Genomic DNA, 57,671 nt, shown 5'->3' on the forward strand with positions numbered 1-57,671 from the left:
AAATCAGCGATTTACTTGGGGAATGTGGGATTCCAGTGGACGATGGCGCTGACGACAAGGTTGAGGCCCGAGGCACGGAATGCCTGACTTTCGAACGATCGGTCGCGGATTTCGCCGCGCTCATGGAAGAAAACGGCCCGCTTGAGCTTGTGGGCGGATTCTCCTTTGTTAAGACCGGCTTGACATCGCCGGCGAAGTGCCGGGTTGGAATACCATTCGATCATAAACAGGGATCGCTCGATGCGCCCGAGCTCACGCAGGGCTTTCGCCAACTGGCTCGGTTTCGAGGATGCCGCCAGCTTTTTGAGGATCATTGAGGGCGCAACAGAGCGTGTCGTGATTGATGCCGCCAGATGGAGAAGGTCATCCCAGTGTTCCAGAATGAGGGCGGTATTGATCGGCGCGCCGATATGGTTGGCCAGTGCTGGATATGAGTCGGCCTTTTCGAAAGTATGGAACTTCCGGTCCTTGAGATTGCGCAGCCGAGGCGCAAAACGCTTTCCGATCAGAGTGAAGAGGGCAAATACATGATCGCTCGCACCTCCGGTATCGGTAAAGTGCTCCTCGATCTCCAGGATGGTGTCGTGGTCGAACAGGCCGTCGAGAACATAGGCTGCCTCGCTCTCGGTCGGGCTGATCGGCAGAATGCTGAAATAGCCGTACTGATCGGAAAGGTGGCTGTAAAATTTCGAGCCTGGCTCGCTGCCATAATGCAGGTTGATATCACCGCGTTTGGCGGCACGATCACTGGCCCGGAAGAACTGACCATCAGATGATGCGGTCGTCCCTGTTCCCCAGAGCTGGGCGTGGGGATGACGCGCATGGGCGTCGGTCACACATGCCTGCGCTGCGCGATAGGTTTCCGTGCGGGCATGGAACATGCGCATCCATCCGATCTGATGGGCGCTGATCCCCTTGGAGGCTCCGGCCATACGTTTCGGGCCAAGATTGGTGGCGTCCGCGAGCGTGCCGGCGAGCATGGCCGGAATGTTTTGCGGTGAATCGCCCGTTCGAACATGGGTGAACTGGTCGGCAAAGCCGGTCCACTCATGCACGTCTCTTAAGAGATCCGGCACTTCGACAAGCGGATACATTTCGCTGAGTTCGATATTTAGTTCATCGGCTGCAGCGGGCACTTCGCTCGCCAGCGGTGTTACAATCAGGGTTCCGGCATCGAGACGGACGCCTTCAAGTTTGCCGTTGCGGGCGCGATGGGCGAGACGTTTCAGATTGAAGTCCAGCAATTGTTGCATTTCGGTGAGCCAAGCCACCCCGTCGCGCTGCACACCGAGCCCAAGCTGGTCAGTTTCCTTCAGCTTGGTAAAAGTAGGGCGGGGCATGAAATTTTCATTTATCGGCCGGAACGCCCTGCTGCCTTCGACCCAGATGTCGGCCGAACGAAGCCGCTCGCGCAACGCTGCCAGTGTTGCAATCTCATAGAGACGGCGATCGGCCTTTGCCTGCCCGAAGATCAGTTTACGCTCCGCCGCGCCGAGATGAGCGATCGGGACACGTTCGGGAAGCACGCGCCTTCCTTCCGCGTAAAGGGATCTGAGTGTTTCGATCGCTGCCAGCAAAGGATCATACCGACGACTTGAATGGAATGTGAAGGTCAGGAGGAACCGGCCTGCATAATTGCGAACATTGGCATATTGCTCAGCTGCAATAAGCAAGGGTGAGGCGTCATTGTCTTCCACCATCGCCGCAAGCGTCGGCTTTGCCTGCACCAAGCGATGCCAGCCGACGTGGCGGTCGAGCGTTTCAATTGCATCTTCATCATTGTCATTGGCGCACTGAAGAGCCGATATCGTGTCGAGAAACAGCCGTAGTGCCTTAGCCGTCTCCATCCGGGTGTTCACATGGCGCTGCTTCTTGCGGTTATTCGCCTGCGAAAACAGCCTGCCGATCAGCTTGATGAACATGGTGACTGCGGCGTCGGTGAGCTTTTGCCCAAGCTTGATGATCTGCGCGATGATCGTCGCGCGCCGCCGACTGGCGTTGAAGTCGGCGGCAAGCCATGCCGGTGTCACATCGCCCTCCCGGACCATCTGCTCCCAGCGACCGGAGTGGATGCGGGCTTGTAGTCGGGGATCGATATCGAGCGCGCGGATGAAAGCGATCCTGTCGGTCAGCGTGACCAGGTTGGTTGCTCCCGGAGCATCTGGCGCAGATCGCAGCCAATGGAATCGCGTCTGTCGTATCTCGGGATCAACCGTCAAAAGATCATCGAGGGATTGGAGCTTTTCGGCTGAAAGGCCCGATATCAGGGCAGCCTCGGCGCGACGGCGGGCTATTACGCGGCCGGCAAAGCCGATCCGCTCTATTGTGTCAGGTGCGGGAAGTAACACCTTCCGCTCCCGCAGCGTGGTGACAATAGCTTGGGCAATAGAATGGCCCTTGTCCGTTGCGGTCGCCGTTCCGACGGCGGATAGTAAGGCGGCGCGCCGGTCCTGTGCTGTTGCTGTTCGTTTTCCAAAATAGGAAAGCAAATGCGCGATATGCTCGCGGCGAGTTTCCTCCCGCCTGGCATAGGAACGGAAACTCTCCGGATCAGCATCCAATTGTTCGGCTATATAATTGAGCATCGCCCTCGGCGGAATTTCGTGCACCATGAGAGCCCGGCCCGGATGCCGCATCATGCAAAGCTGGACAGCAAAGCCGAGCTGGTTATGTTTTCGCCTGCGGACTTCGATCTCCAGCCGGTCCGATGGAGATAGAGTGTAGTGACGGATCAGACTATCCTCATCGGTCGGTACGCCGAACAGCTCCTGTTGATCCTGAATTTTGAGAAACTTCCGCCGCGCCATTTTTTACTCCATACAAACTTGCGTCGATGGTTCCGGGCATGTCCGGAAACGGTCGTTTGAGTACAGGCCTAAATCACCCTGTCCACAAATTATCTTGACTTATTTGTGGACAGGCATCACCTTTCGGACAACCTATTCGGACGAAATTGAACCTTATGCCACGCACCTTTGCCTATGTCCGTGTCTCCACGACCGGACAGACCACCGAAAACCAGATTCAGGAAATCGAAGCGGCCGGCTTCCACGTCGAGCCACGCCGTATAGTCACCGAGACCATCTCGGGCAGCGTCGCCATTGCGCAGCGCCGGGGTTTCTCGCGACTGATGGATAAACTCGAAGCCGGGGACGTGCTCATCGTCACCAAGCTCGATCGGCTCGGCCGAGATGCGATCGATGTCAGTACGACGGTCAGGAAACTGGAGGAGCTGGGCGTGCGGGTCCATTGTCTGGCCCTCGGCGGCGTCGATCTGGCGAGTTCCGCCGGGAAGATGACGATGAGCGTCATCAATGCCGTCGCTCAGTTCGAGCGTGATCTGCTGATCGAACGCACGCAGTCGGGCCTCAAACGAGCCAAGTCGGAAGGCAAGACCCTCGGCCGTCCCGCTCGGCTCAATGAGAAGCAGAAATTGGATGTTCTCTCGGATTTGGCGGGCGGGATGAGCGTTTCCGCACTCGCCAGAAAATTTGACACCAGCCGCCAGACCATCATGCGTGTCAGGATCGAGGGCGACCGCTCCGTTTAAGCCGTAACTTGAGTAGGCACCCGTTTCCCTTTCGCCTCACCCCGCGCAGCAGGACAGTTTTTTCACATCCCTGTCGAAGGTCTGAGCCGCAAGCTTCAAACCTTCGACAGTCGTCAGATATGGAAAGATCGTCTCCGAGAGATCATCGATCGTCAGGCCGCAGCGGATGGCCAAGGCTGCCGTCTGAATGCTGTCAGCACCCTCTGGTGCAAGGATGTGAGCGCCAAGGAGTTTCCGGGTTGACCCGTCGGCGACCAGCTTGATCAGGCCGCGCGTGTCGCGCGCCGCCAGCGCCCGCGGCACATTGTCGAGGGAAAGGACGGAGGTGCGAACCGAATGTCCGGCAGCCCGCGCCTGCGCTTCGGTCATGCCGACGCTCGCCACCTGCGGATCGGTAAAGACCACGGCGGGCATTGCGGTGTTGTCGTAACTCAGGCTGTTGCCGTTCAATGCGTTCTTGGCGGCGAGCTTTGCGCCATAGGCGGCCATGTAGACGAACTGATCTTTTCCGGTTACATCGCCGGCGGCATAGACGCCCGCCTTCGAGGTGCGCATGCGATCATCAACGATGATGGCCCCGGCCGGTGTCAGGTCTATACCGGTTTCAGCAAGCCCAAGGGCTTCAGTGTTCGAGCGGCGTCCCGTCGCCACAAGAATCCGCTCGGCAGTCAAGATTTCCGGACGTCCGTCCCGCGCGATGGCGAGGGCAACACCACCATCATCGGTCTTGCGGGCGGACTCGTAGGTAATGCCGCTGACGATTTTAATCCCCTCATCGGCCAGATAGGTGGCAAGCGCAGCGCCGATTTCGGGTTCAGCCTCCGGCAGAAGCCGGCTGCGGAACACGAGTGTCACTTCGACACCGGCCCGTGCGAAAGTCTGGGCAAGCTCCACGCCGATGTAGCCGCCGCCAAGCACTATCATCGAGCGTGGCAGCTCGGTCAGGGCGAGCGCTGTCGTGCTGTCGAGCGGCGATACGTCAGCGATCCCCGGAATCCCCGGCAACGCCGGACGCGCACCGGTGGTGATGATAATTCGCTCGGAGCCGATGTGCTGGCCCGCGACCTGGACACCGCCGTCAACGAGGCGGGCCGGACCTTCGTGGTAGACCACATTGTTGTACTCCGGCAGCAGATCAGCGTATTTCGCCTGTCGCAGACCGGCAACCAAAGCGTCTTTCTGGGCGATCTGAGCGGCCCAATCAACCACGCGCGCGCCGCTTTCGATCCCATCAAACCGGGCAGCCGCATCGTTGGCGTGACGTACAGCCTCCGTGGCCCGGATCAGGGCTTTCGAGGGCACGCAGCCGATGTTGACGCATGTACCGCCGATCGTGCCATGCCCGACAAGAGCCACTTGGGCGCCTAGTTCGGCGGCCGTGATCGCGGCGGAGAAACCGGCCGAGCCAGCTCCGACGACCACAAGATCATAACGGCCGTTGCCTTTGTTGGAAGTTGGAACGTCGCAAGCTTCACACATTCAATTCACCTTTGTTGTCTTGTTATTCATCGAGCAGCAATTGGCATCCGCTGATGAGGCGGAACGCCGACGCCGGTAAAGATAAAGTGCGGACGCCCCAATCGCGGCGAGAGCGATCGGGATCAGCACATAGCCGGCCGCTGCGAACCATGCGGAAAAGCCAAAAGAGCCAGCGGCGACCAAAAGAAATGGCGCGGCGCAACAGATGACGGCGAGAAACCCGACTCCGCCAAGGCCGATGAACTTTCCATCTGTCATGCTGAACCTCCTTACTGCGAAACGCCGGACGGATAGCCAGCATTGGTGGTTGCGGTGATCAGCGCGGCGACATTCGTCTGGCTGTCGTCAAAGCGCACCTTCGCGATCGCCGCGCCGGTCGCCTCCGATACATCAACATCGAGCACGCCTGGAACGTTGCTGAGCGCCCGCTTCACAATCGGGCCGCAGAGTTCGCAGGTGGCATTGGCAACATTCAAGGTTACGGTCTGCTCGGCGGCAAAAGCGTGACCACCCGTCAGCAGGGACGCAGTAAGGGCAATGAGGGGCAGGATTTTCATGAGATTCTCCTTGGGATTAAGCATCGAGGACAAGGCGGGCGGCGTAGGGAAAGCCCACGGCGATAATGATCAAGACAGTTGCGACCCAAAGGCCGATCTTGGCGTTCCGATGGGATGATGGACGCGCGCAGTAGGAACCCTCGGCGCATTCAGCCGCCTTCGGCCTGCGATAGACGAGATAGAAACCGTAGCCGAGGCAGGCGAGCGCGATCGTGATAAACACAGGCTGGTAGGGTTCGAACGCGGTCAAATTGCCGATCCACGCGCCGCTGATGCCAGCGAAGAACAAGGCAAAGGGCAGCACGCAACAGGTTGCTGCGCCCAGTGCCGCAACGATGCCGCCGACCGACAGCAATGCTGCCCGATCAAAACCCTTTTCGGCTGGCTCTGTGACTGTATTTGCCAGCGTCCGTGTTTCATCCTGCATCATCGTTCACATGCTCCCGCAATTGATCTATCGTGACCCTAGTGCCTGTAGCGACTACAGGGTCAAGCGAGAAATTTTCACGGATTTGTGCGAGCTATGTGATGACACAGAATGATGAATTTTCGATCGGCGTGCTGTCCGAGCGCAGCGGCGTCAACATAGAGACGATCCGCTATTACGAGAAAATCGGCGTCATGCCGAAGCCCGCCCGCAGCGCAGCGGGTTATCGTATCTACACAACTGAACACGCAAGGCGGCTGCATTTCGTGCGGCGCGGCCGTGAACTCGGCTTCAGCCTGGACGAGTTGCGCGGCCTGCTTCGCCTGGTCGATGGGCATACCTACACCTGCCGGGAGGTCCATGCGCTCACCATCGAACATTTGAAAGATATCCGTCAGAAAATCGCCGATCTGCGGCGTCTGGAGCGGGCCATGTCGAATATGGCGGCGCAATGCACCGGCGATCAGGTTCCAGAATGTCCGGTCATAGATGCCCTTTTTGAAATGCGGTCAATCAAGCGTTCCCGCTCCGTTCAAGCTTAGCGTACGATTTCGAGCAGCTCTTGTTCTGACCCCTTCTTCATCGGTCATTCCGTTGCCAGCAGCGCGGTCGGCGCGGCGGCAAGGGGAAACAAGGGGCATGCGACGGCGCTCTACCTCATGTTCTACTATGCGGGGGCGAGCCTGACCGGCTGGGCGGGGGGCTGGTTCTGGCAGCATGGCGGCTGGCCGGGGCTGGCCGGGCTGACAGTGGGCGTTTCCCTGCTGGGTCTGGCTGTTGCAGCCTTCGGCCCGCGCGTCTCTGCGGTGCAGGCCGGGGGGCAGACCGTGGGGCGGACCGGGCCGGATGCGCGGGACTGAGAGGCTGAAAAGGTTGCCGTCTCATGTCTGTACTCCGGAAATCGGGAAATTTGCCCTGCAATGATCCAGATCGTGTAGTTTTCCGGCCGTATCCGGGGGCTTGTGAACGATTTCCGCTCCCCGCTCATCTGAGAGCTTTTCAGTAGCCTGCTAACGGGTCTGCTCTGCCGCGGAACCGTCACGCCGGAGGCGGGGCACCGATTTCAGGCCACCGGCGCCTCCCCACCTAGCAGGCTGCTGAAACAGTCCTGAAGTGTCATGCCTATGTGCCAGAAATCGGATCATCTGCGCGGGAGCGCCCGGAAGTATATGGATTTCCGGCTGGATTTCGTCACATTGCGAATGATCTCCGCTCCAACACAGGCCAGACACAGGCCAGACACAGGCCAGAAAGCCTTTCTCAGCAGCCTGCTGGATGTCCCCGCCTGGAGGTCAGGCCCTGACGACTTCTCTCATGCCGGTCCGCTCTACGCCTGAGACCCATCTCCTAATCCAACCCCTCTGATAGCCCCTGACGGCCCGGGGCGCCTCGGGGCATCGGCGATGCCCTCTGACCGCCGCGCCGGCTACGCGCCGACCACGGCGGTGGTAAACTTGGGCTTGCCGAGCAGGTTGGGGCCGAAATCGCTCACCGACCGGTTTACCGCATCCATCTGGTAGCGGAAGGCGATGGGCACGTTCAGCGCGAAGTCCATGGCAAGTACCTGTGCTCTGGCAAGCGCCTTGGCCCGGGCCGCCTGATCGTCGGTGGAGCGGCTTTCGGTGATCGCCTCCATGAAGCCTTCGGGCGGTTTCAGGCGGCTCGGATTGTAATAGGACGTCTCCCCATAGAGCGTGGCATAGGTGTTGGTCGGATCGGGCCTGCCCGTCCAGACGGAGAAATAGGCCTCCCCCTGCCGCTCGCCCCACCAGCGGCTGTCGGTCTCCGGGATGGGCGCATTGGCGAAGCGCCCGCGGATGCCGACCTTGCCCAGCTGGTTCAGGATGACTTCCTGCCGCTGGACATAGGCCTGATCGGGGAAGCCGCGGAAATCGAGCGTGAACCCGTCCGCGAAACCGGCCTCCGCCAGCAGCGCCTTTGCCCTGTCGGGGTCATAGGCAGTGCGTCCCTCCGCCTCCGGCGCATAGGCCCAGTGGGATTTCGGCAGCATCATGCTGGCCGCCTCTCCCTGGCCGGCCATCGCGGCGCGGATGAAGTTCTCCCGGTCGATCGCGTAGTTGAGCGCCTGCCGCACCCGTACATCCGCAAGCGGCCCCTTGGAGGCGTTGAGGAACAGGATATAGCACCAGATCGTCGGCCGGGCGCGGACCTCCAGCTTCGGCGAGCGCTTGACGATCGGTTGCAGAAGCTCGGTGATCTGGCAGGCGATATGGGTCTGGCCGCTCTGCAGGGAGCGCAGCCGGGTTGCGGCATCGGGCATGATGAGGATCTCGATCTCCTGCATGCCTGGCCTGTCCTGCCGCCAGTAGGCCGAATGTTTTTCGGCCAGGAAACGCTCTCCATCCGTCCAGCTGACGAGCTTCCATGGTCCCGAACCCACGGGCGCGCGGTCGAGCCTGCCCCCTTCGCTCGCCCGGAGCGCGGTGGGGGAGACGACCATCCCCACCCGGTCGGACAGGATGAGCGGCAGGGCGCTGTCGGGTTCCTTGAGGTGCAGCGTGACCTGCAACGGGCCGGTCACCTCCACGCTCTCCACCGTGGCCAGATCGGCGCGGATGTTGGAGATCGGCTCGCCCCGCACCCGGTCGAGGTTGAACTTCACCGCCTCCGCATCGAGCGGCGTGCCGTCATGGAAGGTCACGCCCTCCTGCAGATCCAGCACCAGCGTTTTCGGGTCGGTGAAGGCATGGCTCCGGGCAAGGCCGGGGCGGACGGTCAGCGTATCCGGATCCCACTCCGTCAGCGTGTCGTAAAGGCAATAGAGATACATATGGTCGGAGCCGGAACTCCCGGTCGCCGGATCGAGGCTGGAGGGATTGGCATGGAGCGCCACCTTCAGCCGGTCCGCCGTGGCGGCGAGCACCCGTCCCGGCAGCCCTGACACCGCCAGTGCGCCGGCCCCCGCCGCCCCCAGGATGAAAAGCCGCCGCTTCCAGTCCGGCTGCGCCACGGATGTTCTGCCGATTTCTGTCGTCATGTCCGGTTCCTCCCCCGATGGGCTGCAGGCCACGATGGCGGCGGGGGGGTTATTCACTCCCCCACCGGCCAGCGGTCCTGTGCCCGGTTGCCTCCCGTCGCCCCGTTCCAGGCAGGCGGCAAAAGTCGCCGTCCCTCAGGCATTGGGCCTGACGGGGCAATACGCTCAGTTGCCGTAAGCGGAACGGGTGACGGCCACTCCTCCAAATGGCCAAAGAAAGCATCGGGCATCGGGTGCAGATTTGTCAACTGTCGACAAAATGGCCAATCATCATGGACAGGGAGGACGTGCTGGCCTGCATGGCCTTCCCTGCCCAACATTGCGCCAAGCTTCACAGCGCTAACGCGATCGAGCGCCTGAACGGGGAGGGGCGTTCCGTTCTGATGCCGTCAGCCACCAGCCTGTTACCGCCATTGTCGGCCGGCGGCAGCATGACCAGATCCTGCCATTTGATCGCACTTCAGACCGTGCAGGTGTGAATGCGCGATGTCCAAGGCAAGTGTTAATCCGCGATGTCCCTAGCATAAGGGCACATTTCACGTTAACAGCAAACCGAGATACTTTGACTGTAAGTATCTTATTTTCCGTTGTTTTTTTGTTAACGAACTGACCGTTCCGGATGGCCCCGCGTTCGCCAAAATGTGCGGCTTCCTGTCGCTCGGAGACGGCCTGTTCCAGCCTGCCTGCATCCGGTTCCTGACGCCTTTTGGGGGCGTTTGGAAGCGGTAGAGGATCGACCTGGTTTTTCCCGCCGATCGTCTTCTTCTCCGCAATGCCCTCGCCGCTCCGTCCTCTTCTGGATCAGACGGTTGATGTGGCTGAAGCCTTCGCCCCTTGGCAGATTTCAGGACGGCCCCGGACTTCCGCATTCGCGCTGAAAGCCCGAGATATGGGCCAGACTTGTTTGAAGACGCAAAATCGCGTCGGATCACCCACGGCTGGGCGAAGAACCCTTGTCACACCATGTCACCGGCTCCACTTCCTATTTCCTCTAGGCCTCCGGTTCGTCCGATGGGCCGCTCTCCACATCTGTGATCACGGGTCGCGGAGAAGGTTTCAGGCAAGCAATTGAGCGCTCCACAACATGGCCGCGCTCCTGCTATACTGCCGGTTCATGCTTAATCCATGCGCTTACAAAGAGTCCCGGAGATGATCCGATCCCGCCTTCCTGCCTTTGCGATTCTGGCCACGGCTGTGATGGCCGGCCCCCTTTCTGCCGAGACCCTGCGCGGTACCGTCACCTATCGGGAGCGCATGGCCCTGCCGCCCGGAGCCGAGGTGGAGGTGAAGCTCCTCGATGTCTCCCGCGCCGATGCACCGGCGACCATCCTTGCCGAGACCACGCTCCGGCCGGGCCATGCCGCGCCGTTCCCCTTTGCCTTGGAGTATGACGCCGCCGCCATCGCGCAGGGGCACAGCTATGCGCTGCAGGCACGGATCACGGCGGGGGAGCGGCTGCTTTTCATCACCACGACCCGTCATCCGGCCTTCGAGAACCCCGCAGGACAGGCCGAGATCGTGGTGGAGCGCGTCACCACCCCGGCCACGACGCCCACCACGACGCCCGCCGCGACTCCTACTGGCACATGGCGGCTCGAAAGCGTCGGGGATCAACCTGCGGAGGAGGGCGTTCAGGCGGTGATCGAGATCGCGGCAGATGGCACGCTGTCCGGCTCCGGCGGCTGCAACATGATCACCGGCAAGGCGCGGATCGAGGGGGAGCATATCGACTTCGGCCGCATCGCCAGCACGATGATGGCCTGCCCGCCCCTCGCGATGGAGCAGGAGAGAGCGCTTTTCCATGCACTCGCAGCCGCGCGGCGCTGGCAGAGCGACCCGACGGGACAGGTCCTTGTCCTTCTGGACGAGGCCGGCGCCGGGATTGCGGCCTTCCGCGCCACCGAGAGATGAGCTGAAAGCCGGAAACACCCTGCATGCCGCCCTCAGGCCGCAATCCTGCGCAGCCGCCCCTTCCGCTGACAGCCGGATCGGTCCGGCAAAGCAAAAGGGCACGCGGATGGCGTGCCCTGTGCGAGTTCTGCGATGATCTGAGCGATCAGTCGTCAGCGTAGTCCGGGACGATCAGCGCGGTGGGGGTGTTGGCGCCGCGGGTGACCATCGCGTCATGGTTGAGGATCAGGTCGACCCGCTCATGATCGTTATGGCGTTTCGCATTGTCGAGTTGAACCAGCTCGTTCACGGAGAATTCCGTCGGGTTCACACCGAGTTGCTGGGCGAGTTGGGCTTTGCCCGGGTTGACGCCCTGAGCCATGACGGGAGCAGCGAGACCCAGAAGGGCAACTGCGAGAATGGATTTGGCAAACATCTTTTTCATCCTTCGTTCGGACCGTCTTGTAGCTTCACTCTTGCGGTCCACCGATCTTTCCATCGGTTACGGCACTGATATAGGATCAAACATAATTGGAGATAAGATGCCTATTCTCACATGTTGTGTGCGTCATTGCACAGATATTCCCCGATGATCCCAATTGACTTCGCCGCATCCGCTTTACTGTGATCACTAGATATGGGTGAGAAAAATCCGCCACCTGCCACGCACGACCCGACCCGACCCGAACTGGCGGGGCCGATCGCCCGATACAGGAGGATGCCGGTTCCCGTTGCGCCTCAGCGACTGCCTTCAGCAATTGCCTCAGCGCTTCCGGGCTGAGAGGAGCAGCATCATCGGCCGCTCCCTTTCCACCGCAAGCTCCGGCATGGCTGCGACCTGAGCCTCCGTCGGGGCGAATTCGTCCAGCCGGAGCAGATCGAAACCACTCCCGATCAACGTGTTGAGCGTCGTGGCGAGCGTGCGGTGCTGCTTGACCACTCCGGGCGCGAACCAGTCGGTGCGCCGCTCCCCTTCATCGGCATAACCGTTGACAGGCCAGGTCGGGCGGCCATCCTCATCCTCCGTCCAGTGGGGATGCGCCGGGGCCATATAGACGGGGTGTTCGATGGTGAAGACCAGCCTGCCCCCCGGCACCAGCGCCCGGTGGATCATGTCGGTCAGCCAGGCGAAATCGACGATATAATGGAAGGTGAGCGCGCTGTAGATCAGATCGAAGGCGGTCTCTGGCAGGGTAAGCGCTTCCAGATCGGCGATGCGGTAGTCTATGGCCGGATCGTCGGTCCGGGCCCTTGCCTGCGCGATCATGTTCTCCGACAGGTCATACCCCAGAACCGAAGCCGCGCCCTCCGCCCGGAACCAGCGGGAGGCCCAGCCGAAGCCGCAGCCCAGATCGGCCACGCGCGCACCCCTCACATCCGGCAGCAAAGCGCGGATGGCAGCCCATTCCGGCGCACCTTCCAGCCCCAGAACCTGGCGGGGCAGCTGGCGGTAACCGGCGAAGAAAGCAGGGTCGTCGTAGATGTTCTGGGCCATATCTTTCCCTCATGCCCGGCAAACATGCCCGCCATTCGCCCGAAAGGAAAAGTCTCAAATGAAAAAACCCCGCACAAAGGCGGGGCTTTTCCGGTTTTCAGGGAACTGGATTTCAGAGAGTTCAGAACACCCGCATGATCGCACCGCGGAGCTGGTCCACCGCGAGAGCGGCAAAGGCCAGCGTGCAGAGCAGCAGCATGATGTTGGTGAGCAGCCCGTTGCGCCATTCCCTTGGCACCCGGTCCGTATTCAGGATCCACAGGAGCGTCACCGACATGAACGGCATGAACAGCGCCCCCAGCACCCCGTAGGCCAGGATCAGATAGACCGGCTGGCCCAGGAACAGCATGACCATCGGCGGGATCGTCAGCCAGAAGATGTAGAACTTGTAATACCGCCCACCTGCGAGCCTGTCGGGATCGTTGTGTGGCTTGCCCTGCTCATGGCCGAGGAAGTCGGCGAACATCAGGCTCACCCCGTTCCACACGCCCACGAGCGAGGACATGGAGGCCGACCAGAAGCCGATCAGGAACAGCTTGCTCATCCAGCTGCCGTAGCGTTCGCCCAGCACGGTGGCGAGGTCAACCATCCCCTGATCGCCGCCTCCGATGGCGATATTGGCCGAATAGAGCAGCTCCGCCCCGACGATCAGCGTCGCCACGACGAAGATGCCGGTCACCAGATAGGCGATGCCGTTGTCGAGCCGCATCACCCGCATGTAGCGCGGGGTGTCCCAGCCCTTTTCCCGCAGCCAGTAGCCATAGGCCGCGAGCGTGATGGTGCCGCCCACGCCGCCCGCGACGGAGAGGACGTTGATCATCGCGCCTTCGGGAATATACGGAATGAGGCCGCGCAGGATCTCACCCAGGTTCGGCAGGGTGAAGGCGGCGGCAGCGACCATCGAGATGAACATCAGGATGACCATTGCGGTCAGCACCTTCTCGAACAGGTCGTATTTGCCCGACCAGACGAGCGCCATGCCGAGCAGCCCGGAGATGATCCCCCAGACGGCGACGCTGAGGAACGGGAACAGTGAGTAGAGCGCGAGCCCCGTGCCCGCCATTGCGGCCGCGCCATAGACGAAGCCCCAGATGACGATGTAGGGGCCGAAATACCAGCTGGTCCATTTGCCGAGGCTCGACCAGCCCTCGAAGATCGTTTTGCCGGTGGCGAGGGAATAGCGGCCGGCGCCCTCCACCAGGATCACCTTCATGATGCAGCCCGCGATTACCGACCACAGCAGGGCATAGCCGTATTTGCTGCCCGCAACGGTGGTGGCGATAAGGTCGGCCGCCCCGACGCCGGTGGCAGCCACGACGAGCCCCGGCCCGACGATGCTCCACTTCGGCTCGGCGGCCTTTTGGGATTGCTGGGTCATCCTCACTCCCTTGTTACAATGTGGACCCCATAATCGCCGCACCAGCCCGAAGGCAACCGATGCGGCGCATCTGAGGCCTTCAGCACGCGAGGAGGGAAGTGTCATGTGTCGTTTTGTCACACAAGTTGCGACATTCCGTCTCTCCACGTGCCTCTTTGGCGGGCGGTGCGCGCCAAAGAGGCAAAGGATTGCCGACTTCGGGGGTGTGTCGCAGCCGGTCGCCCAGCTTCAGGCTCAGCATTTTCGCCATCACTCGGGCCACATTCTACTCAGCCATCACGCGGGCTACATCACGGGGGCAGCCGCATTCAGGCAGCAGTATTGCCCGCAGCATTCACCACTGCCGCATTCAGGCGCTGCGCCATCCGATCCTAACCACAGAGGTAAAAGACGCGGAACCCGGCAGGGGGCGCGGAGATTGAGGAGGGGAAGATGATCGAAAGGACCGGAATGCTACAGCCGAAGATTACCGTCAGTGCTCGGTGGAACGATGCCGCCGGGGTCTGGACGGCCACCTCCGGCGACATCGCCGATCTCGCGCTGTCCGCCCACAGCTTCGGCGAGCTACAGGAGCGGCTGCCCGGGGTTCTGAGGACCCTTTTTGCCCGGTCGAAGACTGCGGGTCTCCACAAGGGGGAAGCCAGAGCCCGAACGGGAGCGCAGGCAGGAATGCGGACGGGGAGGGAGGGGATCCCCGTCCTCTTGCGGTCCCGGCGGATCATGACGCTTCCCGCCTGACCTGTCCCCCGATCTCCCGACCTGATCTCTCCCAGCCTGATCTCTCTGGGTTTGATCTCCGGGCCTGACCGGCGCTCCGGTTCATGCCTCTCGCGACGCCGTAGTCGGCAAGGGACCGGGACTACCCCCGCACCACCGCCCCGCGCTCGATCACGTAGAGATCGTCGAGCAGGCTGGCCGAATGCACGTGGTCGGATTCCGAAAGCAGAATGGTCAGCCCTTCGGCCCGGAGCGCGGCCACCACCTCGATCAACCGCTGCGCCAGCGCCGGGGCCACGCCCTCGAATGGCTCGTCCAGCATGAGAAACCGCTCGCCGATCAGCAGCGCGCGCGCCAGTGCCACGAGCTTCTGTTGCCCGCCCGAGAGCGCGAGCGCCTTGCGGTCTGCGAAACGGGCGATCTCGGGCATCAGACCGTAGATCCAGTCGAGCCGTTCGCGCCCCTTGATCCGCCCCACCGCATCCTGCGGCAGAAGGATGTTCTCCTCCACCGAGAACTCGGGGATAAGGCGGCGGTCCTCGGGCATGTAGCCCACGCCCATGGGCGCACGGGCATAGGCGGGGCGGCGCGTCATGTCGGTGCCGGCCAGATGGATGCTGCCCCCTGCCGCGGGCAGAAGCCCCATGACGGAGCGCATGAAGGTCGTCTTGCCCGCGCCGTTCCGGCCGATCAGGCCGACGGTGCGGCCGGCGCCCATGGCCACCGTCACCTTGCGCAGGATCTGCGTCCCCGCGATGGATACGTCCAGATCGCGTGTCTCAAGCATGACGGTCTCCGATGACATATTCCCGCACCTTCGGCTCGGCCAGCACCGTCTCCACCGGACCATCGGCAAGGATCGTGCCCTCGTAGAAGGCGATCACCCGCCGGGCATAGCTGCGCACGATGTCTATGTCGTGCTCGATGAACATGATCGTCGCGCCGATGTCGCGGAGCGGGTGGATCACCCTGTCCATCATCGCCATCTTTTCATCCACCGAGACGCCGGAAGTCGGTTCGTCCAGCAGCATGAGTTCCGGCCGCCCGACGGAAGCCATGGCGATGTCGAGCTGCTTGCGCACCCCCTGCGGCAGGGTGCCCGCGATCCGTCCTTCCTCCCCGGCCAGCCCGAAATGTGCAAGCTCTGCGCGCGCACGCTGGATCCGCGCGTCCGAGAGGCTGGGCTTCCAGAAGGCGCCCCGGCCGGTATCCCCGGCCATGTCGGCGGTCAGCATGTTCTCCAGCACCGTCATGGCAGGAAACACCTGTGCGATCTGGAACGACCGCCGGATGCCGGCCCGCGCGGTCTGCCGCGGATCGAGACCGGTCACATCCTGTCCGCGGAAACGGATCGTGCCGCCCGAGGGCTTCAGATAGCCCGTGACCATGTTGACGAAGGTCGTCTTCCCCGCGCCGTTGGAGCCGACGATGGCGATCTGCTCCCCGGCCCCGACGGTCACGTTGATGTCGCGCGCGGCGACCACGCCACCGAAGTGCTTCTCGAGGCCCCGCACATCGAGGACGGGCATTACATCGGTCATTGCGACCTCCGGGCGAAAAGGGACCACACGCCATTCGGAAGCGCGAGGATGACGAAGAGCATCACCGCCCCCAGAATGAGCTGCCAGGCATTCGGCGCCCAGTCGAGCGCATAGGTCTTGACCAGTTCGAGCAGGAAGTAACCGATCACCGGAGCGATCACGCTGCCCCGGCCGGCCAGCAATGCGACGAACACGAAACCGCCGGAGGTGGTCCAGTTGGCAAGCTCCGGGTCGATATGCCGGGTGGACAGCGCGGTGAGCGCGCCGCCGATGCCAGAGATAACCGCCGCCGCCACATAGACGGTGAACACCACCTTGCGGGGGGAGGCGCCCAGATATTCCAGCCGGATCTCGTTCTGCGCCACGGCATCAAGCATGGCGCCCGCGGAAGTGGCGAGGTAGCGGGCCACGGCATAGGCCGTCAGCACCACGACGATGCCGACACAGACATAGCTCCAGTCGCCCCGTGCCGCCGCTCGGGGGGAGAAACCGAAATAGCTGGGCGCGGGCAGGTTGAACCCGTCGGTGGAGCCGAGCCAGGCCGATTTCACCAGCACGCCGTAAAGGATCATCGACAGCGCCATGGAAAGCATGGCGAAGAAGATCTCGCGGTAGCGGGACAGCAGCAGTCCCAGCAGGCTCCCGAACAGCGCGGAGGCGAGGATCGTCACTGGCAGCAGGATCGCCACATCCTTCACCCCGGCCTTTGCCGCGAGGATCGCCGCGACATAGGCGCCCAGGCAGGAATAGAGCCCCTGCCCGAAGGAGACGAGCCCCGCCCGCATCTGGATCATCACCGCCAGCGCCACCAGCCCACCCGCGAGCGAGGTCTGCAGCAGATAGCGCAGCCAGCCCGGCAGGAAGTAGCCCGCCACGACGAGCAGCACGAGGATCAGGACGAGCCGGCCGTCCCTGCGGAAATCGAGTGTCATATCTTGCGCCCCGTCTGGCGTGCGAAGAGCCCGTGCGGGCGAATGGCGAGGACAAGCGCCATCACCGCATAGATCGCGAAAAGCTCGAACTGCGGGGCGAGGTGCACACTCGCCGCGCGGGCGAAACCGGCGAACAGCGCCCCCACCGCGGCCCCCGGAATGGAGCCCAGCCCCCCGATCACCACCACGGCGAAGGCGAGGATGATGACCTCCACCCCGATGGAGGAGGTGACGGCGATCTTCGGCGCGGTGAGCGCGCCCCCCAGCATGGCCAGGATGGTGCCGAGCGCGAAGGTGATCGCGAAGATGCGGCGGACGTTGATCCCCATGGCGGCCGCGATCTCCCTGTCGGCCACCACGGCGACCATGAGCTTGCCCGTCCGCGTCCGCGTCAGCCAGAACCACAGGCCGAGGCCCAAAAGCACGGCGATCCCGATGATGGCGAGATCATAGACCTGATAGGGCAGGCCGAAGATCTCGACAAATCCGGGCCAGGCATAGGGCTGGTAAACGAAATAGCTCTGCGCCCCCCAGATGAGCTTGATGCCGTCCTCCAGCATCAGGAACAGCGCATAGGTGACAAGCACCATCAGCACCTCATCCCGCCCGGTCAGACGGCGGAGCAGCACCCCTTCCACCAGCAGCCCCACGACGAGGCCGGTCAGGATGGCGGCAGCCCCCATCACGAGATAGGCCCCCGCCTCCGGCAGTCCGGCGGCATAATAGACCCCGAGCGCCGTCACGCAGGCATAGGCACCGATTGCATAGAAGGCGCCATGCGCGATGTTCAGGATGCGCATGACCCCGAAGATCAGGGTGAGGCCGACGGCGATGATGAACAGCCAGGCGGCATAGCTCAGCCCGTCGAGCAGGATGGCGGTGATCAGCAGCATGGGATTTCCACATTGGACGGGCGAAGGAGGGGCCTCCGGGAAGCGGAGGATCGGGCCAGGAGGGGGCTGCAGGCGGCGGTCGCTCCGGGCGGGAGGCCGCCCGGAACGGGATCATGCCCTTCCGGTCAGTCGCATTTCGCGCCGGGGAAGCCTTTGGCGATCCAGTCGGCGGCGAGCATGTCGGCCGGCGGGTTCACGCATTCCGCGGCATAGGTCACCACCTCGGTCACGCCGGGCTTGCCGGCCGCGTCGCGGGCGAACTTGCCGTAGCTGATCGACTGGATGGACTGGTGGCCCGCGCCGATCGCCATCTTCACCGGGCCGGCGGGGCTGTCGAATTCCAGCCCCTTGAAGGCGGCGACGGCGGCTTCCTTGTCGGCACCCTCGCCTGCCTTTTCCCAGGCGGCTTTCAGGCCGAGCACGGCCTGCGCCATCTTCCAGGCGGGATAGGGCGGCACCTCCCCGAATTTCTTCTCATAGGCGTCGCGGAACCAGGTGGCCAGGTCACCTTCCGGGGCGAAATAGCCATAGGGCCCGCGGGCGCCGAGGATCGCGCCTTCGGGGATGTCCTTGGCCAGCCGGCCGATCGCCGCCTCGCCGCAGGTCATCAGCACGGGCGCGCGGGAGAACAGGCCGCGGGGCGCGGATTGCAGGATGAACGCCTCCAGATCGCCGCCCCAGAAGGAGGTGAAGACCGCCGACGGGCTGGCCGTCATCAGCGCGGAGACCTCGGCCCCGTATTGTCCGGCATAGACCTTCGGGAACTGTTCGGAAACGATCCCCGCCTTCGGGTCCAGCGCCTTGATCGCGCCGGTGAAGTCCCGCCAGGCATCCTGACCGAAGGCATAGTTCTGGTTGATGCCGGCCACCTTGCCCAGATCGACGCCGATATCCTTGAAGTAGCGCGCGGCGCCGACCGAATCCATCGTGCCCGTCGGGCCGGTGCGGAAGAGATAGACGGGTTCCGTCACCAGCTCCTCGAAGATCTGCGGCGTGCCGCAATCGACGAGCACCGTCGGCGTCTCCAGCTCCTCCGCCAGTTCCGCCACGGCCTTGCAGTTGGCCGAGGAGGTGTAGCCGATCACCGCATCCACCCCCGTGCGCTCCACGAGGTTGCGGTACTCGGAGACCGCATCCGCCGCCTCGTCGATGAACGTGGCCTTCAGCGTCCGGCCGTTGATGCCGGTCGCGGCATAGGGGGCCGGAACGTGGCCTGCGTTCAGCTCCTCGACCAGAAGTTCGGCTGCGCGTTTCTCCGGCTCGCCAAAGGCGCCCGCCGCGGCGGTGGAGAGAAACACCGGAAAGCCGATATGCATCTCATCGGCCCGGGCAGCGGTTCCGGCCAGGGCTCCGGTCAGGGTTCCGGCCGCGAGCAGCGCGGCGGCGCAGGCGGTCCTGTTCAGGGAAACTTTCATGCTCTTCCTCCGCAGGGGTCCGGAAAATCCTTCCCGATCCACCTTTTGACATTCTGTTGCCCACTCGTTCCGCATGGCGGACCTCCCCTTGGGCGATTGACATACTTCCGGGTAGGTGGAACTTAGTCAAGGGGGGTCTGTCCCGGAACGATCACGGGGTCCGCCGTGGGTGCCGGGAAAGACGGAGACCAATGGAGGATGGCCAATGGAGGATGGGATGAGTGGATTTACCTTCCGCACCACGCCGCGCGTCGAATGCGCGGTGGGCGGGCTGGCGGATGTCGGGCGGCTGTTCGGGGAACTGGGCTGCCAGACGGTGCTGATCGTGACCGACCGGGGCATCGTGGAGCGGGGCTTTGCCGCCACGGCGGAGGAATCGCTCCGCGCGGCGGGGATCGGGGTCGCTGTCTTCGACGGCGTCGTGGCCGACCCGCCCGTCGCCGTGGTGGAAGAGGGCGTCCGCGCGGCGCGGGAGAGCGGGGCGGAGGGCGTGCTGGGCCTTGGCGGCGGATCCTCTCTGGATGCGGCCAAGGTGATCGCGCTGGCCGCCAATACCGACCAGCCGATCGAGGAGATGGTCGGCGTGGAGCGCACACGTGGCGCGCGGCTGAAGCTCATCCTTGCCCCAACCACCGCCGGGACCGGATCGGAAGTGACCAGCGTTTCCGTGCTGACCTCGGGCGACAACCTGAAAAGCGCGATCTTCTCTCCGGTGCTGCTGCCGGATATCGCGCTTCTGGATGCGGGCCTTACGGTAGGCATGCCCCGCCATGTCACCGCGGCGACGGCGCTTGATGCGATGGTCCACGCGGTGGAGGCCTATACCAGCCGCACCCGCAAGAACCCGCTGGCCGATGCGATGGCGGTGCAGGCGCTCTCCCTGCTGGGGGCCAACTACCGCAAAGTGCTGGCCGAGCCTGACAATGTCGATGCGCGGGAGAAGATGCTGCTTGGCTCGATGCTGGCGGGCATGGCCTTCATCAATGCCAGCGTAGGCGCGGTGCACGGCCTGTCCTATCCGCTGGGCGCGCGGTTCCACGTTCCGCACGGCCATGGCAATGCGCTGGTGATGGGGCCGGTGTTCCGCTTCAACCTGCCGGCGGCAGAGGCGCTCTATGCCGAACTCGCGCCCGTGCTGCTGCCGGGGCGGAGCTTCGGGACGCCACGCGCCGCCGCTACGGCGCTGATCGACGAGCTGGACGCCATGTTCACCGAAAGCGGGCTGGAAGGGCGGATCTCGAAGCTCGGCGTGACGGAGGCAGATCTGGACCCGATGGCGGAGGAAGTGGTGGTGAGCATCGGCCGCCTGATCGCCACCAACCCCCGCGACATGAGCCGGGCGGAAGTGCGCGACCTCTACGCGGCGATCTTCTGATTCATGCACGAAAGGGGAGCGTTGCCGCTCCCCCATGAATGGCAGTCATGACCGGGCTTCCGGGCAGAAGCTGCGGGAGGCGGCACCGCCTCCCGCAAGATCAGTCGGCCAGCCCGCGCAGGCGGCTCATCACATCGGTGAGTACCGGGCGGATCACTTCGGCGATGTCGCTATTGCCGAAGAGCCGGTCCTGCGCGGCTTGCAGGGCAGGCATGGCGCTGTCGATGGCCCCGTCGATCGCGGTCTTCGCGGTGTCGGGCAACGCGTTCACCACCGATGCGACAGAACCAAGGTTGTCGCGCACCCCTTGCAGTGTCGGGAGCGCAGCCTCAGCGCTGGCCCGGTCGGTCACCGTGTCAAGCGTACCGCGCAGCCGGTCGATGGACCCCGTAATCACATCCATCGGTCCGCCTGCCGGAGCCGGGGCCGGGGTTGGGGCCGGGGTCGGAGCAGGCGTCGGAGCGGGCGTCGGCGGGATCGGCGCCGGTGCGGGAGTTGCAGGGGCTGTCGGTGGCGTAGGCGCAGGAGCCGCTGCAGGCGGAGGAGCGGGCGGCGGAGGCGGAGGGGGCGGGGGCGGAGAACGGAAGGCTCCGAGCGCCCAGGCGGCCAGCAGGGCCAGCACCACGATGCCGAGCAACCACGGCCACCAGGAGGAGCGTTTCTCCGGCACCGGGGGCGTAGGCCTGGGTGGGGGTGGGGGTGTCCGGGGGGTCTCCATGGTGGCCTTGGCAGCGGTGGCCTTAGCCGTCACCGATTCCATGCCACTTGCCGCCGCAGCGGAAGCAGCTCCGCCCATTCCACCGAACAATCCGCCCACAGCACCCAGGCTCTGGGCCAGACCGCTCGGCAGCGCCTTGGCGATTTCATCCTTGCCAGCAACGAGTTGGTCGAGAATACCCGCCGGCGTGGCGCCCGGTGCCGCGGCGGCCTTGCCAAGCGAGCCGAGCAGCAAGCTGCCAACGGCGCCCATCAGCGGGCCGGACTGCCCTTCGGGCAGGCTCGCATAGCTGCCGATCTTGGATGCGAGTGTCTTGAGGGTTCCGTCCCCGAAAATAGAGGACAGCATTCCACCTGCCCCGCCTGCACTCGCTGTAAGCCGCGTCAGCGGATCACCTTCCTGACTGGCGAGTCCGGTGAGCGCGGAGACAAGCGCCTTGCTGCCCTGCGGATTGGTGGCCGCGCTGACGAGACCCGCCAGCAAGGCAGGAGCGGCCGCCGTGATCGCCGGTCGTGCCTTGGCAGGATCGACCCCGATCAGCCCGGCAATGCGGTCCACAGCAGGGCCGGACAACACCGTAGAAAGAAGCGTCTGAATAAGTGACATTGGACCTCCCTCTGGAAAGCCTTCCAAAAAGCTTTCACGGAGCCCGACCCGTGTCCCATCCTTGCGACGCGGAGCCCCGGACTTATAGAAGTATCGCAATGAGGCAGAAAACCATCCCCTATGGATTGGATGGCTTCATGTTTTGAACGCCTGCATTTCCCGGCCGCACCGGCGCAGGGGGGTTGCACGTTCACCCGAACGGGTGCAGGCGAGGGAGATCACCGGAGGTCCCCCTATGCCCCAAACCAGCCCCGAACCGCAGAAAACCAAAGCAAGGCGGACACGGATCAGGCTGAAGCAGGGCGCACGCCGGGGAGCGTTCAGACGGTCGCAGGCGCTTCTGGTGTCGCCGGCGCGCTGGCGGGCGCGGCTGGTCTTCTGGCTCGGGGCACTGGCGACGGGACTGGTCAGCGTGGCCTTCGCCCATGCAGCCGATACCGCGCAACATCTGTTCGGACGGGCGATCTCCGGCCCGCCGTGGCGGCTCTGGGCCACGCTTCTGCTGACGCCTGCGGGGTTCATCGCCTGCGCCCTGATCGCCTGGCGCTACTTCCCCGGCTCGCAGGGCAGTGGCATCCCCCAGACCATCGCAGCGCGGGAGCTGAAAGGGCAGGGACAGCTCATCTATCTCTCGATCCGCACGGCCGTGGGCAAGATCGTGCTGACCGTGGCCGGCCTGCTCTGCGGCGCCTCCATCGGGCGAGAGGGGCCGACGGTGCAGATCGGCGCGGCGATCATGCTGCTTTCCGCCCGGCTGGGCGGCATGATCCAGGCGCGCGGGCTGATCCTGGCCGGCTCGGCGGCGGGGATCGCGGCCGCCTTCAACACCCCCCTCGCCGGGATCGTCTTCGCCATCGAGGAAATGGGACGGAGCTACCACGCGCGCACCAACGGGATCGTGCTTTCCACCGTGGTGATCGCCGGATTGGCCTCGCTGGCCATCCAGGGGCACTACACCTATTTCGGAGCCTCGCAGGGCACACTGGCGCTGGCGGAGGGATTGCCGCTGATCCTTGCCACGGGGGTGGCGGGGGGCGTCCTCGGGGCCGGGTTCTCTGCCGGGGCGCTCTGGCTCACACGGCGGATCCGGCGCTGGAATCCCGGATCGCCCGCACGGCGGATCGTGGCGGTCGCGGGGATCGCGGGGCTGGTGGTGGCGGTGGCGGGGATCGCCACGAACGGAGCAGCCTTCGGCACGAGCTATGACCACGCCCGCGCGGCGATCGGGGGCGAGACGCTGGGGCCGGAGTTCTTTCTGGCAAAGTTCGTGGCCACGCTGGCCTCCACCGTCTCGGGAATTCCGGGCGGTCTCTTTGCCCCCTCCCTTTCCGTCGGCGCAGGGCTGGGCAGCGTGATCGGGGCCCTGATCGGCACGCCGGGCGGCATGGCCGCGGTTCTGGGGATGGCGGGCTATTTCGCCGGGGTCGTGCAGGCGCCGATGACCGCCTTCGTCATCGTGTTCGAGATGACCGGCAATCATGACGACATCCTGCCCGTCATGGCCGCAGCACTCATCGGCTATGGCGTGGCCCGGATCCTGACGCCCGAGCCGCTCTACCACGGCCTGGCCCGCCTCTGGCTCGCCGACGCCCTCCGCCTGATGCGTGCACGGGAGCAGAAACGAGACAACACGCCCACCCCATAATTACTAGCGATCAGCAGGCGGGACTCACCAGAAAGTATCTATATAATCTGGGTCATCATTATCTTCGTCCTGACATTCTGCGCCCTCACGCTTGGAGACAGAAAGTGCAAAATACACAAAAGTGACGATGATAATTGCGACAGCGCAGGAAATTTTTATCTCCGGGATCATATTTCTATACTTAAGGTAAAAATATTATTATATGCATATTAATGCATACGATGAAAATATATCAAAAATTAATTAAAATATTTACATATACGCTGCCTCTGAAAGTCCAGAATATTATTCGCTGTGAGCTAAACTAAACTATCGAATTTCGTCAACAGATTCGGCCTGCATTAGCAGCTCGATCAAGAATATCAAGAAAGCTCAAAGGACTCTATTTTTCGCCTGTGGTATGCTTTGGGGGTAATCATCCCCATGGTTAATGGGCTGCATAAGTAGAATTTTTTCATGAGCCGTGAGTTAAGGAGCTTCGAATGAGAAAAAGCCGTTTCACCGAGCCGCAGAACCTGGCTGCTTCGTCGGGCCGAGAGCGGCGTGGCCGTGCCTGAACTGTGTCGGGAGCATGGGATCAGCATGGCAAGCTTCTCCAAATGGCGCTCGAAGTATGGCGGCATGGACGCCTCGATGATGAGCCCGATGAAGGCGCTTGAAGACTTGAAGACGAGAATCGGCGGCTGAAGCGCATGTTCGCCGACCTGAGCATGCAGGCCAAGTTGCTCAAGGAAGCCCTTGGAAAAAAATGACATGGCCAGTTCAAAGCTGCGAGCTGGCCGAGAAGGCAGTGGCGACGACGGGGGTCAGCATCGCGCTGGCCTGCCGGACCTTTGGGTCGAGCCGAGACCTGCTTTCGCTACAGCCCGAAGCGCGATGCCTAGAACGAATTCATCGCCGACCTTCCGGGAGGGCTGATCAGGGCGCACCGGACCCGGGGCATGAATGGCTGGGCCTCTACATCTTTGGAAACCATCGACGAGGCGCAGGAGATCGCAACCGACTGGCTATGGACTTACAACAATGAGCGCCCCGACATGGGCATCGGCGGCATCACACCCGCCCAGAAACTAAGGATGGCTGCCTGAAGTCTACTTCTGCACACCGTTAAAAAGGGAAGGATTACCGAATATTATTGCGTCGAATGATTCAGATCAAATTCAATCTAAGCGTGCATAAATTTTATCAAATATTGGTAATATTACCAATAATACATCATGGCTGCTTATAAATATCTCTGGGTCCAATGTGATGGCAAAAATTTCACTTGATTGCGCGATGCCACCGCAACCCGTGGCGCTCGGACAGAACCGACGGGAACAAATACCCGCTTGTGCGGTGTACGGCCCGAACAAGCGGCTTGTCGCAACTTCCCGGCACTGGCGCAAACGGGAGCTATGGGCCGCAGGCTACAGCGTCTGTAGGATGATGGAGGGGCGATCGCGGCATCTTGTCTAAACGCATAAGTGAGCGCAAACTTAACAAACCTTTCAGTATGTCGACCAATTTCAGGAGCTTCCATCATCATGCAGAAGCAGTTGATGGCCGAAGGTCTCGGAACTTTCGTGCTGGTCTTTGGCGGCTGCGGCAGTGCCATCTTTTCTGCGGCGTTTCCCGGACTGGGGATCGGGTTTGCGGGAGTGGCTCTCGCTTTCGGACTGACCGTGCTGACCATGGTCTATGCTGTCGGCTGGATCTCGGGGGGGCATTTCAACCCTGCGGTATCTGTCGGGCTGGCGGTCGCGGGGCGGTTTTCATCCACCCACGTGGTGCCCTATGTCGTGGCGCAACTCGTGGGGGCCATCCTTGCCGCTGCCGCGCTCTATCTGATCGCGACGGGCAAACCGGGATTCGAGCTCGGCAGTTTCGCCGCAAACGGCTATGGCGACCATTCTCCCGGCGGATATCCTGTGATGTCGGCCTTTCTGACCGAAACAATCCTGACCGCCTTCTTCGTGATCGTCATTCTTGGGGCGACCCATCCGCGTGCGCCCGCCGGCTTTGCCGGAATCGCGATCGGACTGGCACTGACGCTGATCCACCTGATCGCCATTCCGGTGACCAACACATCGGTCAACCCGGCGCGCTCAACCAGTCAGGCACTGTTTGCTGGTGGATGGGCACTTGGCCAGCTGTGGCTCTTCTGGCTCGCTCCCCTGCTCGGCGCGGTGATCGGCGGCATGATCTGGCGGGTTCTCGCCCATGAAGGGCCCGTGACGACAGGCCTGCCCGCTGCCTGACGGCCAACAAGAAAACGGCTCTCCAAAGGAAACAGTCATGCTCGGCGCGTGCCCGATGCATGGCTGTTTTCGTTTCACCAAGTCAGATATTCACGCCGGATCACACCGCTCCACAAAGCCGTTCCGGCTATTGACTTCCTGACCAGGAAACAGAGTTATTCTCTTAATTCTAAAAAATAAAATGGGCCGCATTGCCTTTTTCATGCAATCAGCCAACATGGTAATGATGCCTCTCCTGGAGCCTGAAATGCAGCTTTCGCCCCCTCCCACCTCTTTGGAGCCTGTCGTCACTCTGGCCAAAGCGACTCCCCTAGTTTCCAGCAGTCATCTCCTGCCCGCCTTCGATGAGCTGGCCCGGGTCATCCGGGAGCGATCAGCCGGGCGGCAGATCATTTTTCTGCCCAATCCCGGCAATTTTGGGGACGGGCTGATCCGTTACGGCGCGAAGCGGTTTTTGTATGACTACCGTATCCCCCATACTGAAATTCATCTGGGCAAAGGATCGGCCCGCTATTTCCTCGCACCCTATCTTGCCCGCAGAAACCGGTATCTCTTCATCTACTCGGGTGGGTCCGCCTGGGGGCACAACTACCGTCACGCGGGGGATATCTGTGCGTTTATTTCATACTTCACGGACAATCTTGTCGTTTTGCCGTCTACTTTCTACCATTCGGCGCCAAAAGTGCGGGGAACTCTGTTCCGCCGGGATGAATTCGAGAGCGAGGAAGCCTGTCCGCGGTCGCTCTTCTGTCATGACATGGCGCTCTACCTGATGGCCAAGGGACTGAAGTACGACTTCGGCCCCCCGGAAATTGCCGTGGGCTACGCCTACCGGCGCGACAGAGAATCCTCCCACCGGTTTGAGAAGGCGGAAGACAACATCGACATCAGCGCTCTCGGCAATCACATGTCGAACGGTGACGATTTCCTGCGCGAGATCGCCCGTTATGAAACCATCGTGACCGACCGACTGCATATCGGCATCGGCGCAGCGATCCTGGGGCGCAGGGTGAAGCTCTACAGTGGCAACGACTACAAGATTCGCGCCATCTATCACACGAGCCTCACCCATATTCCAAACATCGAATTTTTGGACTGAGCGCAGTTCTTCCGCTCAAGAGGCGGGCAGTTCGAAAAATTTCCTGTACAGAAGTTTACCAATAGGTCACGTCATATCTTGTAAAAGTTTATCATGTTAAAGATTATCAGTGCGGACATCTTCACACCGCCGTAGTACGAGTACGAGGATCTCACCATGAACTACTCTTGCGTGATTGCGACCCGGAACCGGCTGGAAGCGTTGAAGCTCAGCATACCGGCGCTGCTTGGTCAGACCCGCACGCCTCAGGACATCATTGTCGTTGATTCAAGTGATGATGAAGCCGCTGTCCGCAATCTTATCGAAGGGTTCGCGGCCTTGGCCCCCTTGCCTGTGCGCTACATTCGCAGCGCGCCGGGTGCGGCGGCGCAGCGCAACCTCGGGCTGCGCCATGTCACGGGGGAAGTCGTGCTGTTTCCCGATGACGATTCCCTCCTCTATCCCGACGCGATGGATCACATCATGCGCGTCTATGAGCGGGATACCGAGGGGCTGATCGGAGGGGTCTGCGCGGCGGAAGCCCACGCTCCCCACGAAAGCGCCGGCATCGCGGGGGCTAATGATCGCCCCGGCTACCGTCGACGGCGGAGTGATGCGATGTCTCTCGCCCTTCTGCCCCTCCGGCGGCGGATGGAGGAGCGGCTGATCCCCGATCCGTTCCTGACCCTTGCCGCGCAAAAACGCGCGCGCCTGCGGCAACCGGACTGGCTGGACGAAGTTCAGGCGATCCATGTTCCCTACATGACCGGTTTCCGCATGTCCTTTCGGACAGAGGTGATCCGCGGTCTCCAGTTCGATGAAGGTCTGGGCCGCTATGCGCTGTTCGAGGATATCGACGCCTCCCTGCGCACGCTCGACAGTTTTTGCATCGTGGCCGCGACGCAAGCCTTCATCTATCACCACAAGGCCCCCGAACGGCGGGATGCAGGGCAGGCGATGGGTGTCATGCATATCCTCAACCGCGCTTATGTGCTGGCGAAGGACAGGTCCGACAACCCGCGGGAATGGGCCCGGATACAGTCAGAAGCGCGGCGTTTCGCGGGCTACAAGACCCTGCTCTACCGGCTACGGGCGAAATCCACCTTTGCTCGGGATCGCTTGCGCGGAGCGGAACTTGCCTCCGCCGACCAGCAGAAACTCTTCAACGCACCGCGACACGAACTGGCGGCGACTTATGCCCGCCTAAAGGAGCTTTGCCTGCGCAGCCCCATGCGGGAAAAAACGCGGGTTCAGGCTACTTCCACTTCTTGAGTTGCCTGTCACCGTTCTGGGTGACGGCAGAGATACTCATGATCATGGCAGCAGGAGCAGAAACCAGCCGCCATGATCCGGCCTGATATTCGCGCGCTTGACCCAAAACGCCAAGACTGGAAGGCTCCCGGCAGGATCTGTCCCCAGGAGGCGCATCGTGGCTGTTCCGAATTTTGTCCCGCCTCCGGTGCAAGGCATCTCCGGCCCCGGCCCCTATGCCATTCCGCATCCCTATGAGGCGGGGGACATCGGGGTGCTGGTCCTGCATCACGACGCACGGATCGAACTGTCGGAGGCGGAGTTCCGGCTGATTCCGCCCGCCTCCTCCACCGCGGGGGAGCTTCTGCTCGCGCCCGAGACGGCGGAACGGCTGGCGGGTGGCCTGCTGCTTCCCTTCCGGCAGAGCCAGCTTGCGCAGGGCTGGGGGCGGAGTGCGGGGCGGCACGGGCTGGAGGCGCAGCTCGACCTCATCGTGCGGGCCTTGCAGGACCAGACGCGGAGACTGGATGCGGCGCTCAGGCTCGACATGCCGGTGGCGCCGCTCCATCCGCAGCCGGGGCGCCCGCTGGTCGGAACGGAGACAGGCGGGCTGGACTGGGGTCGGACCACGGTGGAGACGGCGGAGACCGCCGCCGCGATGCTGGAGCAGGCGGGCCTGATCGCCACGCCCGCGCCCTGGCCCGGCAAGGCGGAGTTCCTCTCCGCCCCGATCAACCCCGCAACCCGCCTCGCCCGCGTCATGGGCGACGGGCTGGAACTGGTTTACCGGCGCGACCCGGCAGGCGCGACGCGCCATCGGGACGGCAGCCGCTGGCGGCTCCTCTCCGGCGCGCACTACCCGGATGTGGCCAGCCTGCGGGCGGCGCGGCATCCGTTCGATCCGGGCGACAGCCTGCGGGCGGGGAGCTTCGGCTATGTCACACTGGCCGCGGACCGGACAGCCGCCCCCGATCTGGTGACAGCGGGGGGAACGGCGCTGGCGGTGGAGCCGGACCGGGACGGCTACGTGGATCTCGACGCCTTCGGGGCGGCGGGCGACGGGCAGACGGACGACAGCGCCGCGCTCACCCGCGCCATCGCCCGCGGCAAGGTCCGCCTCGGGCCGCATACCTATGCCGTCAACGAAATCCAGCCTGTCACCGGCATGCGCATCGAAGGCCCGGGCGGAGAGCTTCAGGCGGGGCGCTACGGCCTCGTCTGCACGGTCGAGGGCGGCGCCATCTTCCGCGACCGGGATGAGGCGCCGATCTATTCGGTGGTGCTCGACGGCTTCTTCGCCGAGGCGCGCGCCCGGAATGTCCTCTTCTACGACAGCCCTTCGCAGAAGAAGTACTCAGGGGGCTTTCGCATACGGCGGCTGGAGATCTCGAACGAGTTCCAGCTCCTTTTCCGCTGCGTGCCGATCTACTGGCTGATAGATGACTGCCGCTTCGGATTCTTCGGCGGTCGGCAGGGGGGAGGGCAGGAATTCCGTGTCTTCGAGGCATGGTCGGACTCCACCGGCTGCCCGGTCAATCTCAACAAGGTGACGAATACCACCCATTACCACTGCACGGCGGGCAAGAGCTTCACCGCTGCCTATACGCTCCGCTGCGGGGCGAGCTGGACATTCGAGAACTGTTCGGCCGAACAGTTCGAGGGCGCCTACGTCGTCGATGCCCGCAGCTTCTCCACCCTCTTGTGGCGGGGCGGCTGGATAGAGCACATCAATACCGCGGCGGTCTTCCGCAGTTCCGTGGACCAGAAGGCGCCCTATGTGCTGAACGGCACACCGTTTTCCGTGGAAGGGACGAAGTTCTACATCGGCAACAAGACCTGCCTGACGCTGATCGACAATCGCAACGGGCTGGTGTCGCTCACAAATATCAACATCCTCGGCCATGATCCGGCATTCAAGGCTGTCTCCAACCCCTGGCAGGTGGCGCTGCTGCGCAATGTCTATTACGGCCAGACCCCCGCGTTCGGCATGGGGATCATCGAGCAGGGCCGGGTGGCCAGCGGGCGCTTCTCTCCCTGGCGAAACGGCATTCCGCCGGAGCGGCTTGCCGTGCTTTCCCGCGGGGGCCGCGCCACCGCCCAGACCTCCGCCCTGACAGGAGAAGGGACGAGCCTGTTGCACGTGCGGGGCGGAAGCGAAGCCTGTGCCGTCGCTCTGGAGGTGCCGCTCTCTCTGCTCGCCTCTGTCTGGAACGGGTATCTGACGATCGTGGGGGTCGGCAGCTGGCAGCAAGCCGGACGAGAGGGGCGGCGGGTCAGTGCGGTGTACTGGGCCAATGCCGATCTCTCAGGACCACCGACCAGCATCGCCGCGCCCGAACAGGCCCTGGTCAGAACCGATACCGGTCTGGGAGTGACGCGCGTTACCAGCTTCGTGCCCGCCAACCCCGCGTCATTCCATATCGGCCTGATCCTGGAGACAGCAGAGGATGCCGATTTCCTTCTGGAGGGGCTGCATCTCCTTCCCGGAGAGGTGGTCTGCAACCAGCCCTTCTTTGCTTGAGGGACTGCAACCGGCAGGGAAGTGGTGTTCATGTCAGGCGGGTGCTCTTATAGACCAGAGCGCCGCTTCCCGCTGCCCGGACCTTTCTGATGACCGCTTCCCCCGCTCCGCCAATTCTTCTTACCTCCGCGATTCACGTTTCCGCGCCGCTGACGGCGCTGACGGACACGGCCCTCCGCCTTGACGCCCATCTCGCCAGCCTGAGCGCCTGGAGCCGGACGCGCGGAGTCCGTGAAATCGTGATCTGTGACGGGTCGGGCTTCGATCTAGACCCCCATATCGATCCGATCCGCAAGGAGAACCCGAATGTCGTGATCGAGGTCCTGTCCTTTCAGAATGATCGCGCCACGGTCGCCCGCCGCGGCAAGGGATATGGCGAGGGGGAGATCGTGGCCCATGCCCTGAAGGAAAGCCGCCTGTTGCGCGATCGTCCCGCCTTCGGCAAATGCACGGGCAAGCTGTGGCTCGAGAACTTCGGCGCTTGCCTCAAAGGCTGGAATGGCCGGGCGGGCTTCAACCTCTGGGGCCGTTCCCGGATCGACAGCATCGACACGCGCTTCTACCTGGTGGCACGCTCCTTTTTTGAGAACCACCTTCAGGACCGGTATCGCAATGTCGATGATCCCGCGGGGTATTACCTTGAACACAGCTACCGCGATGGGCTGAGCGGGCTTTCCCCGCGGAGCTATGTGATGTGGCCCGCTCCGCGGCTGCAGGGACTGTCGGGCTCCTCCGGTCGCGGATTGCCGCGCCAGGGGCTGGGGCGGGTCAAGAACGATCTGCGAAATCTCGCCTACCGGGCGGGAGTTCTGCCGCTGTGAGAAGGAAGATGCGGGGCGGGATTGCCTATCCATCCGCCGGATTTTATTGCCGTCCCATTGCGGGAACGACGGCTTTCCGATCCCCCCGCTGCCCCGCCGGAGAGTCAATGGACCTGCACCGCTTCCCCCTGCCGCTGCTTCTTTTCCCTGTCCGGCCTTCTCCTGCCCGGCCTTCTCCTGTCCGAAGGAATGCCGGAACTGCCTTGCCACCAGGCGCCTCCGGGCTTTCCGGTTGCCTGTCGGCAAGGGGCGGGGCTGTGCAGCCCGCAGTGCGGCCCCCCGTGGCGGGCACCAAGGCCGGCCGGATGTCCGGGAGCGGCCATTCGGCATGACAGAAGCACGCTTCAACCTTCGAAAGAACGTCCTTCATCAGGCGTTTTCCTTTGCTGTCAGTCTTGCCCTGACGTTTCTCACCTATCGCATCCTGATCGGCCGCAGCGGCATCGAGGCGGTTGGGACATGGTCCCTGCTTCTTGCGTGGACCTCGCTTATCCGGCTGGGGGACCTGGGCCTTTCCACGGCGACCCTGCGGTTCGTTGCTCGGCATGATCTCGATCACGAGCAGGAGGTGATCCGGGATACGATCGAAACCGGAATTCTTTCCAACAGCGCGATCTTCGGACTTCTGAACCTGCTCGGCTGGGGGGTCCTCGCCTGGACATTGCCCTATCTCGTATCCGCGGACCATCTGGCAGAGGGCGAGGCACTGCTTCCCTGGCTGTTCCTCCTGTCTTTCCTGAGCAATCTTTCCTGGATCGTGCTCGGCAGCCTTCAGGGGCTTCATGCCGGCTATGTGGCCGCGCGCCTGTCCGTTGCGGGAAACATCCTGCAGCTTGTGCTGGCCATCGTGCTCATTCCGCATTTCAGCCTTCAGGGACTCGCGTGGGCGCAGATCGCGATGCATGTCACCCTGTCGGTCGCAGGCTGGCTCATGCTGCACCGCTGGGTTCCCTCCGCCGGGTGGCTCCCCTGTCACTTCAACTATGAACGCTTCCGGGAGATGCTGGGCTACAGCCTGCGCGCGCAGGTGGCGAGCACCTTGTCCAATTTCTTCGAACCCGCGACGAAATTGCTCGTCAGCCTGTTCGGCGACGCCGCCCTGCAGGGCCTCTACGAGCTGGCCTACAAGACGGTCATGCTACCGCGATCCGTGGTGCTGGCCAGCATTCAGGCCTCCATGCCCGCCTTCAGCTATCAGACCAAGGCTGACCCGGAAGCGAGCCGTGGGCTCTATCGCAGAATCCTGCGCCGTACCGCACAGGTGACCGCGGCGGTTGGCGCGGCGATCTGCCTTGGAGCCCCGGTTGCCTCCTGGCTCTGGCTTGGCCACGTGGACCTGCGCTACTGGGCTTTCACGGTGATCCTGACGCTGGGGATTCTGACTGCGCTGGTCAACGCGCCGGGCGCCTCGATCGGCTTCGTCACAGGCCATCTGCGCCATAACATATGGATCGCGGTTGCCACGCTCGCCTTCACCTTCGCTTTGGGCTTCCTGATGGGCCGGATCTTCGGGCCTTACGGCACGGTCACCGCTATTTCGGTCGGAACCGGGCTTGGAAGCATGATCCTCCGGCGGCTGAACGAACGTCTCCTGTATCAGGAGAACCGAGTGTGACACGCCTGCCTCCCTTTCCGTTCCGCTTTCCTGCCTGTAGGTAAACCTCCATGAGACTTGCCATCCTTTGCGCCAGCTTCAATCGTGTCGCCGTGACGCTCCAAGGCCTCGAAAGCCTGCGGGAGGCGCTGGGATCTGTGCCCGACCTGGACTGGCGGATCTATCTGCTGGACGATGCCTCCCCGGACGGCACAGCCGAAGCCGTCAGGAGCCGATTGCCTGAAGTATGCGTCATCGAGGGAACCGGAAACCTCTTCTGGAACCAGGGCATGCGCCGGGCGCATGCGGCGGCCCGGAGGGATGGCCCCTGGGATGCCTATCTGCTCTATAATGACGATTCCGTGCTGCTCCCTGAGGCGGTCGCCGATTTCTTCTCCCGATATGCCGCCTACAACAGAGAGGCTCCGACAGCCTGCGTGGGCTGTTTTCTTGACCCCGAAAGCCAAAAGCCGACCTACAGCGGATATGCCCGGAAATCCCGCCACTTCCCGTTGACCGTCGCGCCGGTCTTTCCCGAAGGGCAGGACATCGCCTGCGACACGTTCAACGGTAACTTCGTTCTGGTCCCCGCCACCCCTTTCGAGGCGCTCGGGGGGCTAAGTCCGAGCTACAACCACACCTATGGCGATATCGACCTGGGCTATGGTCTTGGGCGAAAAGGCGTCCGCCGCATCGTGATTGCGCAGCCTGTCGGCTATGCCAGCCGAAACCCGCCTGCGGATCTTTCCACCCTTTCCAAGCGCTGGAAAAAGCATTTCGGCGGCCCGGACAGCTGGCGCCAGCATGCGGCATTCTATCGCCGGAATGCGAACTCTCCGCTCTGGCCCGCAGTCATGACGCTTGGCTTGGCGGCGCGGGTAAAACGGGCACTGATGGGCTGACGCTCCCTCAGCAGGGTGTGGAGACCGGAAACTTGTTCAGTCCCACTGGACAGACAGTCCTCACCATGCCGTTCGGCCCATGGGCGCCAGTCTGCGACGTGGTCGGGAGAGACATGGTCGGGAGAGTCGAGCGGCTTGTCAGCCGGGCGCCTTACCCTGACATCAACTCCCGCACGCCTGCCGCAAAGGCCGGCACATCGCCGCGGGGGGCATAGTCGGCAGCACCCCGGCACTGGCGCTCCCAGAGGGCGCGGTCGGTGGCCAGCAGACGCATGAAGAAGGCAAAGCCCTCCGGGTTGTCCGGCTCCGCCACGAAGCCGTTCACGCCGGTGCGTACCAGACTGTCCCGTGCGCCGCAGACATCGGAGAGGATGACGGGCAGGCCCATGGCCTGGGCCTCGATCACCACATTTCCGAATTGCTCCTCCATGCTGGTCAGCACGAGAGCGAGGGTGGAGGCAAGCAGCCGGGCGATCGCATCAGTCTGGATGAAGCCGTGGAACACCACGTGATCGGCGATTCCGAGCGCCTCGGCCCGGGCACGCAGTTCCGGCTCCAGCGGACCCGATCCACAGAGGTGGAGCGGGCGGGGTGCAGGATCGGTGGCCGCATAGATCGCATAGGCTTCCAGCGCCGTGAACAGGTTCTTCTTGGGCACGAGGCGGGCGACGATGGTGAAATGCCGCGCCTCGAAGGGCACGCCGCCGGGAGCGGGAACCCCCTCCGACATCCGCCGGATCCGGTCGAGGGAGACGGTGTTGTATTCCCCGGTGATCCGGCCTTCGGGGATACCGAGGAAGCGGAAATAGTCACGTGTCCGCATGCCGGAGCCGATCGCACCCTGATAAGGCTTCAGGAACCACGACTTCAGCCACTCGCGGAACGGCTTGCGGGGCATGTCGTCGAACTTGGAGCAGCCCATCGTATAGACCCGGTCGCCGCGCAGCCGCAGCAGGCAGGCGAAGGCAAAGACCGGAGGCCAGCTGTAATGGCACAGGAACCAGGTGGCCCGCCCCTCCCGCCGCCGGAAGGCCGCCAGCGAACGCAGGAGCGCCAGCCCCGTCGGGCGGGACGTGGGGTGCAGCGTGACCTTGCGGAAGCCGTCCCCGGACTCCGGCACCCAGTCGTAGGTGTCGCTTCGCCCGTAAAGCTCGAGACCCACCACCTCCGCCTCCCCCCGGACGGCCGCCGCCACCGCATCGCACCGGTCGGCATGCATGGGGCCGAAATTCTCCCACAGGAAGACGAGCCGGGGCAGGCGGCCGGACGCCTGCGCGCCGGGTGTATCGCCGGTTTCCCTGCCGCGGATGCCCTGCGGCTCGGCATCGGAGGAAGGCTCGGGCCGGGTCATCAGGCCTCCCGCAGCTCGGCGGTATGGTCCTTGAACCAGGCGTAGGTGCCTTGCAGGCCGTCCTCCAACCCGGTCTCCGCCCGCCAGCCCATCGCGGCGAGGCGGGAGACGTCCATGAGCTTGCGCGCCGTTCCATCGGGTTTCGTCGTGTCGAAGGAGATACGCCCCTTGAAGCCGGTGACCTTCGCGATCATCGCGGCCAGTTCCGCGATGGTCACGTCCTGACCCGTGCCTACGTTGATATGGGACAGCATCGGCTCGGTATTGGCCTCATAGACCGCGCGGGGCAGGCCGAGGACGAAGAGCGAGGCCTCCGCCATGTCGTCCACATGCAGGAACTCGCGCATGGGCGTGCCGGTGCCCCAGATCACCACCTCCTCGCGCCCCTCGCGCGCGGCCTCGTGGAAGCGGCGGATCAAGGCGGGCATGACGTGGCTGTTCTCGGGGTGGAAATTGTCGCCCGGGCCATAGAGGTTCGTGGGCATCACGGAGCGGTAGTCGGTGCCGTATTGCCGGTTGTAGCTCTCGCAGAGCTTGATGCCGGCGATCTTGGCCACGGCATAGGGCTCGTTCGTGGGTTCCAGCACGCCGGTCAGCAGCGCATCCTCCGCCATCGGCTGGGCGACCGCGCGGGGGTAGATGCAGGAGGAGCCGAGGAACAGCAGGTGCTGCACGCCCGCCCTGTGGGCCTGATGGATGACATTCGCCTCCATCATCAGGTTTTCGTAGATGAACTCGGCCGGATAGGTGTTGTTGGCATGGATGCCGCCCACCTTGGCCGCAGCGAGGATCACCGCATCGGGCTTTTCCCGGCCCATGAAATCGCGCACCGCGGCCTGATCGGTCAGGTCCAGTTCGGCATGGGTACGGGTGACGACATCCGCCCCCTGGGCCTGCAGGCGGCGCAGGATCGCGCCCCCCACCATGCCGCGATGTCCGGCGACGTAGTATTTCATCTTCCGCCCCCTTACGCTTCGACCGAGACCGGCGCGTGGAAGCCATGCTCCCGCAGGAGCCGGTGGCGGCGGGCGGATTGCAGATCCTCGGCCACCATCTCGGCGCACATCTCCTGCGCGGTGATCTCCGGCACCCAGCCGAGCTTCTCCTTCGCCTTGGTGGGATCGCCGAGCAGCGTCTCCACCTCCGCCGGGCGGAAGTAGCGCGGGTCGATGCGTATGATGACCTGACCGGGCTTCACGAAGGGCGCCTTGTCCCCCGTGACGGCGGTGACGGTCGCCACCTCATCGACGCCCTCGCCGGTGAACTCCAGCGTCAGCCCCAGTTCCGCCGCCGACCAGCGGATGAATTCGCGCACCGAATACTGCTTGCCGGTGGCTATGACGAAATCCTCCGCCGTGTCCTGCTGGAGCATCATCCACTGCATCCGCACGTAGTCCTTCGCATGGCCCCAGTCCCGCAGGCTGTCGATATTGCCCATGTAAAGGCACTGCTCCAGTCCCTGGGCGATATTGGCCAGCCCCCGCGTGATCTTTCGCGTCACGAAGGTCTCGCCGCGGCGGGGGCTCTCATGGTTGAAGAGGATCCCGTTGCAGGCATAGATCCCGTAGGCCTCGCGGTAGTTCACCGCGATCCAGTAGGCATACATCTTGGCCACCGCGTAAGGAGACCGCGGATGGAAGGGGGTCGTCTCCTTCTGCGGGATCTCCTGCACCAGCCCGTAAAGCTCGGAGGTGGAGGCCTGGTAGAAGCGCGTCTTTTTCTCCAGCCCGAGAAAGCGGATCGCCTCCAGGAGCCTGAGCGTGCCGATCGCATCGACATCGGCGGTGTATTCGGGGGCCTCGAAGCTCACCGCGACATGGGACTGCGCGCCGAGGTTGTACACCTCGTCCGGCTCCACCTCGCGCAGGATGCGCGTCAGGTTCGACGTGTCGGTGAGATCGCCGTAATGCAGCTTCAGCCGCGGGTCCGGATTGTGCGGATCTTCATAGATGTGGTCGATCCGCTGGGTGTTGAACAGCGAGGCGCGCCGCTTGATCCCGTGGACCTCATAGCCCTTGGCGAGCAGGAATTCCGCCAGATAGGAGCCGTCCTGGCCGGTGATACCTGTGATAAGGGCCTTCTTCATCGGGGTCTCCTGGCTGAAAGCGGGCGGGGATGTCTGGAAGCCTGCAGAACGCAGGCGGTTATCGTGGAAATCCGCAGGGCGCCGCGGACAAGAGCGGGAATACCCGCGGGACGCAGGCAGGTGAAGAGCCGCCCATCCTGCGGGGGGCCGGGGTCGTGCGGGCCGGGGTCGTGCGGGGCGGGGTGCTGCGAGCGCGCGCGCTGCGGGCCTGCTCCACGGGAATGGCGAATGCCGCAAGGGCGATTGTCCGGGCGACAGGTCATGTCAGTGCCGGACCAGTTCCAGAAGCTTGCGGGGATATTTCGACAGGATGCGCGGATAGCTGGTGGCAATGCCGTTCTCCCGGCAGGCGCGGCGCACTTCCTGCGTGCCGAGGATCTTGCTCTTCAGCCCCGAGGTGCTGGCGCCGCCCGCCTCCATCCTGACCCAGACCTCCGGGACGTGACGCCAGCGGAGGCGGCCATCCCGGAACACGCGGGCCACGAATTCGAAATCCCCCGCGATGCGGTAGTCCGTCCGGTAAAGACCATGGGCCTCGAACACACGGCGATGCAGGAACAGCGCGGTATGGGCGGGCATCGCCCCCGCCGGGATCCGCTCGGGCCGGAAGTGGGAGCTGTCGTAGCGCCGGATCACCCGGTCCGGCTGACCGGGCGGATGAAAGGTCACATCGGCAAAGACCGCATCGAGATCCTCGGCCGCGAAAGCCTCCGCCACGCGGGAAAGGACATGCGGATGGGCGAACCGGTCATTGGAGTGCAGAATGCCGATCACCTCTCCCCCGGCCCGGACGATGCCCTTGTTGATCGCGTCGTAGATGCCACGGTCCGGCCCGGAGGCAAGACTGACGAGCGGGCTGCCGAACCCCTGCACCACGGCACAGGTCTCGTCCTTCGATGCGCCGTCAACGACGACGAGTTCCCGCTCGGGATGGTCCTGAAGGAGAAAACTCTCAACTGCCCGCGCGACCGTCGCCCCGGAATTGTAGCAGGCCATGACGGCGGAAATCTTCATGCGGTGGCTCGGGTATCCTGGGCCTTCGATTGGTTCTGCGGCCTAGCACGGGTCGGACCGCATGGAAAGGGAAGGGGTGCGGAAGACCGGCGGATTGCCGCGCCCATTGGCCAATCTGCCAAGGCTCGTATGGATGCCCCGGGGCAACAGCCGCGATCCACATTCCTGCGGAGGATGGAGGATTAAACCCATATCGAGCAGCGACATGAGTCCGCCCACGATGGAACAGAACAATCCCCAGGCCATCCTGCCCCGGAGAACCTGCCGCCCCCACCCGCGAGACGTGCAGGGCCGGTCGGCCTCGCGCCGGATCACATCCTTGGGTATATCCTTGGAACGACCCGGGAGGAGAGCGGCAGATTGCCCGCCGGTCCGGGGAGTCCCTGCACCCCGGCAGGTTCGGTGACCGGCTTCATCCCTGCCGCTCCAACCGTCACAAGGGCGTGACCGCCCACCTGTCTCGACCTCGGGAGAGGGGCTGCTATAGTGCGGCAACCGGCGGCAGTCGCCCTGGATACCACGCATGGGGAAGCGATGACGAGCCGCGCCATTGATGCCAGTCCGGTCTCGCAGCCCTTTCGGGAAGGGTTTCGCGGGGCCGATCTGATCATCGGACTGCTCGTGTTCCTTGTGGTTTTTGTCATCTCCCTCTCACTTCTCGGTGCTTATACTAGGGGGGATCAGCTCAACTACCGCGCCTTCTACGATGGGGTGCGGGGGGTGCGGGCGAGTTCGGTGCCCGTCGTTCAGGCGATAACCACCGGCTCTGCGGAACCGCTCTATGGCTACCTGATGTGGCTGGCCTCCAGCGCGGGGTTCGACAAGGATGTCGTCGTCGCCCTGATGAACGGGGTGCTGGGGCTGGTTCTGCACCTGTTCCTGCGCCGCCACAGGGCAGGAGTACTGCCGACCTTGCTCATCTTCACCAATTTCTACCTGCTCACGTTGTTCACCTCACTCGAACGCCTGAAGCTCGCCTATATCTTTCTGACACTCGCCATGCTGCTAACAGGCTGGAAACGCGCGCTGATCCTGTTCATCTCCATGATGGCGCATTTCCAGTCCTTCCTGCTGATTGCCGCCGCCATCGGCCAGCGGGCCGGGTCGGCGGATTTCCTGCGCCGCTATGTCACCCCCGCGCAGTTTTTGCTGATCCTCATGGGCATTCCGGTTGCCATCGCAGGGTTTCTTCTTTTCGTGCTGCGCTTTCTGCCCGCCATTCAGGGCAAGATGGCCGCATATCAGGGGGGTGGCGTCGCCGAGCTGGCCAGCATGGGGCTGCTCGTCATCGTGGGACTGGTCGTGCTGCGCAAGAAGCAGGCTTTCCTTGTCGGGCTGCTCCCCATCGCGATGGCGGCGGCGGTCTTCGGGGCCTCCCGCATCAACGTCATGGCGGTCACCTTCCTGCTCTACCTGACCGTGACGGAGCGCCGGGTGAGCCATCCGCTGGTGCTGGCGCTGCTCATCTATTTCAGCCTGAAGAGCATTCCCTTCGTCGAGAACATCTATACTTGGGGCGACGGCTACTACATCCCGTAACCCCTGTTGCCTGCCCGGACCTGACATGACCCTTCGCCTTCTGATCAATGCCTCCAACCTCCGCGTGGGCGGGGTAGTACAGGTCGGCATCTCCGCCATCGACGAGATCTCCCGCCTCGGCCCGGAGGGGATGGAGATCAGCGTGCTGGCCTGCGAGGGGGTGGACCGCAACCTCTCCCAGATCGGGTGCGACACGGGGGCTTTCGCGCGCTACCGGGTGCGCTCGGTTCCGGGCCTCTCGCCCTTCGACCCTGTTCTGGACGAGGAAATCGCGAGGGCCGATGCGGTCTTCACCATTTTCGGCCCGCTCTATGCCCGCCGTCGCCCGAAAGTGAGCGTGATGGGCTTTGCCCAGCCATGGATCATCTACCCGAAGAACGACATCTATCGCGGCCTTTCCCCGATCGCCAAGGCGAAGTCACGGCTGAAATACGGGGTGCAGGCGGCGATCCTGCGGCGCAATGCCGACCATGCCATCGTTGAGGCGGGACATGTGAAGGAAGGACTTGTCGCGCGCGGGCTGTTTCGTACAGGGCAGGTGAGCGTGGTGTCGAACTGCGTGAGCGACATCTTCCGCCAGCCGGAACTGTGGCGGCCGGTGGCACTGCCCGTGGCGCTGCGGGAGCGGAAAGGGTGGCGGATCGGCTTTCTGGGCCGGGATTACCCGCACAAGAACCTTTCGATCCTGCCGGACGTGGCGCGCGTCCTTCGCGAACGGCATGGGATCGTGGTGGACTTCCTCGTCACCCTGACGGAGGCCGAATGGCAGGCGCGCAGCCCGGAGTTCCGCAGCGCCGTGACCAATGTCGGGCCGCTCGACCTTGCCCAGTGCCCCTCCTTCTACGCGGGACTGGACGCCGCGATCTTTCCGAGCCTGCTCGAATGCTTCTCCGTCATGCCGCTGGAGGCGATGGCCATGGGACTGCGGGTATTCGCTTCCGACCGGCCCTTCGTCCGGGACATCTGCGGTCCATTCGCGCGCTACTTCGACCCGCATGCGCCGGAGGAGGCGGCGGCCTGCATCGCCGAAGGGCTGGCCACCCCCCCGTCGGAGGAGGAACGGGAGATGATCCGCGCGCAGGGTTTTGCGGGCATGAGCCCCAGAGAACGCGCGGAAAGCTACCTGGAGATCATCCGCCGGGTCGTGGTGGAAAAGAACGGGCCTGTCCGGCCCGGGGCACGCATCCCACTCAGGGGATGATCCGAAGCCCGCGCGCCTATTCGGCGGGATGGGCTGCGGGATGCGGACGGATGCTCCGCCGGGAAGGGCCATTGCCGCCCCGGCCGCGCAGCAGCGCCACGCGGCGGTAGAGCAGCAGGTAGCAGCAGGTCACCACGAGCAGCGCCCCCCAGATGGCGAGCGAGCTTTTCGCGCAGAAAACCGCCAGCACCGTGGAGAGCAGCGGGAAGGCCCAGAGGATGGTGCTCGCCACGGGATTGCGCAGCTGAGGCTTGCCCAGCCCCCGTGCGATACGGCGGGCGAGGCTGCGATAGACGAGGCTGTGCAGATGCAGACGGTCCGGCTGGCCGGGGTGGCTGCCGGTGCGCACGGTGCGGCGGTGGATCGACACGAAGGTTTCGATCATCGGATAGGCCAGCAGCAGGATGCCGATGATCGGCGAGATCTCCGGGTTGCGGGCAGGGAGCGCCACGGCCAGAACCGCCAGCAGGTAGCCCGTTCCATAGGCCCCCGCATCGCCGAAGAAGATCAGCCCGAGCGGATAGTTCAGCAGGAAGAACCCGGCGATGGCACCGATGGCGACAAGGCAGACGCCCATGATCGCCGTATCTCCCGTCTGCCATGCAATGAGTCCGAAGCCTGCCAGAATGATGATCGCCGTTCCCGAAGCCAGCCCGTTCACCCCGTCGATGATGTTCAGCGCATTGGCGATGCCACCGATGGCGAAGGCGGTGAAGAGCACCGCAACCGGGCCGATTGCCAGCAGCATGTCCACGCCCGGCAGGTCCACCCCCCGGATCGCATATCCCGAGAGGAGGCAGAAGATCAGCCCCGAGAGGATCGTCGCCAGCAGGCGGGTGCGCACCCCCACCCGTTTGGTCACGTCCTCGATCAGCCCGGAGGCGAAGGCGGGGATCGCGGCAAGGCAGATCATCCACCACAGCTCCCGTCCGCCATCCGGCAGAGCGAAACCGCCCGCCAGCGCACCAACCATGAGCGCCAGCCCGCCCACCCGCGGGGTCGGCACGGCATGGAGCTTCTGCACGCCCACCTGACTGTCGAGCGTCAGATGCCCATGCAGATGGCGCGTCAGGACGAGAACGGTGGCGAACAGGCAACTTGCCAGTATCGCGAAGGCGAATGCGTTGACGAAGATCATGCCGGAACCTTGAGGTGGGCGGGTATTGTCCCGCCACATTGGAAATACTGCCCGCGGTACCGGGCCGCGACAGCCCGGAAAGAATGCCTCCGAAGAGGCTGGATCATACAGGGCGGCCCAATCTCTGACAGGCCCCCTGAGGGAAGAGGGGGGATGACCGCCGTCTTCATCCGTCTCCGGCTCACCCCTCCGAGCCGGTCAGCCGGGGGCATTCATTGAGGCTCTGCCGGAGTGAAGTCCCATTGATTGTCCTGCACGGCTCATGAACTACGCCCATCATTATCGCTCACGATTGGCAAACGGCAACGGTCGCAGGGCCATGTTTATCGTTTTGCGGTCCGGGCACATCAACCCATGTTGCTCCGCTGCCATCATCGGCGAACTTCTGCCTTTGCTTTCGGGGTGAAAGAGCAGCCTAATCCTCCTTCGCCTTGTATTCGTAGCGATAGGAATAGGTCTGACCCGACTTGGCCTTGCGGTGGTCATAGGCATTGAAGACAGCGCCCTTGAAGCCGGTGCCTGCCGCCTCCATCGCGGCCTGCGCCGCGCGGATCTCGCTCTCCGGCGTCTCGTCGAAGCGGGCGACGAGCAGGCTCGCCCCCGCGGCCTTGGCGATGATGACCGGATCGGTGACGGCCAGAACCGGGGGACAGTCGAAGATCGACAGATCGAACCGCTGGTCCAGTTCGCGGATGAGCGCCCCAAGCGTCGGGCGGAGCAGCAGTTCCGCCGGGTTCGGGGGGAACTTGCCCGCGGGCAGGAAGACCAGTCCCGCCACGCCGGTCTGCACCAGCACATCCTCAAGCCGCGCCTGCCCGGTCAGGATATCGGCAAAGCCCGGCGCATCGCGGGGCACGTCGAACATCCGCCGCAGGCGTCCGCGCCGCATGTCCGCGTCGATCAGGCAGACCGTCTGCCCCGCCTGGGCGGAGACGACGGCGAAGTTGGCCGACAGGAAGCTCTTGCCCGCACCCGGGGCGGTGGAGGTGATGGCAAGCGTGCGGGAGGGCGCGTCCAGCATGCCGAAATGCAGCCCCGTGCGGAGCGACCGCAGCCCCTCCACGGCAAGGTCGGTGGGCTTGGTCGCGGCCAGCAGGGGCACGCGACCGCCGCGACCGCCCTCCGGCTTTTCGGCATCCGGGCTCTTGTTGATGGTGGCAAAGACCGTGAGGCCCATGTCCTCCAGATCGGCCGCGCTCTGAATACCCTTCCGCAGCCAGTTCCGCAGCAGCACATAGCCCGCCCCCAGCATCGCCCCGAGCAGCAGTGCCACGGCGAGAATGCGGACCTTGCGGGGCGCCACCGGGCGGATTTGCGTTTCCGCTGGATCGACGATGCGGACGTTGCCGACGGTGGAGGCGCGCATCACGTCCACCTCCTGCGCGCGGGTCAGAAGCTCGGTGTAGATTTCCTGCGCCATTTCCACGTCATGGGTGTAGTTCAGGATCTCCCGCTGCGTATCGGGCAGGGTACCGATCTCGCCCCGCAGCTTGTCGAGCTGGGCCTCCAGCCGCTCACGCTGCGCCAGAAGCTGGCGGTAACGCGGGTGGTTCTTGGTGTAGAGATCGGCGACCTCGTCCTCCTGCGCGCGGAGTTCGCGGAGCTCGGTTTCCAGCGTGCCGATCTGCGTCAGCAGGTTCTGCGTCTCGAACTGGATATCCACCGAACGCTGCGACTCGCGATAGGCGTTCAGTCGGTCCTGCGCATCCAGCATGTCCTGCCGCGCCTTGGGGATCTGCTGCTGGATGAAGCCGAGGCTGTTCTCCGCCTGTGCGGCGGAGCGTTCGACGTTCTGGCGGACATAGGCCTGTGCGATGGCGGCCAGCGTACGCTGCGCCTCCACCCGGTCGAGAGAGGTGAAAGACAGCTCCAGAATGCCGGAATCGCGGGTCTTTTCGTCAACCGTCAGGGAACGGCGAAGCCCCTCGATGACATCCTGCGTCTCACGGTGGGTGATCTCGAACTGCCGCCCCGGCTGGCCTTCCAGCTCTCCCACGCGGATGGCGAAGCCGATGTCGGTATCCTGCAGGACGTCTCCCACGCGGCCCTCGAACCGGCGACCATCCGGGGTGGTCACACGATATTCCTCACCCTCACCCTTGGTGAGCACGAAGGTTTCGCCCGTCCAATGCGGCGGCACGGCGAGAAGGTCGAGACGAATCCGTTCACCGCCCTGTGCATAGGGCCGCAGAAAGCCCATCCCCTTGAAAGGCAGCGCGCGGGAGCGGAGCGCATAGCCGATCACCGGGAACTGCCGGGGCTGGGCCGTCCATTCCAGATGCACATCCGCCACCGCCTGATTCAGCACCAGGCGCGACATGATCAGTTCGCGTTCGGTCGTGGCCTGGGTCTGACCGCCGCCCATCAGGTCGGAAAGGCCCGAGGGGACGGCGAGGTTGCCGGTCTTGGGCTCCAGCTGGATCAGCGCATCCGCCTCATAGGTGGGGGCGGTAAGGAAGATGTAGAGAAACCCCGCCAGCACCCCGGCAGCCGTAAAGCCCGCGATCCTGCCCTTGGCAGACCAGAGCTCCTCGGCCAGCGCGGCAAGATCGACTTCCTTCGCTTCCGCCTCCCGCGGGGCCTTCGGGCTCATCCCTGCGCTCCGGGGCGGGAACCGGGACGAGCTCCGAGGCGGGCGATCCATCCCTGTGCCGCCACCGCGATTTCCCCATGCACGGCCTCGTGGAACTCCCGCGAGCGCTGATAGGGGTCGGCGATGCCCTTGGCACCGGTCCATTGGTCGAACAGCATCACCCGGCCCGAAAGCGCGGGCGCCAGGCGAGTGATCTCCGTCTTGTGCCCCGGCTCCATGACGAGGATCAGATCCTGCGTGCCGCCCAGTTCGGCGGTGAACTGCCGCGCCACATGGCCGTCGAGAGAGATGCCGTGTTCCGCCGCCACTTCCGCGGCCAGAGGGTCCGCGGCATGGCCAACCAGCGCTCCGATCCCCGCCGAAGTCACGGTGACCCCCGGCAGGCCCGCCTGCAGTACCCGCTCCCCCAGAGGGGAACGGCAGATATTGCCGACGCAGACGACCATCACGTTAGAAATCATGGGCTTTTCCGGGATCAGTTCAGCGTAGTGCGCCATCGGTGGCCGCAACGACATTGGTCGCCTGCACCGTAGGCAGCAGTTTGGAGATCGTGTCGTTCCAGCGTTGCAGCGGGTTGCGCGTGACATAGACGACGTCGCCCGGCTCCAGCACGAAGCGCGTGCCGAGCAGCAGCCCGGTAGGGGAACTCGTCTCGAGCTGGAAGACGGTCATACGCCCCCGCACATTGCGGAAGACGAAGACGCCGCGCGCATCGGACCGGGTGGAGCGCACGCCTTTCTGCAGGGCAAGTGCCTGGGTGAGAGAGACGGTATCAAGCGACAGGTCAACCGGCCCCGCCTCCGATATCTCGCCCATCAGATAGGCCTCCTGCGCGCGTTTGCGCAGGACGGAGACCACATCCCCAGACCTGAGCATCGGGTTGTTGGCGGTCATTCCGGCGGAGAGATAGCCTTCCACATCCACGTCATAGAACTGGTTGCCGCGCTGGACGCGGACGCGGCGCATGTCGGCATCCTCGGTGAAACCGCCCGCCTCGCTGATCGCTTCCAGCAGCGTGCGGGGGCTGGTCGTCATCTCCAGCCGCTGCGGCATCTTCACCTCGCCCGAGACGACGACGCTCTGGGAATTGAAGGCGGCGACGCGCACCTCGAGCTGCGGCTCCGGCACGTATTCGGCCAGCCGCCGCGTCACCTCCTCGCGGATCTGTTCGAGCGGCCGGCCCTCGGCCCGCACCTGCCCGATGAACGGGTAGAAGAAACTGCCGTCCGCCTGCACGCGGAAACCGGAATCCTTCGCCGCCCGCTGCGGCCCCGCAGGCAGCGTCAGCTCCGGGTGGTCGAAGACGATGATGTCAAGAATGTCGCCCGGACCGACCAGATAGTTCCAGCGCCCCCCCCGCGGCATGGAGGTCGCCACATGGCCCTTTGCCGGTTGGGTGAAGCTTCCGATGTTCTCCGCAGTCAGACGGATGATATCGACGTTTTCCTCCTGCGCCGCGCGCTGCTGACCGCTTTCATCGACGGGGAAATAGACGAAACCATCCGTGCAGGCAGTCAGGATCAGCGGGAGGCAGAAGAAGATGGCATGCTGGCGCATGTCGTTCCTTTTATTGTTCCGAATCCCGCAGGATGACCTGCTTCGAGAGTTGATATACAGGTCATTCCGCCAAGGAAACCCGCGCCGACCGGTAACGGCGGAATTGTGACGCGTGAGCCTTCAGAGGCGGTGTCCGCCCCGGAACCACATGCGTCCCCACCCGCATGCAGGCCGCAGCCGATATTCGGGGAGCCGTTCTCCATCCCGCTCTGACACGCCGGGCCGTCCGGGCGCAAGCTGGAACCCTGCCGAAAGCTTCTCCGAACAGGACGCTTGGCCCCTGATGGCAGCATCCGGGGGCCCAACCCCATTCGCCCCGGCCTGCAGTAGAAACCCGGCCCGCACTAGAAAATAGTTGCGTCAGGAACGATCATCACAATAATGTCATAAATATTTACTGCATTATGAGAATTATAATGTCTCAGCCATTTTCCCCGACGGATAAGACGCGGATCGTCTGGATTGACGTGGTGAAGGGTCTGACCCTGTTCCTCGTCGTCCTTCACCATTCCCATCAGTATCTGGCATGGGCAGGAGTATCGACCTATACGACCTACCGCCTGAACAATGTCATCGGCCTGGCCCGAATGCCGCTGTTCTTTGCCATTTCCGGCTATCTGGCGATGTCCGTGATTCGGAGACCGTTGAGGGAAGTTCTGTCCCGCCGGATCATGCTGTTCCTGCACATTTTCCTGGTATGGACGCTGATCACTCTCGCCGTGGAGTATTTCCGTCTTGGCATCCTGCAAGGCGGACCCCTTCCCGACATCGAGACGATGGCCCTGCGACTGGTTCGGAGCCTCTATGATCCGCCGGGAAGCCTGTGGTTCATCTGGGGTCTGGCGCTCTATTTCCTGGCCGCACGGCTGATCCCCCAGAGGGGGCGGCTGATCGGTCTCGGGGTCTCGCTCATTCTGGCAACCTTCGCCTTCAGCCAGACATACGAGTTCAGCTACCCGCATAAGGCAGCGCTGAGCTATGCGCCCTTCTTTCTTGCGTTCGCCTTTTACGGACGGGAGATATACAGCCTGATCCTCAGCAACCTGCGGCTTTTCCTGGGGCTCGCACTCGGCATGGCGATTGGGGGAACGGCCTTCATTGCCGCCTATGGCGATTCCGAGGGCATGGGGCGCGGGCTTCTCAGGCTGATGGCCGGAATAGGGGCCATGGTTCTGCTGGCCGCTCTTCTGTCACAAGCAGGGGCGGTTTCCTTCCTGCGAGGGCTGGGCATCACCCTCGGGCAGAACAGCCTGAAAATCTATGTGATCCACTCGCTGCTGATAAGCCTGATCGTCGAGACCTATGTCTGGGCAGCGGCGGGGCTGCCTGCCTTCAGCCTGTGGGCCGCGCTTCCGCTTGCCCTCTTCGCGACAGCCCTCTCGCTCTGGATGGCGCGCGGGCTGGAGGCATTGGGGGCGGGCTGGCTTTTCTCCCTGCCAAAACGCCCCGGGAGGCAAGTCGTTTCCGTTGTGCCCGCAGGTCAGGATACGCCGACGGATCGCGCCGGCAATGCCGGGCCACCCGCCACCGTCCTGTCCCAGCCCACAGTGCGGTAGGAGCGCCAGGCGTCCTCGATCATGGTGCCGAGGCCGGAGCGGGCCGGGGTCCAGCCAAGCTCGCGCCCCGCCTTCTCGCTGCCACAGACCAGCGCCACGGCATCGCCCGCGCGGCGCTCCCCCAGGACCACCGGCACCTCGCGGTTGGTGATGCGGCGGGCCTCCTCGATCACCTCGCGGACGGAAAACCCGCTGCCGGAGCCGAGGCAGAAGACCTCCACCCCGCCATCCGCCACCCGCCTTGCTTCCAGCGCCTTCAAGCCCAGCACATGGGCATCCACCAGATCCGAGACATGCACGTAGTCGCGGATGCAGGTGCCGTCCCGCGTCGGATAATCGGTGCCGAAAACGGTGAGCGCCGGGCGCCTGCCGGAGATCGCGTCAAGGATCAGCGGGATCAGATGGGTCTCCGGATCATGGAACTCGCCCACCTCCGCCTCCGGGTCGGCCCCCGCCACGTTGAAGTAGCGGAAGATCACCGACCGCAACCCGTGCGCCGCGCCGAAGTCACGCAACATGTCCTCTATCGCGCGCTTGGAGGCGCCATAGGCGTTGATCGGCGCCTGCGGCGTCTCCTCCGTCAGCACCACCCCATCCTGATCGCCATAGGTCGCGCAGGTGGAGGAAAACACCAGGTCGAGACAGCCCGCCGCCACCGCCGCCTCCAGCAGCGTGAGGGAGGCGGCCACATTGCCGCGCCAGTATTTTCCCGGCTCCCGCATCGCCTCTCCCACTTGGGAGAGCGCGGCGAAATGCATCACCGCCACGGGCCGCCACTTCGCGAAAACCTCGTCGAGCCTCGCCCTGTCGGCGAGATCGCCCCGCTCGAACGGGCCGAACCGCACCGCCTGCTCCCAACCGGTGACAAGGCTGTCATAGGTGACCGGCACATAGCCCGCCCGCTTCAATGCTTTGCAGGCATGCGAGCCGATATAACCCGCTCCACCGGTGACCAATACATGTTTCGTCAAGGAAATCTCTCCGGAAAGTCGTCACGGCAGCCTGCCAGCAGAGGCGGAGCGTGACAAGTCGCTGCAATGCAGCTATCGCCCGCCCCTCACCAGCCAGAGGCCCATGACCCAGCCGACGACGAAACCGCCAAGATGCGTCTCCCACGCCAGCATCCCGCTCATCGCCCACCAGAGCACGGCGTTCAGCACGGCCAGCCACAGCAGCGAGCGGATCACCGGACGCAGGCTTTCCCCCCGAGCCCGCAGATATTGCCAGCTCAGCGCCATGACCGCGCCCGCAAGCCCGAACAGCGCCCCCGACGCGCCCACCATCGGCTGCGGAGACTGGGACAGCAGCGCAAAGCCCAGACCGCCACCGATCATCGAGGCCATGTAGAGCAGCAGGAACCGCCCCTGTCCCATCCGGTCCACCAGCGGCGGCGCAAGGGAGAACAGGGTGAGCATGTTCACCCCGAAATGCACCAGCCCGCCGTGCAGGAAGCCGTAGGTCAGGAACATGAGCCAGGGTTGCGCGGCATAGTTGGGTCGCCAGTTGCCCAGCAGCCCCGTCCAGAACCCGCCATGCTGCCACGCCCAGAGCCGCCAGCCGGGGTCGCCCCAAAGCCCGTAATCGGCTCCGGACAGAACGATCTCCGGCAGCAGGCAGGCCAGGAACAGCACGAGCACCACCGGCATGGCGCGCATTCGGTCTGTCAGAATGCCCTCTCGCCGCGGGGAGCGGGGGGGCTGACGGGCGGAGAGGGGTTTGTCGGACCTCATGATGCCTGAGAGGTGATCCAGCAACGCCCCGGATGCAAGGGAAACCTTGGAAGAAGCCGAACCCCAGAAAGCAGAACGCCGGCGCAATCGCACCGGCGTTCCGAAATCGTGTCCCGAGGCTCGGGCTCAGGCAGCCTTGCGGCGCTTCATGATGCCCAGACCGGCCAGACCGCCGATCAGCAGCAGGCCCGCCGCCGGAAGCGGAACCGGGGCCACGTATTTTTCGAAGCTGATGGCGTCGATGTCATAGCCGTCACGACCATGTCCGGCGACCACCGGGCTCGTATCCACCACTTTCAGGAAGAGGAACGGCGTCGCCGAGTAGAGCGAGCTGACCTGATTGGTGTATTCTCCCAGGGTGGTCCAAGACTTTCCATCGAGGCTGACAGAAAAGATCGCGCTCTCGATATAGGTTTCCCGCGGGAGGTTGGTGACTTCGAACACCGACCCGACCCCGCTCACCAGGCTCGAGAAGCCGAGCACAATGCTGCCACCGAAGCCGAGGGAGTAGAAGCTCCCATCCTCAGCGCCGGTCGCTGCAGCCGGGTTGCTGCGCGACGGTGCAACAAAACCTTTTTGGTTGGCGGAAACAACACTGCTTGCATAAACAACAGCTGCATTTGCCGAGGCAGCGGAGGCCGCGGCGATGAGGGCAGCCGTAACAACCTTCTTCAACATGTTTCTCTCCATAATCTGCCTGTCGGCTCAGGGGTCGGAGCCGAGGTACATCACGCTTCCGTCAATTATTAACATGTTGCGATGCGGCGTGACAGTAGTTTTTTTAATATTTCCTAGTTTATTAATAAAACTCAGCTGGTTGCGGAGATTGAAAGCGTCTTTGTTCCCGATATGGCACGAAAGACCGTCATTCTTTGAATTTGTTCTCCGAATTACTTGGGTGAACTCGCCGTAAACGTGTTATTTTTAACAACTTTAATCGTGAAGCACGAAAAGAGGAGCCCCCCTTTTTTCTTCGGAGAGTTGAAAACCCCGGGTCATCCGTGCGATTTCAGTCGCTCGGGAAAGTATTTTCGTTTTGGAAATTCGTGTCTGAACAATGGGGATTCGCCATTCGCAGCCATGCTGCGGCGCAGAAAACCCGGCCGAAGCCGGGTTGTTCAACTCGTTTTCAACAAGCTCAGAACGGGATGTAGCGGGGCAGGACGTTCAGGCTTTTCGCCATCAGCCGTTGGATGCGGGCATCAGCGTCGGCCTCGCTCTCGTTCGTGCCGATCGGGGTGACATAGCGCACCAGCGCCCCGTCCGTCCGGCCGCGGGTCAGGCTGTCCCAGACGACACTGGCCTTGGCGAGATAGTCGTTGGTCATCCGCTTGCCGCGCTGCTCGAACCAGTAATAGACGAGCTGTTTGGACAGTCCCTTCTGGATCACCGCCCGGTTCACAGTGAAGGTGCCGTAGGGCGTGCCCGGGAAGCTCACCTCCTGCGGTTGGAAGGTGAAGATCTCCCAGCCCCCGACCGGCAGACAGACTTCCGGAGAGTGGATGCCGGAGCCTTCCGTCTGCTTCTCATAATAGGCGGAGAAGAAATGCACGTAATCTCGCTCGCCCGGGGCGGTATAGGCGGCGTTCATGTAGTCGGTCGCGCCCAGCACCCGCTCGATCTCCGGTTCGAGAGCGGAGGCCGCACCCGACCATTCCCCGAACTGCCGGGGGAAGAGCGCGAAGGGTTCCCGGTCTATCTGCTGGGCCTGTGGCCCACCATGCAGCGCCCAGCCCACCGAGAGGGAAAGCGTGAGCAGGGCGCCCACCGCGAGCGCCTTCGAGGGGCGGATCGACAGGATGCGCCCCATGATCGGCGCCATGCCGCGGGTGTCGAGGTCGATCGCCTCCGAAAGAGGCAGCGGGTTCCGCGTCAGCCGTTGCAGGCCCATCGCCATCAGGAACAGGATGCCGATACAGGCGATGAAGATCACCCAGCCTTCGAAGAAGTGCAGGAACCCCTCTGCCTGCTCGATGCCGTAGGAGTTCACCAGCACCCCGATGACCCCGATGCGGAAGGAGTTCATCAGCACGGTGAGCGGCACGGCCGACAGCATCAGCACCGCCTTGTGCCAGAAGGGGCCGCGATACAGGATGGCGAAGAGGTAGGTGAAGCTCAGGATCGGGAACAGGTAGCGCAGCCCCGAACAGGCTTCCGCCACCTGCAGCTTGTAGACCCCGAGGTCGATCACATTGCCTTCGAGATAGACCGGCACACCGGCAAGACGCACGAACCACACGCCGATCTCCGACGAGATCCCCTGCAGGAAGATCGTAAGGTGCCAGTAGAGGAACTGCGGCAGCGGCAGCATGAAGATCAGGTGCAGAACGGGCAGCTGGTGATGCTTGCCCCGCTCCCAGCCGAAGACGGTGAGGACCACGCCGCCCACCCAGATGATCATTCCATAGGTGACGATGTCGGGAATGCGGGTGAGGTTGCCGAACAGCGCCACCGCGAGACCGAGCAGAATGACGAGGATCCCCGGCCAGCGGTCCCGGACCTCCGCCGCGGGCGGCGGCATCTGCCGCAACTCCCGCAGGAAGAGGTAGAGCGAGATCAGCGGAATGAGCGGCCCGTGGCTGTATTCCGGTGTGGACCAGGCTTGCGCCAGCGAGACGAAGCCGATCCAGAAGATCGGGACCGACCCGGCCAGAAGCAGCATGAACCACATGAAACCGGGGGCGTTCACCGAGGGAAGCGCAGCCGCCAGGGAGGAGCGGGAATTCTCGTTCGCGGCCGTCATGGAAATCCTCTAGTCAAATGTGGCCGGGGATAGCCCAAGGCGCCCGGCATATTCGCCGGAAGTATGACCCTATATAACATAAGGTTGCACACGCGGAAACCGAGGGAAAACCATGACCCCGGCCGCGAATGATGCAGAAAATTCACATGGTTGTGAGACCGTCCCGGCCTCACAACCCTGCTCAGGGCCTGAAATGGAACTGGCGCTGTATGGTCAGAAAGACCGCGTTTTCCTTGGCCGTTCCCGAAGGGCGCTCCAGCTGGGTATATTCGTAACCGCCCGAAAGCTCCCAGTCCTGCGTCAGGTCATGGGAGTAGGCCGCGCGGATCTGGCTGCGCGTCCGGTCGCCGCCGGAATCCTGAAGATTGTTGAGGTCGGCATAGCTCACGCTCAGCGAGACACCCGAAACCGGGGTCAGGTCATGTGACAGCCTGAGCAGAAGATTGCGCGCCTCTACCTCTTCATCATCGCTGTTGGTGCTCACCGATTGCGACAGCCGCGCGGACAGGCTCCCGTTCTCCAAGGCATGATCGTAGTTGATTGACCCCACGGCAGTCGTCTTGCCGCTGTCGCCGCGCGAGGCGCCAAGGCTGAGCGCGAGGCTCCCACTGGGCAGATCCATCGCGCGCGAAACGCGGAGGGTGGAGCGGCTGCCGGCGGTATTCTGGCTCTGATCGAAACTGATTCCGACCGTGCCGTTGGTCAGCTCCTGCGTGGCGCCAAGAGAACCGATGACCCCCGTCAGCCGCTCTGTTCCGCGGTAGCCGAAGAGGTCGGTCTTCTCGGTCTCGATCTCCTGATAACCGATGGAGCCGTTGAGCGTGAGCCCGGTACCGACCTCATGCGCGGCGCCTACGGAGAGCGAACGGGTCTGCCTGTCGGTCTGCTCGGTATCGTCGGCGGAATAGTCGCGGTAGAGCCCATCCAGCGTCAGCCGCGTGGTGGGCGTGATAAGAAAGCCGAATCCCGCCGTCGCCGTATAGGTTTCGTTGTCGTCGAAGCTCGTGTCGCTGGTCTGAAGGAAATTCCGCTTGTAGGCGCTGAGCCCTGCATTGAAGCTGAGCGGCCCGGACATGCCGGTGCGGAAGCCCACATCGGCGCGGATCATCTCACGATACCCGTCGCTGGACGTAAGGTCCTGCGCTTCGAGATCGATATCTTCCTGCACGAGCCGGAACGGATCGAAGAAGGCGATGTCGGAGCGGTTGTAATAGGCCGACGATGTCAGTTCGCTGTCCGCTCCCGTCAACGTATAGCCGAAGCGGAGGGTCTGGTTGTCGAAATCGGTCTGGTAACCGCTGTTCGAGGCATCGCTCGGATAATTGGCCAGACGCAGCACCCCGCTCGCCGCAAGGCTGAGCTTCTGCACGTCCGTTTCGCTCAGGTAGCTGAGGCCAAGGTTATTATCCAGATAGGTGGTCGTTCCCGACGGATCTTCCGACAGGTTGTAGTTGTCGCTCACATGAAGTGAGGAAGAAAAACTGAACGTCAACAGCGGATTGGGCAGATCTCCACCCCTTGCCGCCTGGGCCTGTGCCGTTTCCGCCGAAACGAGTGCCGTGCCGGCGAGAAGCAGCAGGGTAAGCGGCAGGCGGTGAACACCCCCCGCAACCCGAGGCTGCTCGGCCCCCCGGTTGATGGAAGCGAGGCGTGCGGGGCGGAGAGGGGTCATCTGCTTACTCGAACAGCCGGCGCTGCGGGACGACGATGACGTCACCCTCGGTGATGGTGGTCATACCGCTGATCCGGTTTTTGCCGCCCGCCACGTGGTCAAGGTCGAAGAGATAGACGGCCGCAGCCTTGGTCCGGGGATCCTGACGGTGGAGTTCGATGCGGTTGCGCGCGGCGAAGCGGCTGAGCTGACCGGCCTCGGCCAGGAACTGCAGCAGCGTGGTGCCGGACTGGATGTCCTTACGGCCGGGTTCGGACACTTCCCCCATCACATAGACGGGCACACCTTCGGCAGCGGATGCCGCCTGTGAGGGCGCGACGCTTCCCACGGTGACATAGACGGTGGGTGTCGCGGCAAAGTTCGGCGCGAGACCCTGCGTCAGGGCGGAACGGAGCTGTTCCACCGTCTGGCCACTGGCGCGCAGCGTCCCGGCCTGAGGGAAGCTGATGCTCCCATCGGGAAGCACGAGCACGGAGCGATTCAGGCTCGGATCGTCGAGCACCTCGACCTGGACAACATCGCCTGGACGCAGGTGATAGCCGCTCTGGGCCGAGACAGGCGCGGAGAAACCGCCAGCGACGCCGCCCGCCACAAGGGCGACCGCCGCAATACGCGAAAGGGGGGAAACAAAGATCCCGAGCAAGGTTCTGAACATCAGGCGCACCCGTTGGGGAATGATTACGATCAGGGATAGGAGGTTTGCGGACAGGTGAAAAGCCGGGCTCCGCAAAAGGCGAGGACTGCGACACTTCTGCCGCGGTTCTGAAGAAAAATCCGCCTGAATAAAGGGCTTGGCCGGCAAAGGTCCGCTGACAACCCCGACATTCCTCTCCGGTGGCCCTTTATGGCGGCGGCGGCTCAGTTGCGCGCCTCGGGTGCGGCGACGGCAGGCTCTTCCGGCGCGGCAAGACGGGCAAGCTCTGCCTTTACCCTGTCGGTATAATCGGCAGGAAGCGGAATGGCACCTTCCTCGAGCCGCAGGAGAAGCTGCTTCGCCTCATCCTTCCGGCCAAGCGCGGAATAGGTCATGGCAAGGTGATACTGCACCGTCCCGTCCTGCGGCAGCCCGCGGGCGGCAGGTTCCAGATTGGTGAGCGCCTCGTCATAGTTTCCGCGCCGATAGGCGATCCAGCCGTAGGTATCCTGGAAGGCAGGAACCGTCGTACCGCGCAGGCGCCGGGCGACCGTATAGGCGCGATCAAGGCTTGCGTCATCGCTGCGGTAACCGGCGAGCAGACTGGCGAGGTTATTGGCAATGATCGGCGAGTTCGAATCGCGCTCGTACATCGCCTCGTAGAGATTGATCGCCCCGTCGATATCGCCGGATTTCTCCAGAATGCCCGCCTTGATCCAGGAAAGCGTGGGCGCCATTGGAATGGCGGCGAGACCCGCCTCCAACGCCTTGCCGGCACCTTCCGTGTCGCCGCTGCTGAGCAGCGCATTGTGCAATGCGGCCCATCCCATCTCGAAATCGGGATGCGATTGGGTAAGCGCACGCATCTCCTCCAGACCCTTGTCTGCCTGGCCGGCAGAGAGCAGCACGGCAGCATGGAGGTAAAGGGCCGTCGGATTGTCGGGGGCCTTGGCAAGCAGGGCATCGGCCTGCCGCAGAGCCTCCTGCGTGTCGCCGCGCAGCAGGCTGGTGCGAATCAGCGCAAGCTCCACGCCGGGGCCACTGTCGCCTTCCGCGGCCAGACCGCGCAGGAAAGAGGCGAGTTCCTGATCCTGGTTCAACGCGGCAAGACGGTTGGCCGTGATTTCGTTGGCGGAGTTGACCGCCTGATCGGTGCCGATCTCCTTCAGGGTGCGCACGACATGGTCGGCGCGCGGCCAGTCCTTCATCGCGACATAGACGCGCCCAAGGGCGGAGAGCAGGTCCACGTTGCGCGGCTGGAGCCGGAGCGCGTTGACCAGCGCATCCTCAGCCGGAAGGTGCTTTCCGTCCTGCTCCAGGAAGGCGGCATAGCGCAGCGATTCGGCTGGCGCCCGATTGGAGGCGACCACCGCCTGCGAGAGCATCTCTCCCATCAGGTCGCGGCTGCCGTCCCGCTCATGCGCGCGGGCCATCAGCGTCATGACCTGCGAATCGCGGGGGGCATATTCGAGGGCAGAGCGCAGCGCGACCAGCGCATCGCCGGTCTTGTCGTCGTCGATCAGCCAGTTGGCCTTGAGCTTCAGCGCATCGACATCGTTGGGAGTAGAGGCGAGCACCTCCTCCACCAGCGCCCGGCCGCCGACCTTGTTGCCGGTCTGTGCCATCATCCGCGCGAGTGTCACACGCGCCTGGTTCAACACATCTGCTTCGGGTTTGCTGTCGATGATCGACTTCATTTCAGCCATGGCGCCATCGCGGCTTCCGGCATCGAAATCGATCCCGGCGCGCATGGTGCGGTAGATCCCGACCTTCGGCGGGTTGCCAGCGATGATGCGGTCGATCTCCTCCCGCGCCGCGGGCATGCCGCGGGTCTGCGCAATGAAGGAAATCAGCCGCTGGCGCGCCGCCGGATCAGCGGAAGCCGGATCGACCCGGCTGCGCAGAAATTCCTCCGCCGCCTCGGGGCGCTTCTGGTTGATGAGCAGGCCGAGCAGCGAATTCTCGATCTCTGTATCTTCGGGGTTGGCAATGGCCATCTGGCGCAGCTGCGCCTCGAGCTCATCGGTCCGCCCGAGCTGGAAGAGCGCAGCCGCCCGCATCCGCTGAAACTCGAAGGAATCGGGATCATGCTGCAACCCTTCTTCGAGCGAAGCCAGCACCGCATCCCAGTCCGATTGGCGCACCAGACTGTCGAGAATCACCCGCCGCGGGACGACAAGCTCAGGATGCTGGGACACCAGTGCCTGCGCACGCTGCAGCGCAGCCTGTCCGGCATCCTCGTCCCGGTTCATCAGCGCGGCCCGGTAGTCGATCATCGCGCCGATGCCCTGAACCTCCGGCTCATCCGGCGCAAGGCGCAGCGCGGCGCGGCCGTAACGTTCCGCATCGTCCCAGTTGCTCGCATCGAGCGCCATTTCCGCCAGCGCCCGGTTGCCCTCGATATTGTCCGGATATTGTTCGACGAGGCGGAGATACTGGCTGTAGGCCTCCCGTATGCTGCCCTGCTCCCGCAGGAGCCGTGCATAGGTCTGACGGGCTTCCTGATGCTTGCCGTCGAGGGAGAAAACGTTGCGGAACTCCACCATCGCCCGGCTGACATCGCCCTGCTCCAGCAGGGCCAGCCCGGATTCGTAGTGTTTCTGCGCCTTTTCCTCGGAGGATTCGCAGCCCGCGAGCAGCCCGATACCAGCCGCCAGCGCAATACCGAGGCCGATCCGCCCCCGAAGAACCTTCCTGCCCGTCACATCCTCACCTTCGTCCATGGCGTCGGAACCAATCCCCGGCGCGCTTTTCCAGAGACGAGGTTAGTATCCCGTCCCCCGTACAACAACAGCCACTGTACGCAGGAGAATTGACAAATCCTTTACGAAAGA

49 protein-coding genes and 2 pseudogenes (1 of these 51 running past the window's edge) are annotated in these 57,671 nt (G+C 63.6%); 20 read left to right on the forward strand and 31 right to left on the reverse strand.

Features of this window, described 5'->3' with window-relative positions:
• Window positions 1-11: 11 nt before the first annotated feature.
• Window positions 12-2,807: a Tn3 family transposase gene (locus CG51_RS14255; protein ID WP_035746175.1), complete on the reverse strand. Its 2,796-nt coding sequence runs from the start codon at window positions 2,805-2,807 to the stop codon at window positions 12-14.
• Between the two features lie 155 nt (window positions 2,808-2,962).
• On the opposite strand from CG51_RS14255, the gene CG51_RS14260 reads away from it, so the two are divergent.
• Window positions 2,963-3,550, forward strand: coding sequence for a recombinase family protein (locus CG51_RS14260; protein WP_003501080.1), 588 nt, complete (start codon window positions 2,963-2,965; stop codon window positions 3,548-3,550).
• A 36-nt stretch (window positions 3,551-3,586) separates the two neighbouring features.
• Here CG51_RS14260 and merA read toward each other — a convergent pair whose 3' ends face one another.
• The 4 genes from merA to CG51_RS14280 are packed head-to-tail and all read right to left on the reverse strand — an operon-like array spanning window position 3,587 to window position 6,016.
• Window positions 3,587-5,029, reverse strand: a complete 1,443-nt coding sequence (merA, locus tag CG51_RS14265; RefSeq protein WP_003501078.1) for a mercury(II) reductase — start codon at window positions 5,027-5,029, stop codon at window positions 3,587-3,589.
• Complete coding sequence (locus CG51_RS14270; RefSeq protein ID WP_003501076.1) at window positions 5,030-5,287, reverse strand: hypothetical protein; 258 nt, start codon at window positions 5,285-5,287, stop codon at window positions 5,030-5,032.
• A gap of 11 nt (window positions 5,288-5,298) precedes the next feature.
• Window positions 5,299-5,586, reverse strand: a complete 288-nt coding sequence (locus CG51_RS14275) for a cation transporter (protein ID WP_010661778.1) — start codon at window positions 5,584-5,586, stop codon at window positions 5,299-5,301.
• Window positions 5,587-5,602: 16 nt separating this feature from the next.
• Window positions 5,603-6,016, reverse strand: a complete 414-nt coding sequence (locus CG51_RS14280) for a mercuric transporter MerT family protein (RefSeq protein WP_003501072.1) — start codon at window positions 6,014-6,016, stop codon at window positions 5,603-5,605.
• 98 nt (window positions 6,017-6,114) lie between these two features.
• Between CG51_RS14280 and CG51_RS14285 the strand changes: the two genes are divergently transcribed.
• Complete coding sequence (locus CG51_RS14285) at window positions 6,115-6,555, forward strand: MerR family transcriptional regulator (RefSeq protein ID WP_023517540.1); 441 nt, start codon at window positions 6,115-6,117, stop codon at window positions 6,553-6,555.
• Between the two features lie 117 nt (window positions 6,556-6,672).
• A complete protein-coding gene (locus CG51_RS14290) occupies window positions 6,673-6,873 on the forward strand; it encodes a hypothetical protein (RefSeq protein ID WP_035746120.1) in 201 nt (66 codons plus the stop codon).
• Window positions 6,874-7,439: 566 nt separating this feature from the next.
• Here CG51_RS14290 and CG51_RS14300 read toward each other — a convergent pair.
• Window positions 7,440-9,011, reverse strand: a complete 1,572-nt coding sequence (locus tag CG51_RS14300) for an ABC transporter substrate-binding protein (protein WP_051930633.1) — start codon at window positions 9,009-9,011, stop codon at window positions 7,440-7,442.
• 206 nt (window positions 9,012-9,217) lie between these two features.
• Here CG51_RS14300 and CG51_RS21150 point away from each other — a divergent pair, with 206 nt between their 5' ends.
• Both CG51_RS21150 and CG51_RS14310 read left to right on the forward strand, forming a co-directional pair.
• Window positions 9,218-9,490, forward strand: coding sequence for a transposase (locus CG51_RS21150; protein ID WP_035746124.1), 273 nt, complete (start codon window positions 9,218-9,220; stop codon window positions 9,488-9,490).
• A 670-nt stretch (window positions 9,491-10,160) separates the two neighbouring features.
• The gene (locus CG51_RS14310; protein ID WP_035746125.1) at window positions 10,161-10,922 is read left to right on the forward strand and encodes a YbaY family lipoprotein; all 762 of its coding nucleotides are present in this window, start codon (window positions 10,161-10,163) and stop codon (window positions 10,920-10,922) included.
• 145 nt (window positions 10,923-11,067) lie between these two features.
• Here the strand turns inward: CG51_RS14310 and CG51_RS14315 are convergent, their stop codons facing one another.
• From CG51_RS14315 to CG51_RS14325, 3 genes are all read right to left on the reverse strand, one after another.
• Window positions 11,068-11,337, reverse strand: a complete 270-nt coding sequence (locus CG51_RS14315) for a hypothetical protein (RefSeq protein ID WP_035746128.1) — start codon at window positions 11,335-11,337, stop codon at window positions 11,068-11,070.
• A 327-nt stretch (window positions 11,338-11,664) separates the two neighbouring features.
• Complete coding sequence (locus tag CG51_RS14320; RefSeq protein WP_035746130.1) at window positions 11,665-12,396, reverse strand: class I SAM-dependent methyltransferase; 732 nt, start codon at window positions 12,394-12,396, stop codon at window positions 11,665-11,667.
• Window positions 12,397-12,517: 121 nt separating this feature from the next.
• Complete coding sequence (locus tag CG51_RS14325) at window positions 12,518-13,774, reverse strand: Nramp family divalent metal transporter (RefSeq protein ID WP_035746132.1); 1,257 nt, start codon at window positions 13,772-13,774, stop codon at window positions 12,518-12,520.
• Between the two features lie 432 nt (window positions 13,775-14,206).
• On the opposite strand from CG51_RS14325, the gene CG51_RS14330 reads away from it, so the two are divergent.
• Window positions 14,207-14,512 carry a DUF1902 domain-containing protein gene (locus tag CG51_RS14330; RefSeq protein ID WP_035746133.1) on the forward strand — a complete coding sequence of 102 codons (306 nt, stop codon included), beginning with the start codon at window positions 14,207-14,209 and terminating at the stop codon, window positions 14,510-14,512.
• 121 nt (window positions 14,513-14,633) lie between these two features.
• Here CG51_RS14330 and CG51_RS14335 read toward each other — a convergent pair whose 3' ends face one another.
• The 5 genes from CG51_RS14335 to CG51_RS14355 form a co-directional block, all read right to left on the reverse strand.
• Window positions 14,634-15,278 carry an ABC transporter ATP-binding protein gene (locus CG51_RS14335; RefSeq protein WP_035746135.1) on the reverse strand — a complete coding sequence of 215 codons (645 nt, stop codon included), beginning with the start codon at window positions 15,276-15,278 and terminating at the stop codon, window positions 14,634-14,636.
• Window positions 15,271-16,032 carry an ABC transporter ATP-binding protein gene (locus CG51_RS14340; protein WP_035746137.1) on the reverse strand — a complete coding sequence of 254 codons (762 nt, stop codon included), beginning with the start codon at window positions 16,030-16,032 and terminating at the stop codon, window positions 15,271-15,273. The genes CG51_RS14335 and CG51_RS14340 overlap by 8 nt, the downstream gene beginning before the upstream one ends.
• Window positions 16,029-16,964, reverse strand: a complete 936-nt coding sequence (locus CG51_RS14345) for a branched-chain amino acid ABC transporter permease (protein ID WP_035746140.1) — start codon at window positions 16,962-16,964, stop codon at window positions 16,029-16,031. The genes CG51_RS14340 and CG51_RS14345 overlap by 4 nt, the downstream gene beginning before the upstream one ends.
• Window positions 16,961-17,857, reverse strand: coding sequence for a branched-chain amino acid ABC transporter permease (locus CG51_RS14350; RefSeq protein ID WP_035746142.1), 897 nt, complete (start codon window positions 17,855-17,857; stop codon window positions 16,961-16,963). Before CG51_RS14350 ends, CG51_RS14345 begins: the two co-directional genes overlap by 4 nt.
• 125 nt (window positions 17,858-17,982) lie before the next feature.
• Entirely contained in the window at window positions 17,983-19,272 is a 1,290-nt protein-coding gene (locus CG51_RS14355; protein WP_035746144.1) for an ABC transporter substrate-binding protein, read from the reverse strand.
• 217 nt (window positions 19,273-19,489) lie between these two features.
• Between CG51_RS14355 and CG51_RS14360 the strand changes: the two genes are divergently transcribed.
• Entirely contained in the window at window positions 19,490-20,647 is a 1,158-nt protein-coding gene (locus CG51_RS14360; RefSeq protein WP_035746184.1) for an iron-containing alcohol dehydrogenase, read from the forward strand.
• Window positions 20,648-20,747: 100 nt separating this feature from the next.
• Here the strand turns inward: CG51_RS14360 and CG51_RS20970 are convergent, their stop codons facing one another.
• Window positions 20,748-21,971, reverse strand: coding sequence for a DUF937 domain-containing protein (locus CG51_RS20970; RefSeq protein WP_035746146.1), 1,224 nt, complete (start codon window positions 21,969-21,971; stop codon window positions 20,748-20,750).
• Window positions 21,972-22,314: 343 nt separating this feature from the next.
• On the opposite strand from CG51_RS20970, the gene CG51_RS14370 reads away from it, so the two are divergent.
• The 10 genes and pseudogenes from CG51_RS14370 (at window position 22,315) to CG51_RS14415 (ending at window position 34,023) form a co-directional block, all read left to right on the forward strand.
• Window positions 22,315-23,616: a chloride channel protein gene (locus tag CG51_RS14370; RefSeq protein ID WP_233141174.1), complete on the forward strand. Its 1,302-nt coding sequence runs from the start codon at window positions 22,315-22,317 to the stop codon at window positions 23,614-23,616.
• Window positions 23,617-24,098: 482 nt separating this feature from the next.
• Window positions 24,099-24,497, forward strand: a pseudogene (locus tag CG51_RS19630) (transposase); the annotation flags it as partial.
• Window positions 24,498-24,556: 59 nt separating this feature from the next.
• Window positions 24,557-24,704 (forward strand): annotated as a pseudogene (locus CG51_RS21155) (integrase core domain-containing protein); the annotation flags it as partial.
• 438 nt (window positions 24,705-25,142) lie between these two features.
• Window positions 25,143-25,856, forward strand: a complete 714-nt coding sequence (aqpZ, locus tag CG51_RS14380; protein ID WP_051930635.1) for an aquaporin Z — start codon at window positions 25,143-25,145, stop codon at window positions 25,854-25,856.
• A 181-nt stretch (window positions 25,857-26,037) separates the two neighbouring features.
• The gene (locus CG51_RS14385) at window positions 26,038-26,955 is read left to right on the forward strand and encodes a polysaccharide pyruvyl transferase family protein (RefSeq protein ID WP_035746149.1); all 918 of its coding nucleotides are present in this window, start codon (window positions 26,038-26,040) and stop codon (window positions 26,953-26,955) included.
• A gap of 156 nt (window positions 26,956-27,111) precedes the next feature.
• Window positions 27,112-28,206, forward strand: coding sequence for a glycosyltransferase family 2 protein (locus CG51_RS14390; RefSeq protein ID WP_035746150.1), 1,095 nt, complete (start codon window positions 27,112-27,114; stop codon window positions 28,204-28,206).
• 157 nt (window positions 28,207-28,363) lie between these two features.
• Window positions 28,364-30,706, forward strand: a complete 2,343-nt coding sequence (locus tag CG51_RS14400; RefSeq protein WP_051930637.1) for a hypothetical protein — start codon at window positions 28,364-28,366, stop codon at window positions 30,704-30,706.
• 89 nt (window positions 30,707-30,795) lie between these two features.
• Entirely contained in the window at window positions 30,796-31,527 is a 732-nt protein-coding gene (locus CG51_RS14405) for a hypothetical protein (RefSeq protein WP_035746154.1), read from the forward strand.
• Window positions 31,528-31,855: 328 nt separating this feature from the next.
• On the forward strand, window positions 31,856-33,142 hold the full coding sequence (locus CG51_RS14410; protein WP_035746156.1) for a lipopolysaccharide biosynthesis protein: 1,287 nt from the start codon (window positions 31,856-31,858) through the stop codon (window positions 33,140-33,142).
• 50 nt (window positions 33,143-33,192) lie between these two features.
• The gene (locus CG51_RS14415; RefSeq protein WP_051930639.1) at window positions 33,193-34,023 is read left to right on the forward strand and encodes a glycosyltransferase family 2 protein; all 831 of its coding nucleotides are present in this window, start codon (window positions 33,193-33,195) and stop codon (window positions 34,021-34,023) included.
• A gap of 151 nt (window positions 34,024-34,174) precedes the next feature.
• Here the strand turns inward: CG51_RS14415 and CG51_RS14420 are convergent, their stop codons facing one another.
• The 4 genes from CG51_RS14420 to CG51_RS14435 form a co-directional block, all read right to left on the reverse strand.
• Window positions 34,175-35,374: a glycosyltransferase gene (locus tag CG51_RS14420; RefSeq protein WP_051930641.1), complete on the reverse strand. Its 1,200-nt coding sequence runs from the start codon at window positions 35,372-35,374 to the stop codon at window positions 34,175-34,177.
• Window positions 35,374-36,330, reverse strand: coding sequence for a GDP-L-fucose synthase (fcl, locus tag CG51_RS14425; protein WP_035746158.1), 957 nt, complete (start codon window positions 36,328-36,330; stop codon window positions 35,374-35,376). Before fcl ends, CG51_RS14420 begins: the two co-directional genes overlap by 1 nt.
• Before the next feature lie 11 nt (window positions 36,331-36,341).
• A complete protein-coding gene (gene gmd / locus CG51_RS14430) occupies window positions 36,342-37,460 on the reverse strand; it encodes a GDP-mannose 4,6-dehydratase (RefSeq protein ID WP_035746160.1) in 1,119 nt (372 codons plus the stop codon).
• 264 nt (window positions 37,461-37,724) lie between these two features.
• Window positions 37,725-38,474: a glycosyltransferase family 2 protein gene (locus CG51_RS14435; protein ID WP_035746162.1), complete on the reverse strand. Its 750-nt coding sequence runs from the start codon at window positions 38,472-38,474 to the stop codon at window positions 37,725-37,727.
• A gap of 534 nt (window positions 38,475-39,008) precedes the next feature.
• On the opposite strand from CG51_RS14435, the gene CG51_RS14440 reads away from it, so the two are divergent.
• Both CG51_RS14440 and CG51_RS14445 read left to right on the forward strand, forming a co-directional pair.
• Window positions 39,009-40,013, forward strand: a complete 1,005-nt coding sequence (locus tag CG51_RS14440) for an EpsG family protein (RefSeq protein WP_143412974.1) — start codon at window positions 39,009-39,011, stop codon at window positions 40,011-40,013.
• A 25-nt stretch (window positions 40,014-40,038) separates the two neighbouring features.
• The gene (locus CG51_RS14445) at window positions 40,039-41,214 is read left to right on the forward strand and encodes a glycosyltransferase (RefSeq protein ID WP_051930643.1); all 1,176 of its coding nucleotides are present in this window, start codon (window positions 40,039-40,041) and stop codon (window positions 41,212-41,214) included.
• Window positions 41,215-41,230: 16 nt separating this feature from the next.
• Here CG51_RS14445 and CG51_RS14450 read toward each other — a convergent pair whose 3' ends face one another.
• From CG51_RS14450 to CG51_RS14465, 4 genes are all read right to left on the reverse strand, one after another.
• On the reverse strand, window positions 41,231-42,352 hold the full coding sequence (locus CG51_RS14450) for an MraY family glycosyltransferase (RefSeq protein ID WP_084695206.1): 1,122 nt from the start codon (window positions 42,350-42,352) through the stop codon (window positions 41,231-41,233).
• 415 nt (window positions 42,353-42,767) lie between these two features.
• Window positions 42,768-44,945 (reverse strand): polysaccharide biosynthesis tyrosine autokinase, encoded by a 2,178-nt coding sequence (locus CG51_RS14455; RefSeq protein WP_035746166.1) that lies wholly within the window; start codon window positions 44,943-44,945, stop codon window positions 42,768-42,770.
• The gene (locus CG51_RS14460; protein WP_051930653.1) at window positions 44,942-45,406 is read right to left on the reverse strand and encodes an arsenate reductase/protein-tyrosine-phosphatase family protein; all 465 of its coding nucleotides are present in this window, start codon (window positions 45,404-45,406) and stop codon (window positions 44,942-44,944) included. Before CG51_RS14460 ends, CG51_RS14455 begins: the two co-directional genes overlap by 4 nt.
• A gap of 19 nt (window positions 45,407-45,425) precedes the next feature.
• The gene (locus CG51_RS14465) at window positions 45,426-46,502 is read right to left on the reverse strand and encodes a polysaccharide biosynthesis/export family protein (protein ID WP_051930645.1); all 1,077 of its coding nucleotides are present in this window, start codon (window positions 46,500-46,502) and stop codon (window positions 45,426-45,428) included.
• A gap of 416 nt (window positions 46,503-46,918) precedes the next feature.
• Between CG51_RS14465 and CG51_RS14470 the strand changes: the two genes are divergently transcribed.
• On the forward strand, window positions 46,919-48,058 hold the full coding sequence (locus tag CG51_RS14470) for an acyltransferase family protein (RefSeq protein ID WP_035746167.1): 1,140 nt from the start codon (window positions 46,919-46,921) through the stop codon (window positions 48,056-48,058).
• On the opposite strand, the gene galE is transcribed toward CG51_RS14470, so the two are convergent.
• From galE to CG51_RS14510, 8 genes are all read right to left on the reverse strand, one after another.
• Window positions 47,983-49,029 carry a UDP-glucose 4-epimerase GalE gene (galE, locus tag CG51_RS14475; RefSeq protein WP_051930647.1) on the reverse strand — a complete coding sequence of 349 codons (1,047 nt, stop codon included), beginning with the start codon at window positions 49,027-49,029 and terminating at the stop codon, window positions 47,983-47,985. The genes CG51_RS14470 and galE overlap by 76 nt on opposite strands.
• Window positions 49,030-49,101: 72 nt before the next feature.
• A complete protein-coding gene (locus CG51_RS14480; protein ID WP_248783384.1) occupies window positions 49,102-49,788 on the reverse strand; it encodes a rhomboid family intramembrane serine protease in 687 nt (228 codons plus the stop codon).
• A gap of 126 nt (window positions 49,789-49,914) precedes the next feature.
• The gene (locus tag CG51_RS14485) at window positions 49,915-50,466 is read right to left on the reverse strand and encodes a VPLPA-CTERM sorting domain-containing protein (protein ID WP_035746169.1); all 552 of its coding nucleotides are present in this window, start codon (window positions 50,464-50,466) and stop codon (window positions 49,915-49,917) included.
• A gap of 460 nt (window positions 50,467-50,926) precedes the next feature.
• Window positions 50,927-52,531, reverse strand: a complete 1,605-nt coding sequence (gene xrtD / locus CG51_RS14490) for a VPLPA-CTERM-specific exosortase XrtD (protein ID WP_035746171.1) — start codon at window positions 52,529-52,531, stop codon at window positions 50,927-50,929.
• Window positions 52,532-52,712: 181 nt separating this feature from the next.
• Entirely contained in the window at window positions 52,713-54,203 is a 1,491-nt protein-coding gene (locus tag CG51_RS14495; protein WP_035746173.1) for a TonB-dependent receptor, read from the reverse strand.
• Window positions 54,204-54,207: 4 nt separating this feature from the next.
• Window positions 54,208-54,858: a polysaccharide biosynthesis/export family protein gene (locus CG51_RS14500; protein WP_084695210.1), complete on the reverse strand. Its 651-nt coding sequence runs from the start codon at window positions 54,856-54,858 to the stop codon at window positions 54,208-54,210.
• Window positions 54,859-55,061: 203 nt separating this feature from the next.
• Complete coding sequence (locus CG51_RS14505) at window positions 55,062-57,560, reverse strand: tetratricopeptide repeat protein (RefSeq protein WP_084695209.1); 2,499 nt, start codon at window positions 57,558-57,560, stop codon at window positions 55,062-55,064.
• Window positions 57,561-57,602: 42 nt separating this feature from the next.
• Window positions 57,603-57,671, reverse strand: partial view of a sugar transferase gene (locus CG51_RS14510; RefSeq protein WP_051930651.1) — the 3' end only. The gene runs 633 nt beyond the window's last position; 69 of the gene's 702 nt are visible here — the last part of the coding sequence; its start codon lies off the right edge, out of view — the gene reads right to left on this strand; the stop codon is at window positions 57,603-57,605.

The sequence above is a fragment of the Haematobacter missouriensis genome (assembly GCF_000740775.1).
GTDB lineage: Bacteria > Pseudomonadota > Alphaproteobacteria > Rhodobacterales > Rhodobacteraceae > Haematobacter > Haematobacter missouriensis.

Coding starts and splice junctions, on each gene's coding strand:
- CG51_RS14270 (WP_003501076.1), bottom strand. CDS start 5,287: ATGACAGATGGAAAGTTCATCGGCCTTGGCGGAGTCGGGTTTCTCGCC.
- CG51_RS14325 (WP_035746132.1), bottom strand. CDS start 13,774: ATGACCCAGCAATCCCAAAAGGCCGCCGAGCCGAAGTGGAGCATCGTC.
- CG51_RS14410 (WP_035746156.1), top strand. CDS start 31,856: ATGACAGAAGCACGCTTCAACCTTCGAAAGAACGTCCTTCATCAGGCG.
- CG51_RS14255 (WP_035746175.1), bottom strand. CDS start 2,807: ATGGCGCGGCGGAAGTTTCTCAAAATTCAGGATCAACAGGAGCTGTTC.
- CG51_RS14435 (WP_035746162.1), bottom strand. CDS start 38,474: ATGAAGATTTCCGCCGTCATGGCCTGCTACAATTCCGGGGCGACGGTC.
- CG51_RS14315 (WP_035746128.1), bottom strand. CDS start 11,337: ATGTTTGCCAAATCCATTCTCGCAGTTGCCCTTCTGGGTCTCGCTGCT.
- CG51_RS14260 (WP_003501080.1), top strand. CDS start 2,963: ATGCCACGCACCTTTGCCTATGTCCGTGTCTCCACGACCGGACAGACC.
- CG51_RS14300 (WP_051930633.1), bottom strand. CDS start 9,011: ATGACGACAGAAATCGGCAGAACATCCGTGGCGCAGCCGGACTGGAAG.
- CG51_RS14450 (WP_084695206.1), bottom strand. CDS start 42,352: ATGATCTTCGTCAACGCATTCGCCTTCGCGATACTGGCAAGTTGCCTG.
- CG51_RS14385 (WP_035746149.1), top strand. CDS start 26,038: ATGGGCCGCATTGCCTTTTTCATGCAATCAGCCAACATGGTAATGATG.
- CG51_RS14470 (WP_035746167.1), top strand. CDS start 46,919: ATGTCTCAGCCATTTTCCCCGACGGATAAGACGCGGATCGTCTGGATT.
- CG51_RS14355 (WP_035746144.1), bottom strand. CDS start 19,272: ATGAAAGTTTCCCTGAACAGGACCGCCTGCGCCGCCGCGCTGCTCGCG.
- CG51_RS14495 (WP_035746173.1), bottom strand. CDS start 54,203: ATGACCCCTCTCCGCCCCGCACGCCTCGCTTCCATCAACCGGGGGGCC.
- CG51_RS21150 (WP_035746124.1), top strand. CDS start 9,218: ATGGCCAAAGAAAGCATCGGGCATCGGGTGCAGATTTGTCAACTGTCG.
- CG51_RS14455 (WP_035746166.1), bottom strand. CDS start 44,945: ATGAGCCCGAAGGCCCCGCGGGAGGCGGAAGCGAAGGAAGTCGATCTT.
- gmd (WP_035746160.1), bottom strand. CDS start 37,460: ATGAAGAAGGCCCTTATCACAGGTATCACCGGCCAGGACGGCTCCTAT.
- CG51_RS14280 (WP_003501072.1), bottom strand. CDS start 6,016: ATGATGCAGGATGAAACACGGACGCTGGCAAATACAGTCACAGAGCCA.
- CG51_RS14335 (WP_035746135.1), bottom strand. CDS start 15,278: ATGCTTGAGACACGCGATCTGGACGTATCCATCGCGGGGACGCAGATC.
- CG51_RS14340 (WP_035746137.1), bottom strand. CDS start 16,032: ATGACCGATGTAATGCCCGTCCTCGATGTGCGGGGCCTCGAGAAGCAC.
- CG51_RS14505 (WP_084695209.1), bottom strand. CDS start 57,560: ATGGACGAAGGTGAGGATGTGACGGGCAGGAAGGTTCTTCGGGGGCGG.
- CG51_RS14290 (WP_035746120.1), top strand. CDS start 6,673: ATGTTCTACTATGCGGGGGCGAGCCTGACCGGCTGGGCGGGGGGCTGG.
- CG51_RS14360 (WP_035746184.1), top strand. CDS start 19,490: ATGAGTGGATTTACCTTCCGCACCACGCCGCGCGTCGAATGCGCGGTG.
- CG51_RS14390 (WP_035746150.1), top strand. CDS start 27,112: ATGAACTACTCTTGCGTGATTGCGACCCGGAACCGGCTGGAAGCGTTG.
- CG51_RS14480 (WP_248783384.1), bottom strand. CDS start 49,788: ATGAGGTCCGACAAACCCCTCTCCGCCCGTCAGCCCCCCCGCTCCCCG.
- fcl (WP_035746158.1), bottom strand. CDS start 36,330: ATGAAATACTACGTCGCCGGACATCGCGGCATGGTGGGGGGCGCGATC.
- CG51_RS14275 (WP_010661778.1), bottom strand. CDS start 5,586: ATGAAAATCCTGCCCCTCATTGCCCTTACTGCGTCCCTGCTGACGGGT.
- CG51_RS14460 (WP_051930653.1), bottom strand. CDS start 45,406: ATGATTTCTAACGTGATGGTCGTCTGCGTCGGCAATATCTGCCGTTCC.
- CG51_RS14405 (WP_035746154.1), top strand. CDS start 30,796: ATGACCGCTTCCCCCGCTCCGCCAATTCTTCTTACCTCCGCGATTCAC.
- CG51_RS14350 (WP_035746142.1), bottom strand. CDS start 17,857: ATGCTGCTGATCACCGCCATCCTGCTCGACGGGCTGAGCTATGCCGCC.
- CG51_RS14345 (WP_035746140.1), bottom strand. CDS start 16,964: ATGACACTCGATTTCCGCAGGGACGGCCGGCTCGTCCTGATCCTCGTG.
- CG51_RS14440 (WP_143412974.1), top strand. CDS start 39,009: ATGACGAGCCGCGCCATTGATGCCAGTCCGGTCTCGCAGCCCTTTCGG.
- CG51_RS14500 (WP_084695210.1), bottom strand. CDS start 54,858: ATGTTCAGAACCTTGCTCGGGATCTTTGTTTCCCCCCTTTCGCGTATT.
- CG51_RS14310 (WP_035746125.1), top strand. CDS start 10,161: ATGATCCGATCCCGCCTTCCTGCCTTTGCGATTCTGGCCACGGCTGTG.
- CG51_RS14320 (WP_035746130.1), bottom strand. CDS start 12,396: ATGGCCCAGAACATCTACGACGACCCTGCTTTCTTCGCCGGTTACCGC.
- CG51_RS14420 (WP_051930641.1), bottom strand. CDS start 35,374: ATGACCCGGCCCGAGCCTTCCTCCGATGCCGAGCCGCAGGGCATCCGC.
- CG51_RS20970 (WP_035746146.1), bottom strand. CDS start 21,971: ATGTCACTTATTCAGACGCTTCTTTCTACGGTGTTGTCCGGCCCTGCT.
- CG51_RS14485 (WP_035746169.1), bottom strand. CDS start 50,466: ATGTTGAAGAAGGTTGTTACGGCTGCCCTCATCGCCGCGGCCTCCGCT.
- CG51_RS14330 (WP_035746133.1), top strand. CDS start 14,207: ATGATCGAAAGGACCGGAATGCTACAGCCGAAGATTACCGTCAGTGCT.
- CG51_RS14445 (WP_051930643.1), top strand. CDS start 40,039: ATGACCCTTCGCCTTCTGATCAATGCCTCCAACCTCCGCGTGGGCGGG.
- CG51_RS14465 (WP_051930645.1), bottom strand. CDS start 46,502: ATGCGCCAGCATGCCATCTTCTTCTGCCTCCCGCTGATCCTGACTGCC.
- xrtD (WP_035746171.1), bottom strand. CDS start 52,531: ATGACGGCCGCGAACGAGAATTCCCGCTCCTCCCTGGCGGCTGCGCTT.
- CG51_RS14415 (WP_051930639.1), top strand. CDS start 33,193: ATGAGACTTGCCATCCTTTGCGCCAGCTTCAATCGTGTCGCCGTGACG.
- merA (WP_003501078.1), bottom strand. CDS start 5,029: ATGTGTGAAGCTTGCGACGTTCCAACTTCCAACAAAGGCAACGGCCGT.
- aqpZ (WP_051930635.1), top strand. CDS start 25,143: ATGCAGAAGCAGTTGATGGCCGAAGGTCTCGGAACTTTCGTGCTGGTC.
- CG51_RS14285 (WP_023517540.1), top strand. CDS start 6,115: ATGACACAGAATGATGAATTTTCGATCGGCGTGCTGTCCGAGCGCAGC.